The sequence below is a fragment of the Avibacterium paragallinarum genome (assembly GCF_900450705.1).
Classification (GTDB): domain Bacteria; phylum Pseudomonadota; class Gammaproteobacteria; order Enterobacterales; family Pasteurellaceae; genus Avibacterium; species Avibacterium paragallinarum.
Genome location: NZ_UGHK01000002.1, coordinates 736,124 through 793,794, shown reverse-complemented (window position 1 = coordinate 793,794; position 57,671 = coordinate 736,124). Strand labels below are relative to the sequence as shown.

General features: G+C 39.8%; 48 protein-coding genes and 6 pseudogenes (2 of these 54 running past the window's edge). 28 read left to right on the top strand and 26 right to left on the bottom strand.

What is annotated here, in order from left to right; translation table 11 throughout:
• Positions 1-298, bottom strand: a pseudogene (locus DXZ23_RS08610) (IS1595-like element ISHpa1 family transposase); it reaches 353 nt to the left of the window's first position.
• Between the two features lie 65 nt (positions 299-363).
• On the opposite strand from DXZ23_RS08610, the gene DXZ23_RS08605 reads away from it, so the two are divergent.
• Positions 364-3,624 carry a two-partner secretion domain-containing protein gene (locus DXZ23_RS08605; RefSeq protein WP_017806802.1) on the top strand — a complete coding sequence of 1,087 codons (3,261 nt, stop codon included), beginning with the start codon at positions 364-366 and terminating at the stop codon, positions 3,622-3,624.
• Positions 3,625-3,648: 24 nt separating this feature from the next.
• Here DXZ23_RS08605 and DXZ23_RS08600 read toward each other — a convergent pair whose 3' ends face one another.
• Together DXZ23_RS08600 and DXZ23_RS08595 are read right to left on the bottom strand one after the other, a co-directional pair.
• Entirely contained in the window at positions 3,649-4,596 is a 948-nt protein-coding gene (locus tag DXZ23_RS08600) for an IS110 family transposase (protein WP_017805811.1), read from the bottom strand.
• Positions 4,597-4,766: 170 nt separating this feature from the next.
• A pseudogene (locus tag DXZ23_RS08595) lies at positions 4,767-5,426 on the bottom strand (IS1595 family transposase).
• 120 nt (positions 5,427-5,546) lie between these two features.
• On the opposite strand from DXZ23_RS08595, the pseudogene DXZ23_RS08590 reads away from it, so the two are divergent.
• Positions 5,547-6,158: pseudogene (locus DXZ23_RS08590) on the top strand (SLC13 family permease); the annotation flags it as partial.
• 100 nt (positions 6,159-6,258) lie between these two features.
• Here the strand turns inward: DXZ23_RS08590 and metE are convergent.
• Positions 6,259-8,532, bottom strand: coding sequence for a 5-methyltetrahydropteroyltriglutamate--homocysteine S-methyltransferase (metE, locus tag DXZ23_RS08585; RefSeq protein ID WP_017806799.1), 2,274 nt, complete (start codon positions 8,530-8,532; stop codon positions 6,259-6,261).
• 246 nt (positions 8,533-8,778) lie between these two features.
• On the opposite strand from metE, the gene DXZ23_RS08580 reads away from it, so the two are divergent.
• From DXZ23_RS08580 to DXZ23_RS08570, 3 genes are read left to right on the top strand one after another with little or no spacing between them, the layout of a single operon-like run.
• Positions 8,779-9,708, top strand: a complete 930-nt coding sequence (locus DXZ23_RS08580; protein ID WP_021724224.1) for a LysR family transcriptional regulator — start codon at positions 8,779-8,781, stop codon at positions 9,706-9,708.
• Between the two features lies 1 nt (position 9,709).
• Entirely contained in the window at positions 9,710-10,438 is a 729-nt protein-coding gene (locus DXZ23_RS08575; RefSeq protein WP_017806797.1) for an AzlC family ABC transporter permease, read from the top strand.
• Positions 10,439-10,768 (top strand): branched-chain amino acid transporter permease, encoded by a 330-nt coding sequence (locus tag DXZ23_RS08570; protein ID WP_017806796.1) that lies wholly within the window; start codon positions 10,439-10,441, stop codon positions 10,766-10,768. It abuts the gene before it with no gap.
• Between the two features lie 306 nt (positions 10,769-11,074).
• Here DXZ23_RS08570 and DXZ23_RS08565 read toward each other — a convergent pair whose 3' ends face one another.
• Together DXZ23_RS08565 and DXZ23_RS08560 are read right to left on the bottom strand one after the other, a co-directional pair.
• Positions 11,075-12,733 (bottom strand): TonB-dependent receptor, encoded by a 1,659-nt coding sequence (locus tag DXZ23_RS08565; protein ID WP_051185305.1) that lies wholly within the window; start codon positions 12,731-12,733, stop codon positions 11,075-11,077.
• 90 nt (positions 12,734-12,823) lie between these two features.
• The gene (locus DXZ23_RS08560; RefSeq protein WP_017806793.1) at positions 12,824-13,420 is read right to left on the bottom strand and encodes a TonB-dependent receptor; all 597 of its coding nucleotides are present in this window, start codon (positions 13,418-13,420) and stop codon (positions 12,824-12,826) included.
• Positions 13,421-13,565: 145 nt separating this feature from the next.
• On the opposite strand from DXZ23_RS08560, the gene DXZ23_RS08555 reads away from it, so the two are divergent.
• Together DXZ23_RS08555 and DXZ23_RS08550 are read left to right on the top strand one after the other, a co-directional pair.
• The gene (locus tag DXZ23_RS08555; protein ID WP_017805439.1) at positions 13,566-14,216 is read left to right on the top strand and encodes an IS1595-like element ISHpa1 family transposase; all 651 of its coding nucleotides are present in this window, start codon (positions 13,566-13,568) and stop codon (positions 14,214-14,216) included.
• A gap of 268 nt (positions 14,217-14,484) precedes the next feature.
• On the top strand, positions 14,485-14,865 hold the full coding sequence (locus tag DXZ23_RS08550; RefSeq protein ID WP_123797046.1) for a hypothetical protein: 381 nt from the start codon (positions 14,485-14,487) through the stop codon (positions 14,863-14,865).
• 390 nt (positions 14,866-15,255) lie between these two features.
• Here the strand turns inward: DXZ23_RS08550 and fdhE are convergent, their stop codons facing one another.
• From fdhE to fdnG, 4 genes are all read right to left on the bottom strand, one after another.
• Positions 15,256-16,161 (bottom strand): formate dehydrogenase accessory protein FdhE, encoded by a 906-nt coding sequence (fdhE, locus tag DXZ23_RS08545; protein ID WP_017806790.1) that lies wholly within the window; start codon positions 16,159-16,161, stop codon positions 15,256-15,258.
• Between the two features lie 80 nt (positions 16,162-16,241).
• Positions 16,242-16,928, bottom strand: a complete 687-nt coding sequence (locus DXZ23_RS08540) for a formate dehydrogenase subunit gamma (protein ID WP_017806789.1) — start codon at positions 16,926-16,928, stop codon at positions 16,242-16,244.
• Positions 16,921-17,844 carry a formate dehydrogenase subunit beta gene (gene fdxH / locus DXZ23_RS08535; RefSeq protein WP_017806788.1) on the bottom strand — a complete coding sequence of 308 codons (924 nt, stop codon included), beginning with the start codon at positions 17,842-17,844 and terminating at the stop codon, positions 16,921-16,923. Before fdxH ends, DXZ23_RS08540 begins: the two co-directional genes overlap by 8 nt.
• Position 17,845: 1 nt before the next feature.
• Positions 17,846-20,902 carry a formate dehydrogenase-N subunit alpha gene (gene fdnG, locus DXZ23_RS08530; RefSeq protein ID WP_147277874.1) on the bottom strand — a complete coding sequence of 1,019 codons (3,057 nt, stop codon included), beginning with the start codon at positions 20,900-20,902 and terminating at the stop codon, positions 17,846-17,848.
• Positions 20,903-21,174: 272 nt separating this feature from the next.
• Between fdnG and fdhD the strand changes: the two genes are divergently transcribed.
• The 4 genes from fdhD to DXZ23_RS08510 all read left to right on the top strand — a co-directional run bounded on the left by fdhD (position 21,175) and on the right by DXZ23_RS08510 (position 25,167).
• Complete coding sequence (fdhD, locus tag DXZ23_RS08520) at positions 21,175-22,035, top strand: formate dehydrogenase accessory sulfurtransferase FdhD (RefSeq protein WP_021724219.1); 861 nt, start codon at positions 21,175-21,177, stop codon at positions 22,033-22,035.
• 60 nt (positions 22,036-22,095) lie between these two features.
• On the top strand, positions 22,096-22,305 hold the full coding sequence (locus DXZ23_RS15695) for a cation transporter (RefSeq protein ID WP_017806785.1): 210 nt from the start codon (positions 22,096-22,098) through the stop codon (positions 22,303-22,305).
• A 71-nt stretch (positions 22,306-22,376) separates the two neighbouring features.
• Positions 22,377-24,581, top strand: coding sequence for a copper-translocating P-type ATPase (locus DXZ23_RS08515; RefSeq protein ID WP_017806784.1), 2,205 nt, complete (start codon positions 22,377-22,379; stop codon positions 24,579-24,581).
• A 130-nt stretch (positions 24,582-24,711) separates the two neighbouring features.
• Positions 24,712-25,167 (top strand): DUF441 domain-containing protein, encoded by a 456-nt coding sequence (locus DXZ23_RS08510; protein ID WP_017806783.1) that lies wholly within the window; start codon positions 24,712-24,714, stop codon positions 25,165-25,167.
• 89 nt (positions 25,168-25,256) lie between these two features.
• Here DXZ23_RS08510 and potE read toward each other — a convergent pair.
• The 4 genes and pseudogenes from potE to DXZ23_RS08490 all read right to left on the bottom strand — a co-directional run bounded on the left by potE (position 25,257) and on the right by DXZ23_RS08490 (position 30,037).
• Positions 25,257-26,578: pseudogene (gene potE / locus DXZ23_RS08505) on the bottom strand (putrescine-ornithine antiporter).
• A gap of 76 nt (positions 26,579-26,654) precedes the next feature.
• On the bottom strand, positions 26,655-28,817 hold the full coding sequence (gene speF, locus DXZ23_RS08500) for an ornithine decarboxylase SpeF (protein WP_021724216.1): 2,163 nt from the start codon (positions 28,815-28,817) through the stop codon (positions 26,655-26,657).
• A gap of 148 nt (positions 28,818-28,965) precedes the next feature.
• Complete coding sequence (speFL, locus tag DXZ23_RS08495) at positions 28,966-29,082, bottom strand: leader peptide SpeFL (protein ID WP_256593732.1); 117 nt, start codon at positions 29,080-29,082, stop codon at positions 28,966-28,968.
• A 304-nt stretch (positions 29,083-29,386) separates the two neighbouring features.
• A complete protein-coding gene (locus DXZ23_RS08490; protein WP_017805439.1) occupies positions 29,387-30,037 on the bottom strand; it encodes an IS1595-like element ISHpa1 family transposase in 651 nt (216 codons plus the stop codon).
• Positions 30,038-30,218: 181 nt separating this feature from the next.
• Between DXZ23_RS08490 and DXZ23_RS08485 the strand changes: the two genes are divergently transcribed.
• The 7 genes from DXZ23_RS08485 to DXZ23_RS15435 all read left to right on the top strand — a co-directional run bounded on the left by DXZ23_RS08485 (position 30,219) and on the right by DXZ23_RS15435 (position 33,626).
• Positions 30,219-30,470: a hypothetical protein gene (locus DXZ23_RS08485; protein ID WP_035688536.1), complete on the top strand. Its 252-nt coding sequence runs from the start codon at positions 30,219-30,221 to the stop codon at positions 30,468-30,470.
• Positions 30,471-30,598: 128 nt separating this feature from the next.
• On the top strand, positions 30,599-31,168 hold the full coding sequence (locus DXZ23_RS08480) for a hypothetical protein (RefSeq protein WP_017806780.1): 570 nt from the start codon (positions 30,599-30,601) through the stop codon (positions 31,166-31,168).
• A gap of 55 nt (positions 31,169-31,223) precedes the next feature.
• Positions 31,224-31,754 (top strand): hypothetical protein, encoded by a 531-nt coding sequence (locus DXZ23_RS08475; protein WP_017806779.1) that lies wholly within the window; start codon positions 31,224-31,226, stop codon positions 31,752-31,754.
• A 170-nt stretch (positions 31,755-31,924) separates the two neighbouring features.
• Positions 31,925-32,494 (top strand): hypothetical protein, encoded by a 570-nt coding sequence (locus DXZ23_RS08470; RefSeq protein WP_017806778.1) that lies wholly within the window; start codon positions 31,925-31,927, stop codon positions 32,492-32,494.
• A gap of 23 nt (positions 32,495-32,517) precedes the next feature.
• Positions 32,518-32,769, top strand: a complete 252-nt coding sequence (locus DXZ23_RS08465) for a hypothetical protein (RefSeq protein WP_017806777.1) — start codon at positions 32,518-32,520, stop codon at positions 32,767-32,769.
• The gene (locus DXZ23_RS08460; RefSeq protein WP_017806776.1) at positions 32,762-33,457 is read left to right on the top strand and encodes a hypothetical protein; all 696 of its coding nucleotides are present in this window, start codon (positions 32,762-32,764) and stop codon (positions 33,455-33,457) included. Before DXZ23_RS08465 ends, DXZ23_RS08460 begins: the two co-directional genes overlap by 8 nt.
• Before the next feature lies 1 nt (position 33,458).
• The gene (locus DXZ23_RS15435) at positions 33,459-33,626 is read left to right on the top strand and encodes a hypothetical protein (protein ID WP_017806775.1); all 168 of its coding nucleotides are present in this window, start codon (positions 33,459-33,461) and stop codon (positions 33,624-33,626) included.
• A 104-nt stretch (positions 33,627-33,730) separates the two neighbouring features.
• Here the strand turns inward: DXZ23_RS15435 and DXZ23_RS08455 are convergent, their stop codons facing one another.
• Positions 33,731-34,381, bottom strand: coding sequence for an IS1595-like element ISHpa1 family transposase (locus DXZ23_RS08455; protein WP_017805306.1), 651 nt, complete (start codon positions 34,379-34,381; stop codon positions 33,731-33,733).
• 141 nt (positions 34,382-34,522) lie between these two features.
• Here DXZ23_RS08455 and DXZ23_RS08450 point away from each other — a divergent pair, with 141 nt between their 5' ends.
• The 6 genes from DXZ23_RS08450 (at position 34,523) to DXZ23_RS08425 (ending at position 46,377) form a co-directional block, all read left to right on the top strand.
• Positions 34,523-35,092 (top strand): hypothetical protein, encoded by a 570-nt coding sequence (locus tag DXZ23_RS08450; protein ID WP_021724215.1) that lies wholly within the window; start codon positions 34,523-34,525, stop codon positions 35,090-35,092.
• A gap of 23 nt (positions 35,093-35,115) precedes the next feature.
• Entirely contained in the window at positions 35,116-35,550 is a 435-nt protein-coding gene (locus DXZ23_RS08445) for a hypothetical protein (RefSeq protein ID WP_017806773.1), read from the top strand.
• Positions 35,551-35,633: 83 nt separating this feature from the next.
• The gene (locus tag DXZ23_RS08440; RefSeq protein ID WP_017805828.1) at positions 35,634-36,170 is read left to right on the top strand and encodes a hypothetical protein; all 537 of its coding nucleotides are present in this window, start codon (positions 35,634-35,636) and stop codon (positions 36,168-36,170) included.
• Complete coding sequence (locus tag DXZ23_RS08435) at positions 36,164-42,748, top strand: SPM autocatalytic domain-containing protein (protein WP_017806772.1); 6,585 nt, start codon at positions 36,164-36,166, stop codon at positions 42,746-42,748. Before DXZ23_RS08440 ends, DXZ23_RS08435 begins: the two co-directional genes overlap by 7 nt.
• A 67-nt stretch (positions 42,749-42,815) precedes the next feature.
• Positions 42,816-44,948, top strand: coding sequence for a type I secretion system permease/ATPase (locus tag DXZ23_RS08430; protein WP_017806771.1), 2,133 nt, complete (start codon positions 42,816-42,818; stop codon positions 44,946-44,948).
• Position 44,949: 1 nt separating this feature from the next.
• A complete protein-coding gene (locus DXZ23_RS08425; protein WP_021724213.1) occupies positions 44,950-46,377 on the top strand; it encodes an HlyD family type I secretion periplasmic adaptor subunit in 1,428 nt (475 codons plus the stop codon).
• Positions 46,378-46,565: 188 nt separating this feature from the next.
• Here DXZ23_RS08425 and DXZ23_RS08420 read toward each other — a convergent pair whose 3' ends face one another.
• Positions 46,566-47,882 (bottom strand): cation:proton antiporter, encoded by a 1,317-nt coding sequence (locus DXZ23_RS08420; RefSeq protein ID WP_017806769.1) that lies wholly within the window; start codon positions 47,880-47,882, stop codon positions 46,566-46,568.
• A gap of 154 nt (positions 47,883-48,036) precedes the next feature.
• Here DXZ23_RS08420 and DXZ23_RS15905 point away from each other — a divergent pair, with 154 nt between their 5' ends.
• Both DXZ23_RS15905 and DXZ23_RS08415 read left to right on the top strand, forming a co-directional pair.
• Positions 48,037-48,285: a hypothetical protein gene (locus tag DXZ23_RS15905; RefSeq protein WP_017806768.1), complete on the top strand. Its 249-nt coding sequence runs from the start codon at positions 48,037-48,039 to the stop codon at positions 48,283-48,285.
• Between the two features lie 12 nt (positions 48,286-48,297).
• Positions 48,298-48,900 (top strand): annotated as a pseudogene (locus DXZ23_RS08415) (endonuclease/exonuclease/phosphatase family protein); the annotation flags it as partial.
• Between the two features lie 36 nt (positions 48,901-48,936).
• Here the strand turns inward: DXZ23_RS08415 and DXZ23_RS08410 are convergent.
• Positions 48,937-49,287, bottom strand: coding sequence for a RidA family protein (locus DXZ23_RS08410; RefSeq protein WP_017806766.1), 351 nt, complete (start codon positions 49,285-49,287; stop codon positions 48,937-48,939).
• A gap of 193 nt (positions 49,288-49,480) precedes the next feature.
• On the opposite strand from DXZ23_RS08410, the gene DXZ23_RS08405 reads away from it, so the two are divergent.
• A complete protein-coding gene (locus tag DXZ23_RS08405; protein ID WP_021724212.1) occupies positions 49,481-50,188 on the top strand; it encodes a YwiC-like family protein in 708 nt (235 codons plus the stop codon).
• 194 nt (positions 50,189-50,382) lie between these two features.
• Here DXZ23_RS08405 and DXZ23_RS08400 read toward each other — a convergent pair whose 3' ends face one another.
• The 6 genes and pseudogenes from DXZ23_RS08400 to DXZ23_RS08370 all read right to left on the bottom strand — a co-directional run bounded on the left by DXZ23_RS08400 (position 50,383) and on the right by DXZ23_RS08370 (position 55,873).
• Positions 50,383-50,562 carry a helix-turn-helix transcriptional regulator gene (locus DXZ23_RS08400; protein WP_017806764.1) on the bottom strand — a complete coding sequence of 60 codons (180 nt, stop codon included), beginning with the start codon at positions 50,560-50,562 and terminating at the stop codon, positions 50,383-50,385.
• A 297-nt stretch (positions 50,563-50,859) separates the two neighbouring features.
• Positions 50,860-51,723 (bottom strand): SPFH domain-containing protein, encoded by an 864-nt coding sequence (locus DXZ23_RS08395; protein ID WP_017806761.1) that lies wholly within the window; start codon positions 51,721-51,723, stop codon positions 50,860-50,862.
• A 33-nt stretch (positions 51,724-51,756) separates the two neighbouring features.
• Positions 51,757-53,107, bottom strand: a pseudogene (locus DXZ23_RS08385) (DNA cytosine methyltransferase).
• A 19-nt stretch (positions 53,108-53,126) separates the two neighbouring features.
• Positions 53,127-53,723, bottom strand: a complete 597-nt coding sequence (locus DXZ23_RS08380; protein WP_021724207.1) for an N-6 DNA methylase — start codon at positions 53,721-53,723, stop codon at positions 53,127-53,129.
• 243 nt (positions 53,724-53,966) lie between these two features.
• Entirely contained in the window at positions 53,967-54,602 is a 636-nt protein-coding gene (locus tag DXZ23_RS08375) for a KilA-N domain-containing protein (protein ID WP_021724206.1), read from the bottom strand.
• Positions 54,603-54,847: 245 nt separating this feature from the next.
• Positions 54,848-55,873, bottom strand: a complete 1,026-nt coding sequence (locus DXZ23_RS08370) for a hypothetical protein (protein ID WP_017806755.1) — start codon at positions 55,871-55,873, stop codon at positions 54,848-54,850.
• A 364-nt stretch (positions 55,874-56,237) separates the two neighbouring features.
• On the opposite strand from DXZ23_RS08370, the gene DXZ23_RS08365 reads away from it, so the two are divergent.
• Entirely contained in the window at positions 56,238-56,420 is a 183-nt protein-coding gene (locus tag DXZ23_RS08365) for a hypothetical protein (RefSeq protein WP_017806754.1), read from the top strand.
• 63 nt (positions 56,421-56,483) lie between these two features.
• Here the strand turns inward: DXZ23_RS08365 and ssb are convergent, their stop codons facing one another.
• The 3 genes in view from ssb to bet are tightly spaced (each overlapping or abutting the next) and all read right to left on the bottom strand, a layout consistent with a single transcriptional unit that may run on beyond the window.
• Entirely contained in the window at positions 56,484-56,963 is a 480-nt protein-coding gene (gene ssb, locus DXZ23_RS08360; protein WP_035695638.1) for a single-stranded DNA-binding protein, read from the bottom strand.
• Positions 56,951-57,580, bottom strand: coding sequence for a YqaJ viral recombinase family protein (locus DXZ23_RS08355; RefSeq protein WP_035695640.1), 630 nt, complete (start codon positions 57,578-57,580; stop codon positions 56,951-56,953). The genes ssb and DXZ23_RS08355 overlap by 13 nt, the downstream gene beginning before the upstream one ends.
• Positions 57,577-57,671, bottom strand: the 3' end of a protein-coding gene (bet, locus tag DXZ23_RS08350) for a phage recombination protein Bet (RefSeq protein WP_021723958.1). Its footprint extends 694 nt past the window's final position; 95 of the gene's 789 nt are visible here — the last part of the coding sequence; the start codon falls outside the window, past its right edge; it ends in the stop codon at positions 57,577-57,579. Before bet ends, DXZ23_RS08355 begins: the two co-directional genes overlap by 4 nt.

Genomic DNA, 57,671 nt, shown 5'->3' with positions numbered 1-57,671 from the left:
TATAAACCTTGCCATTGCGCTTGAGAAGCCCGAATACCGCAATTTTCCCTGCCGCACCACGACCACGTTTGCCTTTGCGAGCACCGCCAAAATAACTTTCATCGGCTTCAATTTCACCTTCAAACATCTCTAAGTGAAGGCTGTTTTGATAGATGAGTTGGCGTAAACGATGAAAGTAATATGCGGCAGTCGTTTTGTTTACATTGACTAACTCTGCTGCTGTCCTTGCAGTAACACCTGCAACAAATAGCTCAATGAGTTTATTTTGTTTGTGCTGACTTAGACGACTTTTTCTCATTGGTTCATTCTAACCTAAATAGATTTTTTAGTTGTTATCTAGGACAGCCCCTAAATAATTTTCGTGTGATTTTCAGCAAAACACTGCAACGCCTTATCGTGGTGTCTGAACTGGCAAAAGCCGAAGGCAAAGCAAAAAGTGAAATGCCTCAAACACAAAGTGCGGTCGGTTTTTTACCGATTTTTGCCAAATTAAAACCGCTCACTTTCCGTTTATTCTGTGCTTTGGGTTTTGTCTTTTCCCCTTCGGCGTTTGCCGAAACCTTAATCATCAAAGCCGATCCTAATGCACCTAAAAATCAGCAACCTATTGTCCTTCAAACTGCTAATGGATTGCCACAAGTCAATATTCAAACACCCAATGATAAAGGGCTTTCCCATAATAAATACCAAGATTTTAATGTGGATAAGAAAGGGGCGATTCTCAATAACAGTCATAAAGCCGTAGCGACACAGCAAGCGGGCTGGGAGCAAGGCAATCCTTACCTTGCTCGTGGTGAAGCCAAAGTCATTCTCAATGAAGTTACTTCCACAAATCCAAGCCAACTGAAAGGTTATCTTGAAGTGGCAGGAAAAAAAGCCGAAGTGATTATCGCCAACCCAAATGGGCTGCACTGTGATGGCTGTGGCACGATTAACGCCACCCGCTCCACAATGACCACAGGCAAACCGCTGATTGAAGCGGGACGTGTAACAGGCTTTCAGGTCGAAAAAGGCAAAATGGTGGTGAGCGGTAAAGGCTTAGATAATAGCCGTGTTGATTATACGGATATCCTTGCTCGAGAAGCAGAAATCAATGCAGGCATTTGGGCAGGTAAAAAGCTCAATGTGGTTACAGGGAAAAATACCGTCAAACAAGCAGAGCTTGTCAATGCCGACAATGAACTACAAATTACCCGCATTGACAGCAAAAATCGCAGTGAAAATACACCACACTTTGCTTTAGATGTGAGTGAACTTGGTGGTATGTATGCGGGGAAAATTCATCTTGCTGGTACTGAACAAGGGCTAGGCGTACGTAATGTGGGGCATATTGGGGCGAGTGCTGGAGAAGTTGTGATTGACTCACAAGGGCGGATAGTCAATCAAGGCATCATTGCTGCGAAAGGTGATATACAAGCAAATAGCCAAAACCAAATACGTAATCAAGGACAATTGCTCGCAGAAGCTCATCTTGCAACCAGAAGTTCTCACTTAGATAATAGAGGGGGAACAATTAAGGGAAAATCTGCCCAAATTAATGTAAAGGAATCCGTAGATAATAGTAAAGTCAGCCCTAAAGGTTCATTGATTCAATCCACAGAAAAACTCACCATTAATGCCAAACAATTCACTAATCAAAACACAAAAGATTCTGAAATTAGCCAACCTGAACAGGGAATCTTAGCCAAAGTTGTAGCATTAAATGCAGATAGCCTTGTAAATCAAAATGGGGCAGTTTATGCGGGAGAAACAATTCAACTTAACCTTGCACAAAATTTGGAAAATCAACAAGGCGAAATCCTCTCTTTGAGGGCGTTGCAAATTCAAGGCGATAAACTGAATATTAATAACGAACAAGGTAAAATTGTAAGTAAAGGAGACTTAACCTTACAGGCTCAGCACCTCAATAATTATCAAGGTGGTGAGTTATCAGGTCAGAATGCTCGTATTCAAGCCAATGATATTTTTAATCGGGGTTTAATCGATGGTGGAAAAACCTTATTAAAAAGCACCGCACTTTCCAATTTAGGCACTGGGCGAATTTACGGCGATCATCTTGCGATTGAAACGCAAATAATGGCATTAAATGATAAAGAGGGCGATAAATCAGGAACGATTGCTGCTCGCGAACGGTTAGATATTGCGGTAGGCACACTGACTAATCGAGACCACGCCTTGATTTTTAGTGCGGGCGATATGGGGATTGGCGGAGAATTAGGTTCGGATTATCACGCCATAGGGGAGGCAATGTTTATTGATAATGGTAGTGCCACCATTGAAGCACTAGGGAATGCTTATATGAATACGGCACGCCTTTGGAACCATGATTTACATTTAATTCTTGGCGAATTTCATACCGATGAACATCGAGAAGAATATGCTCCGCAAAATATCGCACGACGTTATGTTCTTGTAGATAAAGAAGGGCGACATGGTTATTTTGATCTTAAAAATAATGACGAAGATGATAGTAAATCTTATCTTCATTTGAATGATGGACAAACTATTGGAGCGAATGCCTGGATGCATTGGGTCTATAATCGTCATACCATTACCACAACCATTGAAGAGCGAGATCCCGCTAAATTATTAATTGGAGGTGATTTCCATGTAACTGGCAAAATGTTAGAAAATAATGCTTCTACTCTTTCTGTAGGGAAGCATTTATTACTCGGCAACGAGGTATTTACAAACAATGACACCAATGAGATTTTACATTCCACAACAGGGACATCACTCAATAATATCGATATTACAGGGACAATAAACGTTACAGACAAAGGACGCTGGGATAGCTTTCACAAAGAGCATCGTAGACACGGTATAACAAAGAAAGTATGGGCGAATTACAGTACAGGAGAAGGCAATATAAATGATATTCATCCCACAATTCATTTTGAATTTAACAAAGTAGAAAATGTCATAGGAAAGCCTATCTCTGGAACAAATACAGAGATTGAGAAGAAATCAGAGGCAATTACACCAAGCCAAATTAACGGAATAGCCCTAACCTTGCCACAACAAAGTCTTTATCAGATTAATCCTACTGCACCTAATGGCTATTTAATTGAAACTGATCCACGTTTTAGCAATCGCGAACAATGGCTAAGTTCTGATTATATGTTCAATGCCTTGCGGTTTGATCACAATATTATGTTAAAACGTCTAGGTGATGGGTTTTATGAGCAACGTCTAGTAAATGAACAGATTAACCAGCTAACAGGGCAGCGTTTTTTAGCTAATTACCTGACGGATTACCAGCAATATAAGGCCTTGATGGATAATGCTATTTATTATGCGAAAGCCTTTCATCTTATACCCGGAGTAGAATTAACCGCTCTCCAAATGCAAGAGCTTACTTCTGATATGGTTTGGTTAGTTAATCGAGAGATTACGTTGCCAAATGGAGAAAAAACAACCGCACTTGTCCCGAAAGTCTATCTTGCTCCTCGTAACTTAAAGATATCCCAGCATAATGGTAAGGGAGCGGTGATTTCTGCCCGTCAAATCATAGGCAACATTGATGATTTACAAAATAATGGTGTAATAGCTGGACGTGATTTAACCCAAATATCAGCTGATTATATTAAAAATAGCGGCATTGTAGCAACTGTATTCCGCTAAAAAGCAAAAATACAAATTCGTTAATTAAAGTGCGTGAGCGTCCCATTGCGAGTCATCGCGGACAATCGCATTTAAAATGGTGAGAAGTTTACGCATACAGGCGTTAATCGCCACTTTGAACGCCTTACCATTAGCACGTAAGCGTTCGTAAAATTGTTTGAGTTTAGGCTCAAAACGCACACAAACAAATGTTGCCATATACAGTGCATTTCGTACGGCTTTGCGACCACCTGAACAGCGGCTTTTCCATTTGGTGTTGCCACTTTCTTTAGGATGGGGTGCAACACCAACAAGTGAAGCGATTTGTTTATGTGTGTATTGACCTAACTCAGGCAACATTGACATCAAAACGGCTATTGTTTGTGTACCCAACCCTTTGATGTCTTTAAACTTTTTTATTGTATCGTCAAAATGTTTGAGATGCTGTTCGATTTCCCTATCCAGCTCATCAATACGCAGGCTGAGATAGTCGATATGCTGTTCAACACTGAATACTTGTGTGGAATGAACTTGTTCAAGGCGGTTTTTCTCCGCAAAACGCATTTCAACAAGCTGATTACGGCGTGAAACAAGGGCTTCAAGCTGTTCCTGCTCGGGAGTGGGTGGTATGTAAAGCTGCTGTGCTACATTATCACGCATTGCGAGCATTTGGGCGTAAAAAGCCAACATTTTAGCATCTTTATTGTCGGTTTTTGCTAGTGACTGCGACATCGCAAACTGATTGGTTTGTCGCGGGTTGGCAATCACCACACGAAAGCCTGTGCGGTGGAGTGCTTTAGCTAATGGGAGTTCAAGCCCACCGGTGCTTTCAAGGACAATTAAGTCCACACTGAAACGACGTAAATACTCAATGGTATGTGCAATCCCTTTCGGATTGTTGGTTTCGGTTTTTGTTCGTTTTTGGGTAGAAAGCCCAATGACGAAATGACGTTTAGCAACATCAATACCACAATAAGTTTGTTCATTCATCATTAACCTGCCTTGCATTCGGGTTTAAGTCTGGCAACTGTTCGGTTTTTTGGTGAAATGTTATCTGCTCTCATTGCTACAACTCGGTTTGTTGCTTGGGGCGGACGCGAGATGCAGATAACGGGGTTTTGTTGCTATTTTATATTAATTTTAGGGGCTGTAGTAGATTAGCCCTAAATTTCACACCATTTTCGCAATATTTTTAACTGCTCTTTTGGTGTCCCAAAGTTAAACCGAAATTCACATTCCTTCAAGAATAAAGGAAAGTTTTTTCGGTTAATTCCATTATATTTTCGCAGTATCCGCTTCGCCTGATTCCAAAAATTTTCAATGCCATTAATATGATTTTGTTTCACCGCAAATAGCTCGGAATGATTGATTCATTCGTGGTGAAATTCACTCACATCAAGCGCATCATAACTGCGATAAGTGTCCGTATAAACCCAGCTATCAGGCTTGATTTTTCTTTTAATAACAGGGAGTAATGTTTCACTCTTGGTGTTTTCAACCACAACAGTAAATACCTTTCCTTGTCGTTTTAGTAACCCAAAAACAGCAACTTTTCCAGCCGCTCCTCGTCCTCGTCCTCGTTTTCCCTTTCGATGACCACCAAAATAGCTTTCGTCTAGTTCAATTTCCCCCTCAAAAATCTCGTTAACTTCAAGGGATAAATGATAGCCAATCACAAGCCTGATTTTATGGTAGAACAAAGCGGCTGTATTCGGTTGAATATCTAGCAAATTTGCTGCTGTTCTTGCAGTAACTTCTGCGACAAAAAACTCAAGCAGTTTTTTCTGTATGGATTGCTTTAATTTACAATATGTTATCTTCATTTTTGTAGTATAGCATTGTTACTAATCTACTACAGCCCCATTTATAAATACAAATTAAAATATCAAGCCCCTTTGCATTTTGATTTTTTAACCCAAGATGAAATAGAGGTTAGCAGCCAAGAAAAATTACACAAAACCATTGTACTCATTATTTTAGCGATCACCTTATTTTGCTGGCTGACCTCCAAATGAATTGGTATTCCCGTTGCCGCAGCTTCGGGGATTCCTATTGTGGCTTTAACAATGACAGGCGTGCTAGAAGCAAAAGATGTCCGCCGCTTGCCTTGGGATACTTTAATGCTGGTTGCTGGTGGTTTAGCGTTAGGGCTTGCAATTGAAGAGCAGCAAATTGCAACGCATTTTGTGGAGAAAATTAGCCATATTCAAGTAAGCTTTGTGTTATTGCTTATCTTATTTGGCTTTATCACGGTGTTATTATCGAATTTTATGAGTAACACTGCTGCCACAACCATTCTCATACCAATGGGAGTATCTTTGCTCGCAATGGTAGGCGGAGGAAATGTCAATCCAACAATTTTACCCTTAGTGATCGGGCTAAGTGCTTCTTGTGCGTTATTTTTACCCGTTTCCACACCACCGAATACCATTGCTTTTAGTACAGGTTTGATCAAACAATCTGAATTTCGTTTAGGTGGGGTAATTATTGGGTTGCTTGGGCCAGCATTAACGATGGTGTGGATAATGTTGTTATCTGCCGTTCATTTAGTTTAGCGACGAATTACAGCAAGGTAGGGCTTTTTTTTCTAGAGAAAAATCGTAAAAAAACACCGCACTTAAGTGCGGTGATATTTTCTCAATTTTTTAGTTTTTATTAAGCCAGTTCAGCACGCAATTTCTTCGTCACATCCACCATTACTTCTAATTGCTGTAAGGTTTCTGTCCAGCCACGGGTTTTTAATCCACAGTCTGGGTTTACCCATAAACGCTCTTTTGGTACCACTTTCAAGGCTTTGCGTAGCAGATATTCAATTTCCTCTAGTTTTGGTACGCGTGGACTGTGAATGTCGTACACGCCTGGACCGATGTCGTTTGGATATTTGAAATCAGCGAATGCGTTTAATAATTCCATATCCGAACGTGAAGTTTCAATGGTGATCACGTCCGCATCAAGTGCCGCGATGGCTGGCAAGATGTCGTTAAATTCGGAATAACACATATGGGTGTGAATTTGTGTATCATCTTGCACGCCCATTGAGCTTAAGCGGAACGCTTCGCCTGCCCATTGGAGATATGCGTCCCAATCCGCACGTTTGAGCGGTAAGCCTTCGCGGATCGCAGGCTCGTCAATTTGAATGACTTTGATACCCGCTTTTTCCAAGTCTAACACTTCATCAGACAATGCCACGCCAATTTGCTTACATACGGTCGCACGCGGAATATCGTTACGCACGAAAGACCATTGTAAAATCGTAACAGGGCCAGTGAGCATTCCTTTCATCACTTTTTTGGTGAGGCTTTGGGCATATTGTGACCAGCGTACTGTCATTGGCTCTGGGCGTACTACATCGCCGTAAATAATTGGTGGCTTCACGCAACGTGAACCGTAGCTTTGCACCCAGCCGAATTTGGTGAAGGCAAAACCATCTAATAATTCCCCGAAGTATTCCACCATATCGTTACGTTCCGCTTCGCCGTGAACGAGGACATCAAGGTCGAGTTTTTCTTGCTCACGTACTACCAACTCGATTTCTTTTTTCATCGCCGCTTCGTAATCTTCAAGGCTTAGCGTGCCTTTTTTGAATTGGGCACGAGCTTGGCGAATTTCGCTAGTTTGCGGGAATGAGCCGATATTTGTGGTTGGTAATAACGGTAAATTTAACCACGCATTTTGTTTGGCGATACGCTCAGCAAATGGCGATTTGCGTTGATCCGCTCCCGCTGGTAAGTTTGCTAAACGTGCTGCCACTTCAGGGCGATGAATTTCTTTGCTGTTGGCACGTGAATCAGCCGCCGCTTGGCTTGCATCAAGCTCTGCTTGCACGGCAGCACGCCCTTGTTCAAGTTCGGTCTTAATGACGGACAATTCTTGCACTTTTTGAAGCGTGAACGCCAACCAGTTGTAAAGCTCAGGTTTGTTCTCTTTGAGTTGCACTTCCACAGAAAGATCATAAGGGGTATGCAATAAAGAGCAACTTGGTGCAATCCATAAACGCTCGCCTAATTTGGCTTTTAATGGCTCAAGCACATCTAGCACTTGATTGAGGTTGGCACGCCATACGTTACGCCCGTCAATTATACCTGCGGAAAGCACCTTGTCATAATCAGTAAAGGTAGCCAGTTGCTCAGGCGCACGCACTAAATCAATGTGCAAACCGTCCACAGGTAAGGCTTTGAGCAATTCCGCGTGTTGTGCCACCGAGCCAAAATAAGTCGCAAGTAATAATTTTGCGTTTACTTTTTCGCTTAATGTGGCATACACCGCTTTGTAAGCCTCAACCCACTCAGGGGCTAAATCCACCGCTAAGGCTGGTTCATCAATTTGAATCCACTCCACGCCCTCAGCCGCTAACGCGTTTAAGATTTCCACATAAACAGGCACAAGTTTGTTTAATAACTCAAAGCGGTTAAAGGATTCGCCTTTTTCTTTCCCTAAATGTAAGAATGTCAATGGACCAACAATGGTCGGCTTCACATTTAAACCAAGGGCTTTTGCTTCGCGAATTTGTTGCACATAATGGGCAGGATTGGCTTTAAATTCGGTATTTTTGTGAAATTCTGGCACAAGGTAGTGATAGTTGGTGTCGAACCATTTTGTCATCTCAATGGCGAATTGATCTTTATTACCACGCGCCAGTTGGAAATATTGCTCAAGGGTTAAGCTCTGGCTGTCGAAACCAAAACGTGCAGGAATTGCCCCAGTTGCCACTTGCAGATCTAAAATATGATCGTAGAAGGTGAAGTCAGCCACTGCGACATAATCCGCCTTCGCCGCCGCTTGGTGCTTCCAGTTGATCTCACGCAATGCTTTTGCGATGTCTAATAAATCTTGTTCTGCAATGTCCCCACGCCAATAACGCTCTTGAGCAAATTTAAGCTCACGTTTTGCACCAACGCGAGGAAAACCTAAAACGTGAAATGTTGTCATAATCAAACTCCTGTCTTTGTGATTTAATCAAATAGACGTCTAAACGTCTTTCTTGTCATTTATAATGCCCAAAGCGGTTGTATTATGCAATATCATAATTTTCACGTTTTCTATGAATTTAATTAATATTAAAAGAGTGAAAAAACACTCTCAAAAATGACCGCACTTTTTATTCGCTAAAACTGAAAGTGCGGTCGTTTTGTTGTATAATTTTCATCATTTTGATTATCTGTATTAATTTTTCTAATGAAACCTATATTTTTAGAGCTTAGACATCTTAAAACCCTGTTGGCATTAAAGGAAACGGGTAGTGTTTCGTTGGCAGCGAAGCGGATTTATTTAACCCAGTCAGCCCTTTCTCATCAAATTAAATTGTTGGAAGATCAATATGGCTTGCCTTTATTTGAACGTAAAAGCCAGCCTTTGCGGTTTACCACCGCGGGGGAGCGTTTGATTAAGCTGGCGAATGAGATTTTCCCCAAAGTGGTGGAGGCGGAGCGAGATTTGTCGCGGGTGAAGCAGGGGGAAGCGGGGGAGCTGCGAATTGCGGTGGAGTGCCACACTTGTTTCGATTGGTTGATGCCCGCAATGGATAGTTTTCGACAGAATTGGCCCTTAGTGGAGCTGGATATTGTATCGGGCTTTCATACGGACACGGTGGGGCTGTTGCTGAGCCATCGGGCGGATTGGGCTGTGGTGTCGGAAATTGAGGAAACAGCGGGAATTGTGCATAAGCCTTTGTTTTCTTACGAAATGGTGGGGCTGTGTGCGAAAGATCACCCTTTAGCCAGCAAAGAGATTTGGCAAGCGGAAGATTTTCTGGATCAAACGCTGATCACCTATCCCGTCCCCGATGATATGTTGGATTTGCTCAAAAAGGTGCTAAATCCTAAGGGGATCAACCCTACGCGTCGCACCAGCGAACTCACCATCGCGATTATTCAGTTAGTAGCGAGCAAGCGAGGGGTGGCAGCATTGCCATTTTGGGCGGCGAAGCCCTATTTAGATCGCGGCTATATTGTAGCAAAGAAAATCACCAATGCGGGCTTGTATAGTAATCTTTACGCCGCATTTCGCGAGATTGACGCAGAGGTGGCGTTCGTTGATGATTTTTATGAAACGGTGAAAGCCCAAAGTTTTTCAACCTTACCCGGATTGTCTGTTTTAGAGGAATAAAATGACGTTAGTATCACAGCCGACAAGCCCTATCCGAGCGGCAGCAAAGGCGGCGTTTCCCTATTCGTTGCCGATGATTATTGGTTTTGTTTTTCTTGGCATTGCCTACGGGCTATATATGAAAGCCTTAGGCTTTGGCGTGCTTTACCCGCTTTTTATGGCAGCGTTAATTTATGCGGGATCGGTGGAGTTTATCGTCGCGGGGGCATTAATTCAGGGCTTTGCCCCGTTGCATATTTTCCTGCTCACCTTAATGGTCAGCGGGCGGCAGATTTTTTATAGCATTTCGATGTTAGAAAAATATGGTGTGCAGTTAGGCAAAAAGCGTTGGTATTTAATTTCGGCATTGGTCGATGAAAGTTTTTCGCTCAATTATATGGCGAAAATCCCACCGCACTTAGATAAAGGCTGGTATATGTTTTTCGTTACCTTATATTTGCAATGCTACTGGGTGCTTGGGGCAGTGCTAGGAAATCTCTTTGGCGAAATTATTCCCTTTGATTTGAGAGGTATCGAGTTCGCAATGACGGCGTTATTTTTAGTCATTTTTGCGGAAAATTGGCTCAAAGAAAAATCCCACGAAAGCTCGCTACTCGGGCTTGGGGTTGCGTTGCTTTGTTTGGTTGTGGTGGGAAAAGATCATTTTTTAATTCCAACCCTGATTGGTATTTTAGTGGCGCTTAGCCTGTGGCGGCCAAAATTAACCAGCAAATTAGAAAAGGTGGATTAAATGACATTAACTGAACAGATTATCACTATTGGTATTGCCATCTTAGCGGTGCAACTTTGTCGTGTTTTGCCCTTTGTGATCTTTCCCGCTCATCGCCCTGTTCCGCCTTATATTCGCTATTTAGGCAAAGTGTTGCCGGGGGCAATGTTTGGAATGTTAGTGGTGTATTGCTACAAAAATGTTGATTTCGCTACGGGTAATCACGGATTACCTGATTTTATTGCAGGTGCGGTGGTGCTAGGGCTACATTTTTGGAAACGGAATATGTTTTTGTCAATGATCGCGGGAACAGGGTTGTATATGGTGTTGGTGGAGATTATTTTTGTGTGATAGGGAGCTGTTTTCGTTTATATTTCTAGTTGTTTTGCTTGATTGGTGAATGGTTTTTTCTTTGGGAAATTTAACGGGGTTCGCTGTTGGCGACTTACTTTTGCATTCTCAACCTCGTAGGAGCGAACCTATGTGTTCGCCCGTTTAGCGTCTGTTTTGCTCAGGTAATTTATATAAGTCTGAAAATTGAAGCATTAAAGTGCGGTCGTTTTTTGATTGTGAGGGATTGGGCGTTGGTATGGCGGGCTGAAGTATGCTGTGTAAATGGAATGCCCCGCCACAGATAATGGCGGGGGAGAGGTGGGGTTAGAAATTTACTTTTAAGCCTAGCACCGCATTTCTTCCTGCTTGTGGGGCGAGGAATTTGAGTGGGGAGGTGTTTGATCTTGCCTCGCGGTTAGTGAGGTTGTTGATGTTAAAGTAAATTTCCACTTCGTTTTGCTTCCACGGGTAAACATAGCTAACCCCGACATCAACGAGGGTGAATGATGGGTTGATTAGCTTTTCATCGACTTCATTGCTGACGTGTTTTTGGGCTTTGTAATGAATGGCTGAGAAGAACGCTCGCCAGTTTTGATATTCCACGCTGAGATCGCCGCCAAAGCGGGAAGAGGGGAGATTTGGCAAGTAGTTGCCTAAGCCCGTTAAGCGGTGCGGAAGTTTTTGTTGGATATGATCGTAAAAGACGTGCCAATTCCACGTTCCCCACTGTTGGGTATCCAATTTATAACTTAGATCTACTTCCCAGCCAGTTAAGGTGAGCGGTGTTTGTCGCCATTGTTTCGCCATTAAGCCATTACGCACAATACTGGTGTAGCCTAAGTAGGTGAAGTGATTGAATTGGTTTCGATACCAGCTTACGGAGGCGTTCACGCCACCTTGCTCGATGCCTGCGGAGAGTTCCCACGCTTTATTTTTTTCTTTTTGCAAGCGTGCATCGCCCTGTTCTTCAATGAGGAGAGCATAATGATTATTGTTGGCATACAGCTCATTCATTTCTAAGGCTCGTTCAGCCCAAGTGCGTTGCAGTTTGAGGTAGCTGTTTTTCGTTGGGTTAAATTGCAAGGCGAAATGGGTATTTTGCAGGGCGAATGTGCGATCTTTGGCATAATATGCCCCGACACTCTGAGAGCGACTATTATGTAAATCACCCAGTTTGTAGCTGACTTTGCCGATACGATGCCCAAATTCCAACATAAAAGGAGCGAGGTCAAGGGTTTCAATGGCAAATAAGCTGTAGGCTTTGCGTTTCAAATCAGGGAGATAGCTATCTTGTCCTTTGGCTTTCACGGTTTGATAAGAGAAATCTGTGCCAATCGTACCGACAAAACGTTCAAACAGCGGTGTGTGGCTGAGGGAAAGGCGATAGGCATAGTTGTGGGATAAAAAACCGTTAGAAACGGTACTGTTGAGTAATTCTTGATCTTTAGAATGTTGATAATTCACTTGAAAATCAAGGCTATCAATGCCTTTGAGCGGGGAAACCCAATGGGTGTCCCAGCTTAAACGATGGGTTTGATTTTTCACTGTTACGGGGGCGTAGCCTTCATCGGTTTGGCTAGCTAAATAGGCAAATCCTGGAACACCGTAATTCGTATTAAAGTAATGCCAAGATAGTCCTGTGTAACCAAAATCCCCTACATAGCTTGTGCCTAAGGTGAATGTTTTTGTTTCAGAATGGCTGTTAGGAATTTTACCTTTTGGATAAGAGCGGTATTCTTTTAGCTCACCGAATTCTTCCATATAGTAAGGGCTGTTTGGCACATATAGTGGATTGGGGGGATTTACCCCCATAAAACCACGGTTATTGGTGTATTTATCGCCCTCTGATAAACCTAAGCTCTTGTCTTGATAATTATCTAAATAGTACTGGCTAATATATTTAAAGTAGGCAGGGTTAATAACGTCATTTAGAACAGGAATAACCACTTGGCACTGACGCTGTAAATCTGTGCGGGATTGCAAATAGCTTTTATCATAACAGACCGCTGCTTTACTATTGTGCGGTACTTTTATTGAGGAAATTTTGCTAATTGATGCATCAATATGCCCTGCCTAATGGCTTCCATTGTTTACATTTAATTTAAATGATCCTTGATCCGCCGCATTGAACCCTTTATTGAGGTTTACTTGTCCACTTATTTTATTTTGCAAAATTTGTTTCGGAATGGCTTCATCTAGCACATTGATTGCCCCGCCAATGCTTCTCCCGCCATAAAGAATGGTTGCCCCGCCTTTGCTGATCTCAATATCTTCCGCATTTAACGGGTTGATTGAGGTGGCTAAATTACCACTAATGACAGCCAAATCATTGATAGGCATATTATTTTCTAAAATCGCTACCCGCTGGCTAGACAAGCCTCGCACGATAGGGCGAGAGGAATTTGGTCCAAAGGCACTACTTTGCACACCAGAAGTTTTATCTACCACTGAACCTAGTGTTGTGGAGTGGTTATTTTTAAGCTGAGTTGGGTTTATCCGCTGTTGAGTATTGAGATAATGATCGGGGGCGGCATTGACGGGGGCTTTTGCTTCCACTTGAATGATGTCTAACTGCTGATAATCGAGAGTGTTTTGCTCTGCATTTGTATAAAATGAAATTAAGACTGCTATGCTACTAATGGAAAATTTTCTTAAATCAAAATGTTGCATTATTGGAAACCTTATTTTTTATTGAAAAATAAGTATCGTATGCTAACATAAAAACTCAGAAAGTAAACGAGTAAGTTCATAGATCTAAATATTTGGGGCTGTCCTAGATAACAACTAAAAAATCTATTTAGGTTAGAATGAACCAATGAGAAAAAGTCGTCTAAGTCAGCACAAACAAAATAAACTCATTGAGCTATTTGTTGCAGGTGTTACTGCAAGGACAGCAGCAGAGTTAGTCAATGTAAACAAAACGACTGCCGCATATTACTTTCATCGTTTATGCCAACTCATCTATCAAAACAGCCTTCACTTAGAGATGTTTGAAGGTGAAATTGAAGCCGATGAAAGTTATTTTGGCGGTGCTCGCAAAGGCAAACGTGGTCGTGGTGCGGCAGGGAAAATTGCGGTATTCGGGCTTCTCAAGCGCAATGGCAAGGTTTATACCGTTGCGGTTCCAAATACGCAATCTGCCACCTTGTTACCCATTATTCGGGAGCAGGTAAAGCCTGATAGTATTGTTTACACCGATAATTATCGTAGTTATGACGTGCTTGATGTGAGTGAATTTAGTCATTTTCGTATCAATCACAGCACACATTTTGCTGAAAATCATAACCACATTAACGGAATTGAGAATTTTTGGAGCCAAGCAAAACGCCATTTACGCAAATTTAATGGTATCCCAAAAGCGCATTTTGAGCTTTATTTAAAGGAATGTGAATGGCGTTTTAATTACAGCAACATAAAAAGTCAAATTTCTATTTTAAAACAATTGGTTAAAGGGAGTTTAGTCTAGTTATCTAGGACAGCCCCAAATATTTTTATGAAATAAAACTCTAGCTTAGTAAGTGGCTCGTATCTATGTTTAGAAAATGAGGTGCGAAGCTCTATGATAAGGGCGATATAGTTAAACTTCTTCACTTTCTTATGGCATTACTTCACCTTGCTGTATTCTTTGTGCAGTCATCGGATCAAAGTCTTGTATGAAAGTAAAATCAATTTATCTATAATAGGGCAGGAAGAAAATGATCAAAATTGAGTTAGAAAATTCGAAAGGAGAAAAAATGAAGCGATTAATGTTGCCTCTACTTGGTTTCGGGGCATTATTTACCTTAGCGGGCTGTGCGGAAAGCTCGTCTAAAACAGAAAATGTTCCTCAAGTTGTGATTGAAAATCAAGGGTTTACCCAACATTATAAAGGAAAAATTGTGGGTTACGATTTCAAATCGTATCATTTTAAAGCTAATGCTGGGCAAGTGGTTATGCTTACCTTAAAAACTACAGGCGATGCGGAGGCTTTTCTTTTTGACCGCGAAGGTTATATTTATGGTGAGCCTTATGTACTCCCCCTCAGTGGCGATCACGAAGTGCGAGTTGCACAACCGCGTAATTCCGCAAGAAAGGGAAAAAGTGCGAGCTATGAGTTAGAGATTAAGGTGGAATAATCGGGCGTTTTTATTGCCATTGTTAGGTGTCAAAAGCGAGTTGCGTGACTTATAGCTAAACGCTTTCACTTTTCCTGTAACGTGACTCTGCCTCGCCGTACTGCTTGTACTGCATTCGGATCAAAACTTTGTATGAAACGGAAATCAATTTAGCTATAAGTATAGTCGTTTGATTTCAAAATAATACGGCGTTACATCGCCTTGCCGTACTATCTGTACTATCTACGACCCGTTGCCTTGTCTTATTTTGAACTTAAACGACTATATTAGCCTGCTGTCCAGCCGGTGGTTGATCACTTATATGTGCAAACATAAAGAGGGGAGGTGTTTGACCTCCCTATTTTCTGTATCTAAAAAAACAGCCAAAATCTGACCGCACTTTACGCGTTGTTATTCTTCATTTGGAAAAAGAAATGGATTAAGTCCGCTACGGGAGAAGCCTTTTTCTTCCATTTCAATGTCTAGGTAGATTGAAGCGAGGTCATCTGCGGCAGATTCTACATACGGATCTTTGTCTTGGTAAAGTATTTTTAGGTAGCTATGGCAATCGCCGCAGCTTTCTGCTTTGACGGCAGCAAATTCGCTGTCGATTGACCAATAATCCAATTTGCCTGTTTGATGGCAATGAGAACATTTGCTACGGACTAAATTCCATTCACTTTCGCATAAGGAGCAGTGCAAATAACGTAATCCTTGTTCTGAACCGAAATGTACTAAGCTAGCTGTGGGCGGAGCGTTGCAAACTGGACAAAGGTGTAAATCTTCACTGCTTTCCATTTTACTATTTTTGGGGAGTTGCTGAGCAAGTTGAACCCAGTAGAGAGAGAGTGCAGCCCATAAAAAGAGAGCTTTGTCGCTACCAACTTCGGAAAATTGTTGAGTAAGCAATTTATCCGCGAGTTGTTCTAATTCTGCGTCTGCAGCTTTAGTGAGATTTTCAATGGTGGCCTCAACATTTTCGTTCCCTTTCTGCTTCATTTTGTGCAGTAGGCTACGCAGCAGATCCCGCCATTGCGGATCGCGTTGCCATTTTTCGAGGGCTAACGGCACGCTGGTTTCGGTGTTGATTTCAATTTTTTGCGTAACGGGTTGCTCATTGAGGAGTTCAAGCTGGCAATCGGCAATGTTTGCAACAAAGTTGAGATAATCTGCCATTGGATGTTCTTGAGCAAGCGTGCGTAGTCGTTCAGCACGGCGTTGATAAAGATTTTTGGGATTTGAAAAAAGAAGAACGGGGTGATGAAACGAGCTTGCCAGTTGGACAATGTCATCTTTGGGAAGAATTTTTATACTCATAATCGTTTTACCAATAAGAAAAGTGCGGTGTAAATTTTGTTAGAAAGTGATAACAAAAAAACACCGCACTTTTATCATAATTATTTAGCCGGCTTTTCTTTCGCTTTTTCTGCGGCTTCTTTTTCGAGTTCAGGTAGAATGTCTTCACGGAACCAGCGAGGGTGATGTTTTTTCGCCCAGCGTACCGTTATCCAACCTTCAACCATTCCACGAATAGAACCTTTCACCCAGAATGCCATATACATATGTACCATAATACCGGTAAAGAGCATAAAGGCACTGGCAGAGTGAAGTAAAATTGCAATGCGAATGACAGGAATCGGGAAATTATGGGAGAAGTATTGTCGCCACATAATAATTCCTGTCGCTAATAGGGTAACCATTGCAAGGATTAAGGTCCAGAATAGCATTTTTTGCCCTAAATTATATTTTCCGTTGTCTGATACGGCGTGTTCATTGCCTTTCAAGACTTCTTTAATATTTTTGAGCCACACCCAGTCATTTTTTTCAGGAATGTTGTAAGGCCAGTAAATCAAGCAAAGGTTGATAAAGGCAATAAACATTATTATCCCAGTGAATGGGTGGATAAAACGGGCAATTCTTGGGTTACCTAAGATTTCCGTTAGCCAAGCAAAATCAGGGAAGAAGAATGCAAGCCCTGATAAGCCTGTGGTGAAGAAACAGATTACCAGTAACCAGTGACTTAAACGCGCAGGCAATTTGTGGCGAACAACTCGTTGATCGTTGTTGATCTTAACTTTACTCATTTTCGCCTCCTTTATGTGCTTGTTCGTCTTCTGGCACGACATCTTCGTGTTCTTCAAGATCTTCCGTATTTGGTCCTACTGCAAGGTAGTGTGCAATTTCAGAAAGTACTAAGCCTCCCATTGCTACCGCAGCAACTGGTTTTAATACGTCTTTCCACAAGGTGATGGTGGTATCAATATGCGGATCTTTCGGCAAACCAGAATAAAGTTCAGGTTTATCGGCGTGATGCAACACATACATAACGTGTGTACCACCCACACCTTCTGGATCATAAAGCCCAGCATTTTCATAACCGCGGGATTTCAAATCAGCAATACGGGTTTCTGCATAATGTTTCATTTCTTCTTTCGTACCGAAATGAATTGCCCCAGTTGGACAGGTTTTCACGCAAGCTGGCTCTTGTCCAACATTGACGCGATCAACGCAGAGCGTACATTTGTACACGCGATTATCTTCAGGGTTCATTCGTGGAATGTTGAATGGACAACCTGCGATACAATAACCACAGCCGATACATTTATCTGATTGGAAATCCACAATCCCATTCGCATACTGAATAATCGCACCCGGTGAAGGGCAAGACTTTAAGCAGCCTGGTTCACTACAGTGCATACAGCCATCTTTACGGATTAGCCATTCCAAACGGTCATTTTCTTCAACTTCGTTGAATTTCATCACCGTCCAAGCTTTAGCATTAAGATCAATTGGATTGTCGTAAGAACCCACGCATTTTTCAGGCTCTGCACGAATATCATTCCACTCTGAACACGCCACTTGACAAGCTTTACAACCGATACAAGTGGTTACATCAATCAGTTTTGCCACTTCAAGCTGGTGATCCCGTGCGTGTGGTGGTGGCGTGAGCGAAGAGGTCGCAGAGGCTTTAATAATATTTTGTGATTGAACTGTACCCATATTATCCCTCCACTTTCTCAATATTTACGAGCATACATTTCGATTCAGGGGTTTGCGTATTTGCATCACCTGCACGGATAGTGAGGTTATTGGCAAAGAAACCTTGCTTGCCAATGCCACCAAATCCCCAGTGGATTGGAATCCCTACAGTGTGAATCGCTTTTCCGTCAGAAACCAGTGGGCGGATACGTTTGGTTACCACGGCTACTGCTTTGATGTATCCGCGTTTAGAGGTTACTTTGATATAATCCCCATTGCTAATGCCTTTTTCTTGTGCCAAGGCTTCGCTGATTTCCACGAATTGTTCTGGCTGTGTAATTACATTGAGTAGAACATTTTTTGTCCAGTAGTGGAAATGCTCAGTTAAGCGGTAAGTTGTACCTACATAAGGGAATTCTTCTGAACTACCAATATCCGGTTTATCACTTTCCAAGATACGAGCCACAGGGCTAGAAACCACATTTGGATGTAGTGGGTTAGTTCCAATCGGAGTTTCAATTGGTTCATAATGTTCAGGGAACGGACCATCAGCCATACGTTCACGCACGAATAAGCCACTTACCCCTTCAGGTTGCATAATAAATGGTAAGGTTGGACTATTTGGCGGAGCTGTTCCAAAGTCAGCTACATCTACATAGTTCCAGTTTTTGCCATTCCATTTAATCAACTGGCGTTTTGGATTCCACGGCTTACCGGATAAGTCTGCACTTGCACGGTTATAGATAATACGGCGGTTCATCGGCCACGCGAAACCCCAACCGAGGGTATTACCTAAGTTAGATGGATCGGCGTTATCGCGATTCGCCATTTGGTTACCTTTTGGCGTCCATTGCCCTGTGTAAATCCAGCAAGCTCCAGAGGTGCTACCATCAGCACGCATTTGTGCGAAACTTGAAAGTAGCTCACCTTTTTTCAAGAGCACATTGCCGTTGGCATCAAGGAGATCTTGTAAGGCATAGCCATTCATTTCTTTTGCCACTTCTTCTGCTTTTGGCTCGAGCGGATTGTCATAATTCCAGCTCATTGCTTCAAGGCTCTCTTGAGCTTTACCGCCTTCTTTGTGATAAAGATCAATAAGTGCGGCACGTAATTCAGACAAAATTTCACCATCCGTTTTGGCTTCGAAAGGAGGCTCTGAGGCTTTCCAGTGCCATTGTAGCCAGCGTCCAGAATTTGCAATTGAACCATCTTCTTCAGCAAAACAAGTGGTAGGCAAGCGGAATACTTCAGTTTGGATTTCTTCTGTTTTCACATCATTATATTCGCCGTAATTTTTCCAGAACTCTGAGGTATCTGTCATTAACGGATCCATAATGACCAAATATTTTAATTTGCTCAGTGCTTTGATGATTTTCCCTGAGTTTGCGAAAGAGGCAACAGGGTTCATTCCTTGACAGAAATAGCCATTTACGCGACCGTGATACATTTCATCAATGTAACGGAATTGATCCATACCGCCTTTTGGCAATTTTGGTAAATAATGATAGCCAAACTCGTTGTCTTTGGTGGCTTTGTCGCCAAAGAAAGTTTTGAGCATACTCACCATAAATTTCGGCGTATTTTGCCAATAGTTCACTTGATCTTTCAGCATTGTTTTTGGCGTGATACGGTTTAGGAAACTTTCTAAGCTGGTATCCGCCTCTGTTGGCAATGGGATATAAGCAGGGAGCATATGCGGGAATAAACCTAAATCGGTGATTCCTTGCACATTTGAGTGTCCACGCAACGCATTTACACCGCCGCCAGAAACGCCAATATTACCGAGTAATAATTGGATCATCGCCATTGTACGAATGTTTTGCGCACCTACGGTGTGTTGTGTCCAACCTAAAGCATATAAGAAGGTTGCGGCTTTATCTGGTGCAGACGTTTTGGCAATTTCTTCGCAGAATTGTAAGAAACTTTTTTGTGGTGTACCTGTGATACGTTCTACCATTTCAGGGGTATAACGTGAAACGTGATCTTTTAATAGATTAATCACGCAACGCGGGTGTTGTAAAGTCAGATCGCGAATTGGCTGACCTTCCGCATCAAATTGATAACGCCAAGTTGAACGATCATATTTGCGTGTTTCAGGATCATAACCTGAGAACAAACCGTCTTCAAACTTGAAGTTCTCATCAACGAGGAATGCCGCATTGGTATAATGTCTAACGTATTCGTGTTGGATTTTATCGTTTTCTAATAAATAACGAATAACGCCAGATAAAAAGGCAATATCTGTCCCAGAACGTAATGGCATATAAATATCTGCAACTGAAGCTGTACGGTTAAAGCGTGGATCAACCACCATTAACTTCGCACCATTTTGTTTTTTCGCTTCAATCGCCCAACGGAACCCAACAGGGTGAGCTTCCGCAGCGTTACCGCCCATAACGATCACTAAATCGGCATTTTTAATATCAACCCAGTGGTTGGTCATCGCACCGCGACCAAATGATGGAGCAAGACTTGCTACCGTTGGTCCGTGTCAGATACTCGCTTGGTTGTCGGTATAAATAATTCCGAGTGAACGAACAAATTTTTGCGTTAAAATCCCCGTTTCATTACTACAAGCTGAACCCGCTAAGAATCCTGTTGTCATCCAACGATTAACAGGCGTTCCGTTTTCATTTTCTAAAATGAAGTTCGCATCGCGGTCGGCTTTCATATGCTTGGCAATTCGCTCAATGGCTTCTTCCCAAGAAATACGTTTCCATTCATTTGAGCCAGCTTCACGCACTTCAGGATATTTCACACGGCGAGGGCTGTTTACATAATCCAATGCTCCTGCTCCTTTTGGACAAAGTGCACCACGGCTTACTGGATGATCGGGATCGCCTTCAATATGATAAAGTTTACCTTTGCTATTCATTGCGCCATCACCTAAGCTGTAGAGCAACATACCACAGCCTACGGCACAATAGGTGCAGGTATTACGGGTTTCTTTACCGCGTAATAATTTGTATTCGCGAGGAGCAGCGAAAGCCGTTGCAGGGGCAAACCCCAACATTGCTGCCGATGTTCCCGCCATACCACCTGCACAGATCTTAAAGAATTTTCTTCTTGTGACCTGCATAAGAGATACTCCTTAACAACCAACAAAACTTCTTTTGTCGTAGTAGATTTTTCGTAGATATTCGTTTAGGGTAACCGAATGGCTCAAATCGTTTTTATTGAACATTGATTCAATTCGCAAATTTATTTTTTGTGCGAAGAAATGATTTGATTCAGTTAAAGTATAGTTTGTTACGAGATTGTATTACAATGCACACAACGTAATACTGCGGCTAGGATACGCTTTTTCTAGCTTAAAATCTATAAATAATCTTCATTAAAAAGGAAAAATGATTGAGTTGGCTCATAAAAGTACAGGTTAATTTTTTCAAGAAATTAACAAATAATAAACATTCTCAATACACATCACTTTGGCAAGAAAAAGAAGAAACCTTAGCGGTAGAAACCCCTGTTGCCTTAGTGTATAACGGTATTAGCCACACCGTAATGATGTGTTCCCCACAAGATTTGGAAGATTTTGCCCTTGGCTTTTCTTTAACCGAAGGCATTATCGAAAAGCCAGCGGATATTTATGGTATTGATGTGGAAGAAACCTGCAATGGCATTGCAGTACAGATAGAAATGGCTACTCGCTGTTTTGTTGCACTAAAAGAACGCCGCCGCACTTTAGCGGGAAGAACGGGTTGTGGCATTTGTGGTACAGAACAGCTTGATCAAATCCACAAAAACTTGCCTATTTTGCCCCGCACTTCTGTTTTGGATATTTCTCTTCTTGACGATTGCCTGAAAAAATTACATTCAGCCCAACAGCTTGGACAACAAACTGGCTCAACCCACGCTGCCGCATTTTTCGATTTGCACGGCAATTTGCTCGCCATTCGCGAAGATGTGGGTCGCCACGTCGCATTGGATAAATTGCTTGGTTGGTACGCCAAACAGTCTGCACCGCAAGGCTTCGTGCTAATTTCCAGCCGTGCGAGTTATGAAATGGTGCAAAAGGTGGTGAGCCAAGGGATTGAATGCCTTGTGGCAATTTCCGCAGCCACTGCCCTTGCGGTAAACCAAGCAAGGCAAAGTCAGCTCACCCTCATTGGCTTTGCCAGAGAGGGGCGAGCCACCGTATATAGCGGTAAAGAGCGGTTAGATTTTAACGCAAATTTTTCATCTCACACTTTTCTTTCCTCTAGGGCTTGACTTTAACCTAGCGTAAAGGTTTATGCTAGGCACAATTTTTAATTACAAAAGGAAAAAAGAATGAAAACCACTGTTTTAGCGTTAAGCGAATTATCTTGTCAGCATTGTGTGAAATCTGTGCAAAAAGTGTTAGAAGGCATTGCGGACGTGAAACGAGCCGAAGTGAGCTTAGATAAAGCCATTATCGAGGGCGAGGTTGATCCGCAAGTGCTGATTAATGCCATTGTCGAGGCTGGTTATCAAGCACGCTTGGCTGATGAGGCAAAGTAACCCCACTACCCAAACTCACCACAGAATTTGAAACGCCTGATCCTGTGGTAGTGGGAAATCAGGATCAGGTAATGCTTTCACTTGAGGGGTTAAGCTGTGCCGCGTGCGTTGCCAAAGTGCAAAAGGCGTTGCAAGCCGTACCACAGGTTTCGCAAGTGCAAGTGAATTTAGCCGAACAAACCGCTTTGGTGAGTGGCAATGCCACGCCACAATCTCTCGTTAATGCGGTACAACAAGCAGGCTACGGGGCGGAAGTGGTGGAAGATCAAGCATTGCGTGCGGAAAAGCAACAACGCAAAACCACCCAAGAAATCCATCAGCGTAAATGGCAAGGCTTTGTGGCACTGGGATTTGGGGCGGCGTTAATGCTTTGGGGCTTGCTCGGAGGCTCAATGCAAGTGAATGCGAGCAATCGCCCTTACTGGCTCATTGTGGGCGTGGCGACGCTGTTGGTGATGATATTGACGGGCAAGCATTTCTATCAAAAAGCGGGGCAGAATTTGCTTCATCGCACAGCCACGATGGATACTCTTGTGGCATTAGGAACTGGCACAGCGTGGCTTTATTCAATGTTTGTTTGTCTTAAGCCTGAGTTTTTTCCTGAAAATGCACGCCACCTTTATTTTGAAGCGGCGGCAATGATCATCGGTTTCATCAATTTAGGCAAAATGTTTGAAGCGAAAGCCAAGCAACATTCCTCGCAAGCGTTGGGGAAATTGCTCGATCTCACCCCTAAAATTGTACATCTCGTTACCTCGCAAAGCACGCGGGATATTCCTCTTTCAGAGGTTAAAGCGGGAATGATTTTGCGTTTGCAAACGGGGGAACGCGTGGCGGTGGACGGCACAATCCGCGAGGGGCAAGGTTGGTTTGATGAAAGTATGCTCACGGGCGAGCCAATCCCCGTGCAAAAACAGCGGGGTGATAAGCTCAGTGCGGGAACATTGGTAGCTGACGGCTCGGTGCTTTATCAAGCGGAACAAATCGGCGAGCAAACCACCTTGGCGAATATCATCAAATTAGTGCGTCAGGCACAGAGTAGCAAGCCGAAAATCGGGCTACTAGCGGATAAAATCGCAGGGGTTTTTGTGCCTGTGGTGATTACCATTGCGTTAGTCGCCGCGTTAATTTGGTTTCTTTACGGTCCAACCCCGCAATTTTCTTATGCGTTGGTGATTTTTACCACCGTACTGATTATTGCTTGCCCTTGTGCCTTAGGGCTGGCGACACCGATGTCGATTATTTCAGGTATTGGACGGGCAGCGGAGCTAGGCATATTAGTGCGTGATGCAGACGCATTACAAAAAGCCGCCACCGCCGATACCATCGTGTTCGACAAAACAGGCACGCTCACAAAAGGCTCGCCAAAAGTAACCGCACTTTATTGTTTTAATGATTACAATGAACAACAAGTGAGTGAGTTCGCCGCAAGTTTAGAACAAGGTGCAAGCCACCCTTTAGCCAAAGGTATTGTACAGTTTAACCAAGAAAAAGGCTTTTCAATCAAAGCATTAGACGAATTTAACACCTTGCAAGGGGTAGGCGTGAGTGGTGTGGTGGACGGAAAAAATGCCATTCTAGGCAACCGCACTTTAATGGCACAGCAGGGCGTGGACATTCAGCCCGCAATGGGAATTTTCCAACAAGAAACCGCAGTGGGGGCGACCGTTGTCTTTCTCGCCATTGATCAACAATTAGCAGGAATGTTCATCATTACTGATCCGCTCAGAGAAGACAGCGAGCAAGCCTTGCAACGCCTACATCAACAAGGTTATGAGCTAATAATGCTCACGGGGGATCAAGAAAAAACCGCACAATTCTTAGCCAAAGATACCGCCATTGATCGCGTTATCGCTGGCGTTTTACCCGAACAAAAAGCCAATGTAATCAAAGCATTACAACAGCAAGGGCGTAAAGTGGTAATGGTGGGCGACGGCATTAACGACGCGCCTGCACTGGCACAAGCTGACGTGAGTATCGCAATGGGAAGCGGTTCAGATATTGCCATCGAAACTGCTGAGCTCACCCTAATGCGACACAGCATTTCTGCCGTTGCAGACGCACTTTGCCTGTCCAAAGGCATTTTACGCAATATGAAACAAAACCTGTTCGGTGCATTTATTTACAACATTTTAGGCATCCCCATTGCAGCAGGGTTGTTGTATCCCTTGTTTGGTATTTTGCTTAACCCAATGATTGGTGGGCTGGCAATGGCGTTGTCTTCCATCACTGTGGTGAGTAATGCCAATCGCTTGTTAAAGTTTAAAGTGCAATAAAAGTGCAATGATTGATAAGGCTCATAATGAGCCTTATTTTTTATGTTCCTAATTCATAAAAAGAGTATAATCCCAGCATTTGACGCACAGTAAAAGTGCGGTGCTTTTTTTGAGAGTTTTCGAGGCAATGATGTCATTACAATTTAACGCGATCGCCTTGCTACTGGTGATTTTAATTTTGCTTGGTGTGCTAGGTAACAACAGTTCAATCACCATTTCGGCTACGATTTTGCTACTAATGCAACAAACCTTTTTGGCGAAATATATTCCTTTTATGGAAAAATATGGGCTAAATATTGGCATTATCATTTTAACTATCGGTGTGTTAAGCCCGATTATTTCTGGCAAAATCCCATTGCCCCAATTCAGTGCGTTGCTTAACTGGAAAATGTTTGCTGCAATTGGGGTCGGTATTCTTGTTGCTTGGCTTGGTGGAAGGGGAGTGAGCTTAATGGGAACCCAACCTACATTGCTTACGGGATTATTAGTGGGAACAATATTGGGCGTGGCATTTCTAGGGGGAATTCCTGTCGGACCACTCATCGCTGCAGGAATTTTATCGTTATTGTTAGGAAAGCCTGCTTAATACTGGATAAGTTATCAGTATTTCAGTTTAGATAAAAAGCTCCTAATTTTTTTTGGGGGGCAGATCAAATTTTAGGAGCTTTTTTATAGTTATCCTTTTGCGTTTATTGCTGAATAATCAAATTTGTAAGAAACAAAGCCATATAGCGTCCAGCCAATAAAGGTAACAATTGAGCCATAAAGCATTGCTTGTTCTCCAGCCGCATAAAGGGCATAGATGCTGTATAAAGAACCAATAAAGGCAACAAATAAGGTGATTTTGTATTTATTGCGAGAGATATTGGAATATTTTAGTAATACCGCAAGTGCTGCCATTGATAACAAATAGGGAATCACATTTGTTACTACAGCAAGATCAACGAGTACGTTAAATTGTTTATTTAACGATGGGCTAATAGTCATAAAAGCAAGTAGTGTTTGAATTGCAGTAATCGTGATCATTCCAATGACTGGAGCATTCTTGCTGGTGACTTTTTTAAATAGAGAAGGAAAATAACCTTCCTCAGCTGAGGATTTAAATACCTGTGCAATCGTGAATTGCCAGCCAAGTAGAGAGCCAAAGCAAGATAAGACCATTAATCCCATAATCACTTTACCTGTTGTTTCATTAAACATATGGGCGAATGCAAGACCGAAGGGAGCAGTAGAGTTTGCTAATTCAAGATTAGGGACAATACCCGCGATGACATTTGTTGAAACAATGTAAATAACGGCGGCCCCTAATGTTCCTCCTAATACCGCGATTGGGACATTTTTTTCTGGATTTTCTACCACATCGGTATTTGCACAAGCGGATTCTAACCCTAGAAATGCCCACAAAGTCATTGAAATAGAAACACTAATCGCTTCAAAAGTAGGGACATTATGAGGATTCCACGCATTGATATACATTGAGCCATCAAACCAATACCAACCGATGAGGCAAAGACCTACAACAGGAATAATGACTCCCCAAATGGTAAATGAGCTAATATTTCCGGTAATGCGAGGCCCCCAAAGTTGAGAATAGTTGCTAACCATAATGTAAAAATTGTCCAGATAGCAATACTAATTGGAGATAGGGCTGTGCCTAATAATTCGGAACCATAACCAACAGCTGAAATTGCAATAGCGGTATTGGCGATAATGAGTGAAACGCCATAAGTATAATTAGCCATAAAATTTCCAGCCTTGCCAAAGGAGTATTCGGCATAGCCCCCCATTCCTCCTGATTTCTTGCTAAACATACCGCATTGTGCAAACGCGTAAGCAAGGGCGGTTGAACCTACCGCTGTCACCAGCCAAGAAACAATAGAAATCGTACCGATTTCTGCTAATTTAGTCGGGAGCATAATAATGCCAGATCCCATCATATTCACCATTGTTAAAATGGTAAGTTGAAGTACGCCAATTTTATTATTTTTTGAACTCATAATAGACTCCTTAAAAGTGCGGTCGTTTTTTGATAAATTTCTGGTCTTTTTGGACCGCACTTTCTAATTCAAATGATTAGTAGTTTGTTAATACATATCCGTAGGCACGGGTGCGACCATCGCTCTCTTTCTGGAGATAAACGCCTTGAATTTCTGGGGCAAAGCCTGGCAAGGTATTAATCCCTTCTTCTAATGCAAGGAAATATTGTTGTGCGGTAACACTCCATTTCTCACCCGGAACAACACAGAGTACGCTTGGTGGATAAGGCAATGCCCCTTCTGCAGCAACGCGTCCAACAATGTCAGAAAGTGGGATCAGTTCTACCTGATTGCGGATAAGCTCAATATTGGCTGTTTGAGGATTAATCACATACTCAGGGAATGTTGCTTTGCGGAAAAGATCTTTTTGTAGCTGTTTTACATTACGGCTGACATAAAGAGCGTGCATCTCTTGACAAAGTTGGCGAATGGTATACCCCTGATAACGCTCTTCATTATTTCTATACAGGGTAGGCAAGACTTCTTGGAGCGGAGAATCTTGTTTAATGTGTTTTTCAAAGAGTGCAATCTGAGCAACTAATGTTTGCATTTTAGTGAGTGTCTCAGCTGGAGTAAGAAGGAAGAGAATAGAGTTTAAATCACATTTTTCAGGGATAATCCCGTTCTCGCGTAAATAATTAGCAAGAATTGTGGCAGGAATACCAAATGATTCATATTCGCCATTTTCAAGACTAATACCTAGTGTTGTGAGCAATAATTTACAAGGATCAACAAAATATTGATCTTCTGCATAGCCTTCGAATTTATGCCAAGTATCATGAGAATGGAATTTAAAAAATTCAAGATTCGTTGATATTTCCTCAGTATCATAATCCTGCCATTTTTTCCCATTTATCGTGGTAGGAATGAATGGACGGATCAACTCACAGGTATTTAGGAGCATTTTTCGTGTTTCTATTCCGATTTTTACACAGTCATCCCAAAGACGGCGACCTGCAGCACTGCCTTGAATTTTTGCATTGACATCTAGTGTTGCAAAGAGAGGATAAAATGGGCTGGTTGAAGCGTGCAGCATAAAAGCATTGTTAAGACGTTTATGATTAAGATAATGTGCTTGACCTTTTATATGCTTATCTTTTTTGTGGATTTGTGAAGCTTGAGAAAAGCCCGCTTGTTGTTTATGAACTGATTGAGTAACGAAGATACCAGGATCCTGCTCATTTAATTCTAAAAGAAGTGGAGAGCTATCTTTCATCATCGGAATGAATTGCTCATAACCCACCCAAGCAGAATCAAAGAGAATGTAATCGCAAAGATGACCTATTTTATCAACAACTTGTCGAGCATTATAAATCGTACCATCGTAAGTACCAAGCTGTATTACCGCTAAACGGAATGGACGTTGTAATGCTAATTTTTCAGGTGCGGTCTCTTTTATCAATGATTTTAAATAGGTTTCTTCAAAGCAATGGCTATCAATTCCACCGATGAAACCGAAAGGGTTTCTTGCAGTTTCTAAATAAATAGGCGTTGCTCCCGCTTGGATTAATGCACCGTGATGATTGGATTTATGATTATTGCGATCAAATAACACAAGATCACCTAGTGAAAGCAACGCATTGAGTACTACCTTATTTGCCGCTGAAGTACCATTTAAGACAAAATAGGTTTTATCAGCATTGAATACGTTGGCAGCGTGTTTCTGAGCCTCACAAGCTGCTCCTTCGTGAATAAGCAAATCGCCAAGTTTCACATCGGCATTGCAAATATCGGAACGGAAAATATTCTCCCCATAGAAATCATATAAGAATCGCCCCGCTGGATGCTTACGGTAATATTGACCGCCTTGATGTCCGGGACAGTCGAAAGCAATATTTCCCATCTCAACATATTCACTGAGCATTTTGAAGAAAGGCGGAAGCATTTTTTCTTCATAGAGTTTTACAGCAGTTTCAATTTGTCTGCTATAAAGGTGTAGATCATAACTATTTAGATCTTGGATATGAAATACCTTATCGAAATATTGTTGATTTAACGTTTGTTTTTCTTGTAAGACAACGAAAATAGGAATATTAAATTCAGTGTTTAATATACGATCAAGATATTTTTCAATATCATTAGCATCAAGAATAATAGCCCCAATATCAGTGAAGTCTGTCTGTTCAATTAATACCAATTCTCGTTGTGTTGAAAAATACTGTTTAACGTCTTGGCTATGTGCGATTTTTAAAATTGACATAATTAAATCCTCTATTTATTATTTAATAAATAAATTACTTGGAATAAAAAATATTTTTTATTCTGGCTATAAATAATATGATTTAGAAATATCATTTAATTATTTATATAATAAATAATTAAAATTAATCAAAGAAAAACACTTCTGACTAGATTAGATAATCAGAAGAACCACTCTGAGAAGAAAATAGAGAATAGGAAAAACAAGAACGGTGAGAAGGCATCATAATATGACGAGTACGGCGAATATGAGCCATTAAAGAAATCCCTTTACCAGGGTTGTATTCAATATGATACTTTTTGTTTGTTTGTTTGTTTGTTTGTTTGTTTGTTTAGCATAATTTCCTCCGAATTTATACTAGGTTAAGTCTAAGCTAAGACCCAAGTGAATTATTATGTATAAGAGATCGGTTTTCAAGAATGAAATTTATATTATGTGATCTCGATCACTTTTATTCGGTATGAGGTTTTTATTCTTATTGAATATAACTTTTATTTAAATATTATTTGACAATTAATTAACACAAAATAATTGAAAAAGTATTTAATATTAGGGGCTGTCCTAGATAACTAGACTAAACTCCCTTTAACCAATTGTTTTAAAATAGAAATTTGACTTTTTATGTTGCTGTAATTAAAACGCCATTCACATTCCTTTAAATAAAGCTCAAAATGCGCTTTTGGGATACCATTAAATTTTCGTAAATGGCGTTTTGCTTGGCTCCAAAAATTCTCAATTCCGTTAATGTGGTTATGATTTTCAGCAAAATGTGTGCTGTGATTGATACGAAAATGACTAAATTCACTCACATCAAGCACGTCATAACTACGATAATTATCGGTGTAAACAATACTATCAGGCTTTACCTGCTCCCGAATAATGGGTAACAAGGTGGCAGATTGCGTATTTGGAACCGCAACGGTATAAACCTTGCCATTGCGCTTGAGAAGCCCGAATACCGCAATTTTCCCTGCCGCACCACGACCACGTTTGCCTTTGCGAGCACCGCCAAAATAACTTTCATCGGCTTCAATTTCACCTTCAAACATCTCTAAGTGAAGGCTGTTTTGATAGATGAGTTGGCATAAACGATGAAAGTAATATGCGGCAGTCGTTTTGTTTACATTGACTAACTCTGCTGCTGTCCTTGCAGTAACACCTGCAACAAATAGCTCAATGAGTTTATTTTGTTTGTGCTGACTTAGACGACTTTTTCTCATTGGTTCATTCTAACCTAAATAGATTTTTTAGTTGTTATCTAGGACAGCCCCTAATATTATTAACAGCCTAAATATAAAAAATCAAAATTCTTATTTTATTTTTTAGGAATTAGGATGATAAAGTCTTCAAAATTGGAAGAATTTTGGCAAAAAAATTATAATTTTTAGTTAGGAGGTTATTATGACTGGTGGAAACAAGGCTTTACTGGCAACTGCTTCTTATATTGATTTTTTTAGTGCTAATGGAGTTCTGATAGAGCAAGGAAAAATTAGGAAAAAAATAACAGAAGATAGACAGCTAACAGAATCACAAATAGATCAATTTTTGGATACTTATGAAGTTTTAGATCAACAACTCGAAACAGCAAGTGGCTTTTCGGCAATGGTTGTGAGGGAAAGTGGTAAAGTCAATTTAAGGAATATCCATGTGTAAAGTAAGGCATATTGTTTGTGGGTTGAAAGCGATTTTTTGGGTATTTGTATCTTTTTATCTAATAGCACTCATATGGATTGGTATAAGTTGGATAATATACGAACCTAAAGAAATAAGAAAATTTGAAAGTGTTGCCAAAAAAGTTTGTCCATTATGATGAAAAAGAATTTAGGCATATAGTGAAAAATCAAATTGTAGGTGATTATTTTGCTCAAGTAGAGTTTATTCAGATACACAACGGTTTTTGTCGTGGTAGTGGTGATTATTGTCAAGTTTGGGTTTTGGATAAAAAATTTACTCCTGAAGAGTTTAATCGTTTATTTCTAACGTATGAGCATGAGCATTTTATCTCAGGGGAAGATCATAGGCGTAGTAGTAGCTTTGGTGATTTGTATATATCATTTGTGAGAGATAAATTGAATGGAAGGTTGTATAATGGAGAGCCTATTGATTTTGATTCGGAAGCCGTGCTTTTTGATGATTTTGGGGACATATATTATTTAAATGATGACTCTTTTTTGTTTAATGAGCAGAATAGAGTTGATGTGGCAGGTTTTGGTATAATTGATACTATTTATACTGCCGGGATAGGGGAAAGACCGTATAGTGATTTATTTAAACCCCATTCTATCGTATTTGATTATGAGTTAAATAGCTGTGGAATACTTAAACCAATTTGGAGGAAGCTAAATGAGTAAAGAAGCGAAAATTATTTTTTTTAAGTGTTATTGGTTTTAATTAATCGGAGAGAAAATGGAACATCCTTTTTATAAAAAAATTGGCTATTTATTTATTTTTCTTATTCTGTTAGGTTGGAGTTTAGTCTTATTCTATAACGCGATTCCTTTAGAATTTAAGAGTTATATCATTGAAAAAAACAAATTTCTTTTAATTAATGCTGAAGAGACTATTAATTTTTTAAGTAAAGATCCGGATAAGTCAATGTTTATCTTTATTTGTTCTTTTTATTTTGGGGTTGTTTTTACTTTTTCTTATTTGTTTGTCATAATTTTTCGAGGAGATTGGTATGCTTTTGATGTGAAAATTCCTATTTATAAGGCAATACCATTTTTTATTTTTTCATATATTTTCTTTTCCTTATTTTACATTTGTTGTACTATTTTTCCTGGCTATATCCCAAGAGTGGATAGATTATTTTGGACAGGCGGTTTAATATCTAATATGGTTGTAGTTTTTTTTATGGTATGTCAAGGTATTAATAATATGATGATTTTTAATTGTGTTTATTTGATTAGAAAATTAATTAAAGGTGGAACGTTATAGTAGATGAAAATAAAAGAGAAAATTAAAAGATTATTATAATTTAACATTTATTCCCTCCTTTTTTAGTTTTCTTTCCTACATTTTATAAGAATATTGATGAAAAAAGAAATCTCATTAATAATAAGTAGCGACACAACAATTATTCTTTTTGTCCATAAAAGGATTTTTCAATGAGTAAACTGATAGACTTTTTAAACAGAATAAAATGCAGGCATGTAGCTTGTCTATTCGTAATGTATTTGATTTTCTTGCCTTTTCAACCTTGGGTTATTGCAGAAATTACCACGCCTATTCGGAAGAAAATGATAGAAGAGGATGCGATTCAGATTTATGTGCAACCTGATGAGTGGCGTAGGCTAAGAGGTATAACCAGTGTAGCAACAGCTTCAACGCCGCCGTTAAAATGGAAGTTTCTATGGGATGTTGAGTACAGTGATATTCAATTTCCGAAAACAATTGAATTTGAAAGGAGAACTTATAAAGCTAGTTTTATTGATGAGAAAACACGTATTATTTTATATGATAATGATAATAAAATGAATAGAAAGAGTTTTGGCGGTTGTGTGTTTGATGCAAGTTATTATTTGTATTATGATCCGATAATACATAGACTGATTGCATCAGTCAAAGATGTTTATGGGCTTTATCCAGCATATTTAGCGGGAGGATATTTAATGGTAGGAGAGTTAGATAACTATTCAAAATTAAAAAGTTTTTGGCAAAAAAATTATAATTTTTAACTAAGAATTTTAGGAGATAGTAAATGAGTAATGGAAATAAAGCATTATTGTCTTCAGCCTCTTATATTGATTTTTTTGATTCTAACGGTAATTTAAAAAATCTGAAGGATATCAAGGCTAAATTAGATAAAAAGAGAGGTCTTACAGAATCACAAATAAATCAGTTTTTTAATACTTATGAAGTCCTAGATCAACAACTCGAAACAGCAAGTGGCTTTTCGGCAATGGTTGTGAGGGAAAGTGGTAAAGTCAATTTAAGAAATATCCATGTGTAAAGTAAGGCATATTGTTTGTGGGTTAAAAGCGATTTTTGGAGTATTTGTATCTTTTTATCTAATAGCACTCATATGGATTGGTATAAGTTGGATAATATACGAACCTAAAGAAATAAGAAAATTTGAAAGTGTTGCCAAAAAAGTTTGTCATTATGATGAAAAAGAATTTAGGCATATAGTGAAAAATCAAATTGTAGATGATTATTTTGCTCAAGTAGAGTTTATTCAGATACACAACGGTTTTTGTCGTGGTAGTGGTGATTATTGCCAAGTTTGGATTTTGGATAGCAAATTTACTCCTGAAGAGTTTAATCGTTTATTTCTAGCGTATGAGCATGAGCATTTTATCTCAGGAAAAGATCATCGGCGTAGTGGTAGATTTGGTGATTTGTATATATCATTTGTGAGAGATAAATTGAATGGAAAATTGTATAATGGAGAGCCTATTAATTTTAATTCGGAAGCTGTACTTTTTGATGATTTTGGGAAGATATATTATTTAAATGATGGCTCTTTTTCATTTAAAGGATATAATAAAGTTGGTGTATCTATATTCTGGATGGATGATCTTCTTTATTCGGCTGGAATTGGAGAGAGACCGTATAGTACTTTATTTAAGCGTTATTCTATAATATTAAACTATGAATTAAATAGTTGTGGGATAATTAAACAAAATTGGAGAAAGTAAGATGAGTGAAGAAAAATTTATTTCTTTGGAGGATGATTATGCATTAAAAGTATTACAAATTTATAATTCTGGTGGAGGGATTGTTATTTTTAATGAAGAAGAGTTTATGCAACAGGTAGGAAGCAATATTTCTCCTGCAAATTTTAAAATGATGGAATATTTTTTTTAGTTATATATTTCTATTTTTAGATATAAATCCCCTCCCTTTTTTCTATATATTTTTTTAATTCCTTTCTCTTTTGTATAAAAATAATTTGGGGCTGTCCTAGATAACTAGACTAAACTCCCTTTAACCAATTGTTTTAAAATAGAAATTTGACTTTTTATGTTGCTGTAATTAAAACGCCATTCACATTCCTTTAAATAAAGCTCAAAATGCGCTTTTGGGATACCATTAAATTTGCGTAAATGGCGTTTTGCTTGGCTCCAAAAATTCTCAATTCCGTTAATGTGGTTATGATTTTCAGCAAAATGTGTGCTGTGATTGATACGAAAATGACTAAATTCACTCACATCAAGCACGTCATAACTACGATAATTATCGGTGTAAACAATACTATCAGGCTTTACCTGCTCCCGAATAATGGGTAACAAGGTGGCAGATTGCGTATTTGGAACCGCAACGGTATAAACCTTGCCATTGCGCTTGAGAAGCCCGAATACCGCAATTTTCCCTGCCGCACCACGACCACGTTTGCCTTTGCGAGCACCGCCAAAATAACTTTCATCGGCTTCAATTTCACCTTCAAACATCTCTAAGTGAAGGCTGTTTTGATAGATGAGTTGGCGTAAACGATGAAAGTAATATGCGGCAGTCGTTTTGTTTACATTGACTAACTCTGCTGCTGTCCTTGCAGTAACACCTGCAACAAATAGCTCAATGAGTTTATTTTGTTTGTGCTGACTTAGACGACTTTTTCTCATTGGTTCATTCTAACCTAAATAGATTTTTTAGTTGTTATCTAGGACAGCCCCAATAATTTTGACAAAAACATAAATTTCTATTAATAATGGAAAAAATACCACAACAGAAATACTCTTCCTTATCTATAAAGGAGATTTTCAATGAGTAAACTGATAGACTTCTTAAACAAAATAAAGTGCAGGCATGTAGCTTGTCTATTCGTGATGTATTTGATTTACTTACCTTTTCAACCTTGGATCATTGCTGAAATCACCACGCCTATTCGGAAGAAAATGATAGAAGAGGATGCGATTCAGATTTATGTGCAACCCGATGAGTGGCGTAGGCTAAGAGGTATAACCAGTGTAGCCACAGCTTCAACACCGCCGTTAAAATGGAAGTTTCTATGGGAAGTTGAGCAGAGTGATATTCACTTTCCGAAAACAATTGAATTTGAAGGGAGAACTTATAAAGCTAGTTTTATTGATGAGAAAACACATATTATTTTATATATTAATGATGATAAAGTGAATAGAAAGAGTTTTGGCGGTTGTGTATTTTCTTCTACTTATCATATATACTATGATCCTGTTATACTTAGAATTATTGCTACTTCTAAAGATGTTCGAGGTTTGTACCCTGCTTATTTAGCAGGGGGGTATCTGATAGTGGGAGAATTAGATAACTATTCAAAATTAAAAAGTTTTTGGCAAAAAAATTATAATTTTTAACTAAGAATTTTAGGAGATCGTAAATGAGTAATGGAAATAAAGCGTTATTGTCTTCAGCCTCTTATATTGATTTTTTTGATTCTAATGGTAACTTAAAAGATATAGATAGCATTAGAGATAAATTAAATGAAAAGAGAGGTCTTACAGAATCACAAATAAATCAATTTTTGAATACTTATGAAGTTTTAGATCAACAACTCGAAACAGCAAGTGGCTTTTCGGCAATGGTTGTGAGGGAAAAGAGCAGTGGCAAAAACTTATTTGTGATTCGAGGAACGCAAGAACCAGTAGATTTTTTGCAAGATGGAATGCTTGTTGCAACGGGGCTGGCGAAAGCTCAAGTAATTGACGCGTTAAATTATTTCAATAAGGTTACCACACCCAAAGGGCAAACTTATAATAAAATCGTCTCAAAAATTACATCTCCTCTCTCTAGCTCTTTTTCGATTAGTATTTGAGAAAATAATGGAATTTGACTATACTACCGTTTGATAGCATTGATCCTAAAAAGAATTCTTGGTTTTAATTAGTAGGAGAGAAAATGGAACATCCTTTTTATAAAAAAATTGGCTATTTATTTATTTTTCTTGTTCTGTTAGGTTGGTGTTTAGTCTTATTTTATAATGCTATTCCTTTAGAATTTAAGAGTTATATCATTGAAAAAAACAAATTTCTTCTAATCAATGCTGAAGAGCGTATTCATTTTTTAAGTGAAGACCCAACTAAATCGATATTTATCTTTATTTGTTCTTTTTATTTAGGCTTGTTTTTCACTTTTTCTTATATATCAGGAATAATTTTCTTAGGAGATTGGCATATACTCAATATTGATAAATTGCCTATTTATAAAGCAATACCATTTTTGATTTTCGTATATCTTTGCCTATCTGGATTTTGGGTATTTGGTCTTTTCTTCCCTGGTGTTGTTCCTCGTATGGATAGGTTATTATGGACTGGTGGGGTAGTATCTAATATGGCTATAGTATTCCTTATGGTATCACAAGGTATTTATAATACAATAATTTTTAATTTCTTTTATTTAATAGGAAGAGTAGTTAAAGGTGAATCGTTATGGTAGATGAAAATAAACGAAAAGATTCAAATACTGTGATTATATTTGAGCTATCTAAGCAGGCAGGTTTGCAAAGTATTGAGGATGCATCAAAATTTGTTAGAAATCAGTTAGATGAAGCATTAAAACGATCTACTGAATTAGATAAGCTTCTTACAAAGCCATATTCAGTAAAACTCTTTCTAGTTGAAAAGGGAGCTAAGTATGTTGATCCTATATATAAAATAGCTGTCTCATTTGAGTCTAGAGATCCTAATAGAATTGCTAAAACGATTACCGCACAGCTATCAGCCTTACAATTCGGTGCTTATGGAGCGACTATAGGTGCTGGATTAGGATATGGAGTAAGTGCCCTTATTCCACAATTAAAAGCACCAGTAGTAAATAAAATAGTCCCTTGGGGGTTAGGAGTTGTTTTTTCATATGCTGGCTCTAATTTTGGTGAGAATTTAGTTAATTATCTATGGGATATAGATACTAATAATGGTATTAGTTCATATACTAGTGATAAGATGAACATAACGGTTTTTCGTGATGGAAATAATATTGATGTGCAAAATTTTTCATCAAAAACATATATTCCTCCTAAACCGAGTCTAAATGTTAAGTTTATGCCTGCCCCATTTACTTATGGTTATCATATGACGGCAGAAGAGATGAAAAAACATTATGAAATCCCAACTAAAAATGATTTTAAAGTCTCCTCATCTAACCCCCTCGAAAAAACTGCAGATGGAAAATATAAATATGATCCCGTGTATAAAAATCACGGTTGGGGATTATGGTCTGATTCCCATGCATTAAATTTTGACCATGGAGAAAAAGGCAGTGTGGATAATACTTTTAATGCATTTACTGCCAATATTTTGTCGAATGATTATCGTGTAACTAATAACAACTTTTCTCGTAGCCCTATCATAGAATCCGCTCTTTCTTCAAAGCCAACTGCTCAAAAAGATTATTTAAAACTTAATCATATGGCGAATTTTGGTCGTTCTCGTTTGCCGGTGGATCCGTTGGTGCTAGATTTAAATGGTGATGGGGTGAAACTCACGGGCTATACGGAAAATGCGGTCTTATTTGATATTGATAATGATGGAGCCTTGGAAGAAACGGGCTGGGTGAGTGCTGAAGATGGTTTGTTGGTTAGGGATTTAAATAACAACGGTAAAATTGATAATATCAGTGAGGTCTTTTCTGAATATTATGGTGGCAGACCAGGGCGAGATGGTGAGAGCGGTGAAAAACATTTTCGTAATGGTTTTGAAGCGTTACGAAGCTTAGATAGCAACCATGATGGACTGTTTAATGAAAGAGACAGTGGTTTTGCTCAAGTGAGAGTATGGAAGGATAAAAATCAAAACGGCATAACAGATTCAGAAGAATTGTTTGATTTGAAATCATTGGGAATTACGGAAATAAATTTAGCGTATAAAGAAAAAGGCGGTGAGTATTATCAGCAAAATGAATTGTTAGCGGAGGGGAGCTTTAGTCGTGGAACGGTTAGAACAGAGCGACGTCGTTCAGGATTTAGGCGTAAAACAGTCGTGACAAGCATAGTGGATGTTAAGCATTATGGTGTAGCCTCCGTGAATTTTTTAGCCAACCCAAGAGGGAATTTGTTTACGCAGTTGCAAAATGGGATGAAGGTTGAAACCCAACGTGATGGGCGTATTGCGGCAACATCAGCCTTTACTTCCACCGTGACAACAGGAGAAACATTAAGTGCGGTGGATTTAGGGGTGCAAAATATTGCAGCAGGCACGGGCGATGATGTGTTATATGGCGATGGGCAGAATAACTGGTTGGCGGGTAATCTTGGTAGTGATACCTTTTATGCGGGTGATGGGGATGATGTTTTAATTATTGATGGGGATGATAACCCAGATAATATTCATGGTGGAGCAGGGAATGATATTATTCAAGTTGTTGGCGATAAAGGCATTACGATTGATTTACATGCCGCTGAAGTGGAAGCTATGCAAGGCGGGCGTGGAAATGATGTGATTTATTCTTCGGGTAATAGCACGATTTATGTGAGGGGCGGTGATGGGGATGATATTATTCTCGGCAGTGCTGCCAATGATGCCCTTTCTGGTGAAAATGGTAGTGACTCGCTTTCTGGTCAGGCTGGCGATGATGTGTTGCGTGGGCATCGTGGTAATGATTATTTGTCAGGTGATGATGGCAATGATCTTATGTGGGGCGGCTCCGATGATGATGTGCTATTAGGCGGTGCCGGCAACGATATGCTCAGTGGTGATGGCGGTGATGATTTTCTTGACGGCGGAGAAGGTGAGGATATTGTTGAATATTCAGGAAATTTAGAAGATTATCAATTTACTGAAGTTGAAGGTGGGTTGTTAATTAGTGACAAGGTGCAAGGTCGCGATGGAACAGATTTTGTTCGCCATGTTGAAAAAGCGAATTTTAAAAATGTGGTGGGGTATATTTTACCTCAAAATGGCACTGCTATTCACAATCCATTGCCGGTGATGGATATTATTGATAAGGATAAAGAAGGGCGGTTGATTGATGGTAAGCGTCCTTTTGTTATCACTCAGCAACAATTGTTACAGAATGATTTTGATATTCAAGGGGAGCGTTTAATTGTTGCTCAAGCTTTTGATGTGCAAGGCGGGCAGATTTCTGTTAATGAAGCCCGTGAAATTATTTTTACACCAGATCCAAATTATCGGGGTGTTGCTGGGTTTAAATATAATATCATTGATGAGTCTAATCATCATGGTTTGGTGGTAGGTGGAAAGGAAAAAGTGGGGCAGGTGTATTTTAAAACCCCTGATTTGCCAGCTGATCCACTTTTTTATCAGCAATATTATTTGCAGGAAGATAATGTTGTGCCTGTTTGGCAGCATTATACGGGTAAGAATATTAAAATAGGGCAATTTGAACCAAGTGGGCCATTTTCAGTTGCTGAGGAAGTGGCTGATTATCGTAATCCTGAATTGCGGGAAAATATTGATAAAGATTGGTTGTATGATTATGAATTTCATACCCGAGAAGAGGATAAGGTTTTTAGTAAGCATGCAACAGAAGTAGCAGGTGTGATGGTGGGGGCTCGTAATGGTGATGGCGGGGTTGGCGTTGCTTATCATGCAACGACAGCAAGCCATTGGGTTGGTGCGGATACCTCTAGTTTATTAAAAATGAAAAATTATGATATTGCTAACCATAGTTGGGGAAATAATGTCAATTTTGCGAAGCAGATTCTCGCGAAAGATAAGGCTAAGCAATCAGAAATGGATGCGTGGATGAATGAACGTTATCTGACCGCGTTGAAAGAAGGGCGTGATGGTTTGGGGACGGTGATTGTTAATTCAGCAGGTAATGAAAGATTAAAAGGTGGAAATGCAAATTATTCTTATCTTACCAGTAATCCCTATACTATTGTGGTGGGATCTGTTCAGCTCAATGCTCAAGGTTTATCTGAAGTTGCGGGTTATTCGAATGCGGGGGCGAGTGTATTGGTGAGTGCTCATGGTTCGGAGGTGGTTTCTTCTTCACGCCGTTTGGTGAATAAAAATGGGGGCGTGTTGGGAGAATCTTATTCAACCGTTGATGGAACAAGTTTTTCCGCACCGATTGTTTCAGGCGTTGTGGCATTGATGTTGGAAGCTAACCCAAAATTAGGCTATCGTGATATACAAGAGATACTTTCATTGACGGCAAGAGGGGATAAGTCTGTTGGGAACAGTTGGCAATGGAATGGTGATAAAAACTGGAATGGGGGAGGTCGGCATGTAAGTCATGACTATGGTTATGGCGTGGTGGATGCTCAAGCGGCTGTGCGTTTAGCCGAGAACTGGCATAACCAAGAAACCTATAAGAATGAAGTGCGGTTAGATAAAATCTATTCCTCTGGTCAAATTGATTTTCAACTAGAGGATAATAGCGGACATCAATTTTCTGTGACGGTGAGCAATGCGAATATTGTCTTGGAGAATGTGTTAGTGTCTGTCAATTTAACCCATGAACAAGCCAGTGATGTGATTATTAAGCTGATTTCACCTTCTGGTACGGAATCTATATTAATGAATCGCCCAGGTTGGGTTGAGGGAAGTGATGAATATACAGGGGATAAAGACTTTTATGATAGCAAAACATTACAATACACATTTAACACCGCACTTTTAAAAGGTGAAGATCCGAATGGGCAGTGGCGTTTGCAAGTTTTTGATGCAAATACAGGAAAAACAGGGATTTTGCATGATTGGAGCTTAAGCCTTTATGGTTCAAGCGATGATGGCGGTGATACTTATATCTATACTGATGAATATCAATCTGTAGAGGGAAAAAATCGCTTATCGGATACTGACGGTGGCTTTGATGTGATTAATGCTGCTGCCGTAAATGGTGCGGTTTATGTGAACCTGGCTGATGGAGAAGCATACTTAAATAGCAAAAAGTTATCTATTGATGATCCGTCTGCAATTGAAGGCGTTATCAGTGGTGATTTCGATGATGTGCTAGTGGGGAATGCTAAGCGTAATTTGCTCATTGGTGGAAGAGGTGATGATATGCTGTTTGGTTTTGAGGGCGATGATATTTTGTATGGTGCTCAGGGCAATAATAAGCTTTCTGGAGGAAGTGGAAAAGATATCTTTGTTATAAATAAATATGCTGGCAATCAAGATATTATCACTGATTTTAAAGTTGGCATTGATAAATTAGTATTAAGTGAATTTTCAACCTTGAAACGATTAAATCTACAGCAGGACGAAAAGGATACGATTATTCATTTAGGTGATGGACAAACTGTGCGTTTGGTTAATGTGCAAAGTGAAAGCTTGGGGTTAGATAATGTTGTGATTACGGCGGAGAAATTTAATCCTTTATTCCTTCGCGATTATTATGCTTATGGGTTTTCATCTTCAGCCCAAGAGACGGGGTTACCAGATGTGGAAGTGGTTTATTGGGGTTCAGCTGGAAACGATCGTATTTTTGGTGGTAATAAGAATGATACCTTATATGGCGGGTTAGGGGATGATGTGCTAGTTGGAGAACATAGCACGGATCAACCTAATGGTGGAAATGATACGCTATATGGCGGTGATGGAAATGACATTGTTCGTGGAGGTGCTGGTGATGATATCCTTTATGGTGGGAATGGATTAGATTCACTGGGCGGCGATGCGGGTAATGATACGATTTACTTAGAAGGCGATGAGTCGGCGATTGGGTACGATAATCAATTATATACAAAACCCGTTACCTTAAATAATGTTAAGTTTAGCAATGCTTCTGCGACTGGGGGAAGCGGTAATGATAAATTTATTGTGGTAAAAGATACCTCAAAAGGTGTGGGAAGAGGGGTGTTGAAAAACTTGATTACTGATTTTGATGTAAATAATCCTAATGAGAAAATTGATATATCCCAGTATCGCGGTCAATTGTCTTTAACAATGCAGGAAATGTTGATTAACGGGGAGATTTATTCTCGTTTATGGTTTGGTACGCCAGGCGAAGATACGCAATATATTACTTTGAAAGGGGTAAGAAATAATCGTTTGGAAGCAATTGTTAAAAATAATTTAACTGATACCAGCCCTTCTGTTTTAGAAAGATTACAGCAAACCTTTTTAGGTACGTCTCAAAATGATTCACTCAGAGGAAATGCCGTAGGAAATTATTTAGATGGAAAATCTGGAGCCGATACAATGGAAGGGCTTGAGGGTGATGATGTTTATATCGTAGATAATGCTAGAGATCTTGTTATTGAAACACTAAATGGTGGCTATGATGTGATTAAATCAAATGTTTCCTATCAGTTATCTGATAACGTTGAGGAATTGATGCTAGTAGGCGATGCCAATATTAATGCAACTGGAAATCATGACAACAATCGTTTACTTGGTAATGCGGGAGCAAATCGTTTAGATGGCGGATTAGGTGATGATGTTATGATTGGTGGGAAAGGCGATGATATCTATCTTGTTGATTCTAGTTTAGATGAGGTGGTGGAAATGGCAGGCGAAGGTATTGATAAAGTGATTTCTTCAGTTTCCTATACTTTATCTACCCATTTGGAAAATTTAACATTATCTGGCGAAAAACCTATTTCAGGTGCAGGTAATGGGTTAGAGAATGTGTTGGAAGGCAATGAGTCTAATAACCGTTTAATTGGCTATGCAGGTAATGATACATTGATAGGGGGAAATGGTAGTGATTTCTTAATGGGCGGTGTTGGTAATGATACTTATATTTTCTCTCGTGGAAATGGCAATGACTTAATTAAAGAAGAATCTGGTAATGATATATTGCAATTTAATAGCGGAATCAATGCCGATCAATTATGGTTTAAAAAATCGGATAATGATCTTGTGATCAATGTTATTGGTACAAATGATAGTATTATCATTGATGATTGGTATAGCTCAACCCATAGTGAGGATCATAAAATAGAAACGATTATTGCTGGTGATGGAAAACGATTGGTAGAATCTCAGATTGATTCACTGGTTACGGCAATGGCGAATTTTGATGTTCCCGCGGCTGGGCAAATTCATTTATCAGCTGATTATCATGCAAAATTAGATACGATTTTGGCAGCGAATTGGAAATAGATTCTGAAGCTAAGTGGTAAATAGAGGTAACTTAGGAGGCTAAGTTACCTTTTTTATGGATATAAATATGAATACAAAAGAACACAAAAATGATTATGCATTGGATGCACTGGTTTTATTAGCTCGTTTTCATGGCATTGCGGTTAATACGGAGGATATAAGACATCAGTTTGATCTTTATGGAGCTGGTCTTGATTTAGTCAATTGGCAGTTGGCAGCAAAATCTTTGGGTTTTAAAGTTAGGGTGTCTAATAAATCGATCTCTCGTTTGTCTTTTATTAATTTACCCGTGTTGGTCTGGGATGGAGAAAATAAGCAACATTTTATTTTGGCAAAAATTGATAATAGGCAGAATAAATATTTAATTCATGATTTGGCATTAAAGCAGCCTATCGTTTTAGGTGCAGATGATTTTGCACAACGTTACACAGGGCAAATTATTTTATTAACTTCTAGGGCTTCTGTATTAGGACAATTAGCAAAATTTGATTTTACTTGGTTTATTCCAGCCATTATTAAATACAGAAGAATTTTGTATGAGGTGATTGCCATTTCATTAGTGCTACAAATTTTGGCTTTGATTACGCCACTGTTCTTCCAAGTTGTTATGGATAAGGTTCTTGTTCATCAAGGATTTAATACTTTAAACGTCATTGCCGTTGGTTTGAGTATTATTATTTTATTTGAAGTCTTATTAAGTGCGATACGTAGCTATGTTTTTTCTCACACCACAAGTCGTATGGATGTGGAATTAGGAGCAAAACTCTTCCGCCATCTATTAGCATTACCTTTAGCTTATTTTGAGGCTCGTCGAGTTGGAGATACGGTTGCAAGAGTGAGAGAATTAGAACACATCCGTAATTTTTTAACAGGTCAGGCTCTTACTTCATTATTGGATTTATGTTTTTCGTTTATTTTCTTAAGTGTAATGTGGTTCTATAGTGGATGGCTTACGTTGGTTGTTTTATTGTCATTACCTTGCTATGTCATATGGTCAATGATAATTACGCCGATATTGAGGAAGAAATTAGATGAAAAATTTGCTCGAAATGCAGATAACCAAGCCTTTTTAGTGGAATCTATTACTGCCATTAATGTTGTTAAATCTATGGCTATTTCGCCTAAAATGGTTGAATATTGGGATAAGCAATTAGCTGGTTATGTTAAAGCCGGATTTGAAGTGTCTAAATTAGCAATAATAGGACAAAACGGCGTACAGTTAATTCAAAAATTAGTGATGGTGATTAACCTTTGGTTAGGTGCTCATCTAGTAATTAGTGGCGATATGAGTATTGGGCAATTAATTGCCTTTAATATGTTAGCAAGCCAGGTTGCTACGCCAGTTATACGTTTGGCTCAGCTATGGCAAGATTTTCAGCAGGTAGGGATATCAGTAGAGCGTTTAGGTGATATTCTGAACACACCAATGGAGACAGCAAAAAGTAAGTTAGCTCTACCGGAAATTAAGGGGGATATTGTTTTTGAAAATGTTAAGTTTAGATATAAACCTGAGGATAGAGATATTATTTCAGATTTTTCGTTGAAATTATCAGCGGGAGAGGTTGTCGGGATTGTAGGTCGTTCTGGTTCAGGTAAAAGTACTATCGCTAAATTAATTCAACGATTATATATTCCGCAATCTGGGCGTATTTATATTGATGGACAAGATCTTTCTGTGGTTGATCCAAATTGGTTACGGCGACAAATTGGGGTTGTGTTACAGGATAGTGTTCTATTAAATCGAAGTATTAGAGATAATATTGCAATTAGTGAACCTGGAATTTCAATGGAGAAGGTGATCATTGCAGCTAAATTGGCAGGTGCTCATGATTTTATTACGCAATTATCTGAAGGTTATGATACATTGGTTGGCGAACAAGGTGCGGGATTATCTGGTGGACAACGTCAGCGAATTGCTATTGCGAGAGCGTTGATTTCTAATCCTAAAATTTTAATTTTTGATGAAGCAACTAGTGCATTAGATTATGAGTCTGAGAGAATAATTATGCAAAATATGAATTCGATTTGTCGCGGGCGTACTGTTATTATCATTGCTCATCGCTTATCTACGATTAGAATGGCTAATAAAATCGTTGTTATGGAACAAGGAAACATCGTAGAGAGTGGCTCTCATGATATGTTATTAGAGAATGAAAATGGGCTATATTCATATTTAAATCAATTACAGTCAGGGCTTTAATATGGGGTTATATTGTCGTGGTATTCATAATTTTATAGGTAAATATTATCGCCATATCAAAGAAGTATGGAGAGAACGGAAAACATTTGACTTACCCAAGCGTGAGTCTGATGAATATGCGTTTTTACCTGCACATTTAGAATTAATTGAAAAACCAGTATCTGCATTACCGAAATGGGTTGCCCGAGCTATTGTTTGTTTCATTATCATTGCATTGATTTGGTCTATTTGGGGGAAAGTTGATGTTGTTGCGGTTGCAAGTGGTAAGTTATCTTATAGTGGGCGTAGTAAGGTAATTCAACCAATTGAACGAGCTATAGTAGATGGCATTTATGTTGTTGATGGACAGCGTGTTTTAAAAGGAGAAAATTTAGTTAAGCTGACAACATTAGGGGTTGAGGCTGATTATGAGAAAACGAAAAAATCCTTATCTCTCGCATTATTGACAAAATTAAGGGCGGAATCACTTTTAGCAGTAATTGAAGAGCAAAAGATGCCCGTATTGAAAATTCCCGATAATAGGGATTTTGATAAAGTTGATATTATGCAATCACAACAACTTGTTTCTGAACAATACCAAGCTTTTACATCAGAACGTAAACAGGCGAAATTATTATTAGAACAGCGGCTTGCTGAAAAAGAAACGATCCTTTTTCAGATTGAGAAATATCGAGGTCTTGAAAAGATTGAGAGAGAGCGGTTTAATGATTTTAATGCTCTATATAAGAAAAAAATTATTGCAAAACACGAGTTTTTGGAACAAGAGAGTAAGTTTATTAACCTTAAGAATGAGCTTGCCTCTCAGCAAAGTAAACTTGTTGAAATAGAATCTAGTATTAAACAAGCTCAAGAGTCTTATGATTTATTGTTGTACACTTTTCTTCGAAATATTAGAGAGGGGTTGCGTCAGGCAAATGAGCAAGTTGAGCAACTTGTTTTTGAAGAACAGAAGGCTTTACAACGGCAGAGTACGACAACGATAAAATCACCAGTTACAGGTACGGTACAACAGCTTAGCATTCATACTGTTGGCGGTGTTGTTACAGAGGCTCAGCAACTTATGGTTATCGTTCCTCAAGAAGATAAACTTGAGGTAACGGCATTTATTAGTAATCAAGATATTGGTTTTGTAAAGGTTGGTCAGCCCGTTACTATTAAAATAGAGGCTTTTCCCTATACGCGTTATGGCTATATTACAGGCTCTGTTAAAAGTGTTAGCTTTGATGCGATAGAAAATGATAAGTTGGGCTTGGTATTTTCAACAGTGATTAGCTTAGATGAAGACTTTTTGTTTATAGATAATCGGAAAGTGAAATTAACGGCTGGGATGAAAGTAAGTGCGGAAATTAAGACAGGGAATCGTAGAGTAATAAATTATTTACTTAGCCCATTACAGGCAACATTAAGTGAGAGTTTACGAGAACGCTAGCTATATTAAATTAAGATTTTTTATATCAGGGAGCTTTAATATTAAATGATTGCTGTCATTAGATAAAAAACTAAGCCTTATAAACAACGGCTTAGTTTTTCTAACCAAAATATTTTAACTCTTGGGGCGAAAGGTCATCCCTCTAAAAGATAGAATAAGTTACGATATAACAATTTTCTATATAAGAGTTATTTTTTGTGTTCAGGTTTTAAGTTTATATATCCTCTTGCTTGCAGAGTAGCTTCTTTAGATTTTCTCACCATCGTTTCAATAGTTGTTCCTTGAACAAGAATTGAAAACATTACGACAGTGTAAGTCATTACGAGAAGTAAATCTCGTACATTCATTCCAATTTTAGAAATGTAAAGACTGCCTACGGGAATAGACATTGCCATTGCAAGAGAAAGTCCACCCCGTAATCCTCCCCAAGTAAGAATTCTTAAAGTATATGGATTATAGGTGGTTTTCATACTGAGAAATTTAAAAGGTGTCCATACGCTAATGTAGCGACAAATTAAGCAAAGTGGGATAGCGAGCAGGCTGAGAATGATACCTTGATAAGTAAAATTCACCAACAGCATTGCTGCTCCAATTAATAGAAATAAGAGTGAGTTTAAAAAGTGATCGATCATTTCCCAAAAGTGATCTAAATAATGTTGGCTTTGTTTTGAAAATCCCGTATGTCTTGTCCAATTCCCGATAATAATACCTGATACCACCATTGCTAATGCTCCAGAAACTTCGAGTAAATTAGCAATCATAAAGCCTGCACTTGGAATAGTAAGTGTAAGGAGTATTTCTAGGCTTCCGTCATCAGTGGAGGAAATAAGTAAATGGGCAATTAAGCCGAGTACTAAGCCAAACAGCAAGCCGCCACCCGCCTCCATAAAAAAGAGTTCGCTTACATCGCTTAATGTTGGCTGTTTTCCTCCAAAAGCAACGGCGAAAATAGTGGTAAAAATGACTAACCCTACGCCATCATTAAACAAGGACTCACCCTCTACTTTCATTGAGAGCTTTTTCGGTGCTTTGAGATTTTTAATAATGGCAAGAACAGCGATAGGATCGGTAGGGGAAATTAACGCTCCAAATAACATACAATAGATGAAATCCACTTCCCAACCTAATAGATAAGTAAGGAGATAAAAAGTTATGCCGATCAGAAAGGTAGAGGCGAAGGTGGAGAAAAGTGCAAGGATTGTAATTTCACATTTTTGGCTTTGCATTACAGGGAGCTTTATCCCCAATGCTCCAGCGAAAAGTAAGAAACCTAGAATACCGTTGAGTAGGAAACTTTTGAAATCAATTTGTTCCATTATTCCGCGAGCAAGTTGATCAATATTGAGCCAATTAAGATGACCCATTATCAGAAAAAGTAATGAGGCGACCATTGAGGTTGCTGTAATTGCTATAGTATATTGAATTTTGTCATTAATTTTCTGAGTAATGAAACCAACAAAAATAGAAATAGCAGAGAGAAAACAAATGTAGGTATAAACGTTCATTAAAATGCCTTAATCAATGAATTTCACTAAGAAAAGGGGCTGATTTTTTTCCATTTGATAAGTGAGATTGGAATGGAGTAACAAGCCAAATTTATTGGCGTAGTATAAGTAAACTGTTATTATTTATAAAGATAAATTTTTAAAATACATCAAAATGAGTAAATTAAAATTCTTTTTTATTGCCTTATTTAGTTTAACTTTTATGGGGGGAGGCTATCTTTGGTACAGCTTAGCGATTTTCCCTGTGCCAAAAACTCAGTTTCAAACAGCTCGCACTTTATCCTATCAACGGCAAGCCTTAGATCAATCTGTGGCTTGTTTTCACACCAATGGGAACATTGACCCCATTGCACAGCGGGATTTTCGCTTGCTGGTGTGGAATATGCACAAAGGGCAAGATTGAGGCTGGCAGGAACAGTTGAAAACGCTCGCCGAGGGCAAGGATTTTTTATTTTTGCAAGAAGTGTCCAGCGGGCAACATCTAGATTCGCAATTTTCATCGCAATTTCCTACCGCACTTTATACCAGCAGTTTTGCTTATTTAGGGCAGCAATCTGGCGTGGATTTGCTCAGCCGTTTTACACCGCGTTTTTATTGTGCGGGGGCTTCTGTAGAGCCTTGGATTCGCATTCCCAAAGTAGGAAACGCGATGGCATTTCCGCTGGCAGACGGGCAAAGGCTGTTAATCATCAATGTGCATTTAGTTAATTTTGAATGGAATCCTGCCCACTATCAACAGCAACTCACAGCGATGTTTCAATTATTGCAAGCCCATCAAGGCCCGATTATTCTGGCGGGCGATTTTAATGCGTGGAATCGTGGGCGAATAGATTTAATCCAAAAACTGACCGCACTTTATGGTTTAACCCCTGTGCAGTTTCAGCCTGATGATCGTTTGCGATTTTTTTCAAACCCACTGGATTGGGTTTTCGTGCGAGGCTTCAAGGTGAAAAACGCCCGCACGATAAAAACTACCAGCTCCGATCATAATCCTTTACTGGTGGAATTGTCGTTATAACTAAACTGTATTCGCTTTGTTAGAAGGTTTTGTATTTTACACCGCCGCGCTAATCACAATCTCAACTTTCCATTCAGGTGAAGCGAGCTTGGCTTCTACGCTGGCTCGACTTGGCGGATTTTGGCGATCCACCCATTCGTCCCACGCCTGATTCATCTCCGCATAATCCTGCATATTGGCTAAATAAATTTGGGCATTCAGGATTTTGCTTTTGTCTGAACCCGCTTCCGCGAGCAATTTATCAATCAAGCCTAGCACCTCTTTCGTTTGAGCATAGGCATTAGCTTGGGTATTTTCTGGCACTTGCCCCGCTAAATAGGCGACGCCATTATAAACGCACATTTCGGCTAAGCGGGCATTGGTATGAAAACGTTGAATTGCTGTCATTTTTTCTCCTTGTGTTGGTTTTTCATCATTATATCGTTGTGCAGTTCAAAATAAGCAAGGCGTTATCCCAAAGATCACCCGCATTATTTTGAAATCAAACGACTAGAGTAAATAAAAATAATTCGCAAATATTATAGCGATAGTGCGAAAAAATAGCTAAAATTCCTTTTATTTTTTTGACCGCACTTTGCAAATGAAACTGCTTATTTCTAATCAACACGGTGCTATCGTAATGGCACTGATGCCCTTTTTATACGGAATGTTGCTTGCTAAGCCTATTGCGTTGCATTTTTTTCTTTTAGTCGCGTGGTTTTCCCTTTATTTAATGACATACCCATTTTTAAATTTATTTAAGGGCAGAAACCTTGAGCTTTACCGCAAATGGACGCTGATCTACGCCATCACTAGTTTATTATTTGCCCTGCCCGCATTATGGTATAACTGGCATATTTTGCTTTTTTTGTTGGCGATGTTCCCTTTTGTGGCAGTGAATATTTACTATGTTAAAAAGAAAGATGAACGAGCGTTACTTAATGATCTCGCTGGCATTATCATCTTCGCCCTTGCAGGAATGGCAGCTTACTATTTTCCACATTCGCAATTGGACGCCAAAATCTACGAAGTCGCGTTATATCCTAGCCTGTTTTTTGTTGGTGTTACGCTATATGTAAAATCCGTAATGCGAGAACGCAAAAATCCCTGCTATTTACAAGCCTCAATCGCCTTTCACCTACTTTGCATTCTCGGTTTGGCATTCACTCAGCAGTATCTCTTAGCCCTAGCATTTATCCCCCCTTTCCTCCGTGCTGTATTCCTACCAAAATACAAACTTTCCGTAAAACAAGTAGGCTTAATCGAAATAGTGGTATCAATCTTATTTTTGGTTACGTTGTTATTATAAATAGTACGAAATAGAAAAGCCCTGTAATTACAGGGCTTTTATCCATTTTTGAAATGAATTGAATAACGATGAAAAGCAGAGGTTTTATTCCCACTCAATTATCTTTTTGTGGTTTAACTTGTTGATTTTTAATCAAATGTTTAAATGATGAGATTTTATTTACCGACATTTTTACCGTCATTAAAGCAAGGTGCTTATATTCGGTTTGCAAGCCAGTTATCTATGTCTACTTTTCGCCACGCAACGCGCCCCATAGAAGCTCGAACGCTCTTAGGGAAAGTACCTTTTTTCATCATACGCCAGATTGTTGTGGCACTCAAGCTAGTAATTTCGATAACTCGTGATTTGCTTAGTAATATATCCTGTTGTTCCATATTCCCTCCAATAAAAAGCCCCGACTAGCGGGGCGTTATTGTTATTTATCTTTATTTCTATCAACCAATTTATATTGGTGGAAAAACGCTTGCACGGCAAACGCAACTGCTGCTCCTGCAATCATACCTAATATAAACATTGTTACTCCTTATTGTCTGATTGAAGTTTCTTGATTTGCCTCTCAACTTGATCTTGCTGGCGTTTAAGTAGCTTTTTTGACTCGTACATCACATTGCCAACTAAGCACATTACGCCGATACAGATTAAATAAAAAATCACTTGAAGCAGATCAACCATTATTGTCCAACCTTAATGAATGGCACTGAACCATTCGGTGTCATTGTTGTTGGCAATACACCGTTCCATTTTTCCGCTGCCGTAAGTTCTACGAGCTGGCGGTTTTCTTTCAGTGCTTCACCTTTCGCACGAATTGCGGCGGCTTCCGCCTCACCCGCTAAACGTACTTTCTCCGCGTCAGCTTTTGCCTGAATAACCTCAGCGTCTGCCTTAGCTTGTGCATTGACTTTTACAATCTCCGCCTGTTTTTGCTGGATAATCAGCTCACGCTCTGCGGTCTGAATTGCAACGTTCTTTTGCACGCTTTCTTCAACTCGCTTTTCATACTCTTTGTTAAACTGAATAACCGTTTGAACCGCCGTGATTTCCAGTGGATAGCCTTTTACCGCCTCGCGAATTTGAGCGGTAATATCCGTTGTGAGTTTTGCTCGGTTTTCCAAAGCACGCTGGGCCGTGTAGCCGCTGAACACAATTTCAAGGGCTTGGCGACTGCGTGGCTCAATTAGCTGGTTAATCATATTCTCTGTAGTGCGGTAGTTTTTATAAACTAAAATTGGGTCAGTGAGTTTATAAGTAATCACTAAAGCGGTAGTAACGGTCTGTGTATCGCGAGTGTAGGCAGAAATGCCACTTGTTAAATCTCCAGAACTATCGAATGAACCTAACGTGATTTTTTGCTCACGGGTGGAAAACTTAATGTCATCTTCCAACCACGACCGCCAGTGCAAACCTGCCGATTTTGTTTTGACAATTTCGCCATACTTGGTAACTAACCCAATTTCCCCCTCGTCCACTGAGAATGGCGTACAAGCAGAAAGGCTTAATGCTGCCGTGAGTGCTAAAACTAAATACGATTTTTTCATTGTTTTCTCCTGTGTTTAAGTTAAAAAAGCACGTTAAAGTGCGGTATATTTTAAATATTGTTTTAAGCGTAGCCCTATCCATTCCATTACGGGGACAGCCATACTATTTCCAATCGCTTTATAGCGTGGACTATCGGGGCATTGCTCTGCCGGTTTGTTGCGATAGGGGATTTTCGTCCAATCATCAGGAAACCCTTGTAATCGTTCACATTCTTTTGGGGTGAGTTTTCTTATGGTGTGGGCGTAAGCAACGCCATATCCTTCGCCACCTTGATTTGCCCGCATTGTGAGGGCAATGTTATTGCTACTCTTAGGCGTTGTATCGCCGTTCCAGCTCACACATTGGTTGTCGTAAGCAACGGCGTGAACACCCGTGTCATCAAAGCCGTTGCCATTACCGCCGTTATGAGGCTGCCGTCCGATGGTGTTACCTGTAAGAGTAATACAGGGGACGTTGTTACCGCCTGTTCCCATTCGGGCTTTTAAAGTGGGGGATAAGGATTTTTCCGCTATCCTTCCCGCTTCCACGCCTTTGATTTCAAAAAGGACATTTTCTTGTCCATTATTTCGTCCCAAATAATGGGCTTGATTTTTAGCAATCATCGGGTTTTGCGTTCCGTGTATAATGACCGCCACTTAACGCACCACCGCAACGTTTTAGCGTCCCAGCGATGTTTGTTGAACGGTATGCTCCAAAGCTGCTTTCAGCAAAGGCGGTAGGGTTTTCTTGCGGATTTCCGCACGGCGTAATATTCCCAGACAGGCTTTGGCGCTCAACGAGTATTTCGGCGACACTTCGCCCTCTAGCACTTGCCACAAGGAACACTCTTTTACGGCGTTGGGCGACTCCGAAATATTGAGCGTCGAGGGTTCGCCAGACGAGGGTGCGTTTTGAATGCAGATAACCAGCGTTTGTCCATTTTCGCCCTGCTGGTTGTAAAGGCTTTGATTCTTGAGCCAATCCAGCCAAAAGGTGTCCGAAAGCGTTGTCCTTGGTGGATAACACACCCGGAACGTTTTCCCACACAAGAACGCACAGGGGCTTTCCGTCTTGGTATCTAACATAATCAATTGCCTCTAAAATATGAATTAAGACTAAAGTTAAATTCCCTCGCTCGTCATCAAGAGATTGTCGAAGCCCCGCCACAGAAAAGGCTTGGCAAGGTGTGCCACCAACAAGCACATCAGGAGCGGGGACTTCACGGTGTAAAATTTTGTTAGGTAAGGCGGTTATATCACCTAGATTTGGCACGGTTGGGAAATGGTGAGCCAGTACCGCACTTGGGAAGGGTTCAATTTCGCTGAACCATAATGGCGTAGCGAATTTATGCCACGCACAAGAAACCGCCTCAATGCCTGAACAGATTGAGCCATAAGTAAACATTTTGACTTCCTGTAGAAAATTATTGAGTATTGCGACTAATCCCTATCTCATCTTCAAACGCTAGCAATCGCACGGCTTGAAGTTGAGAGGTGTTCTGTTGCAAATGGCATTCATATTCGCTAAGCAAAAAGCTATCTTTCTCTACCTTAATACCAATATCACGATCTTTGAAAACGATCTCGACATCAATAAAGATGAATGCGTCCTCAAGGGCGTTGCCTCGCCTGATGTTGTTAATTAAGACGTGATCGACAAAATAGTCAAAAGGCTTAACGTGCAGCATTGCGAGGCGTTCGTAAAATAGGGATTTGAGGCGAGATTGGCATTCAATCACGTTATCAAGTTGAATATCTACGCCGTACACGCTCGCTAGTGCTTGATACATATTCAGCACTTTGTAATAAGGACGCTTTGGACCTACGAGGATTTTGCACAGCTTGCGGTTTAGAATGTCGTATAAAAAATTCCCCGTGCCACAGCTGGGTTCGAGGATTTTCTTTTCAGGCTCAAAGCTCTCTTCGGGTAAAAGTGCGGTCATTTTTTGCACCAGTTTTTGAGGTGTGTACACCTCACCAAACGCTCTTACCCTCGCTTTGGATTTGGTGAGTTTTTCCATAGGGTTTCCTAATAAAAAAGCCTACAACGTAGGCTTGGGTTGAGTTAATTTTTTGTGATTAAATCTGTGGCTGTTCCGCAATAATGCCCATCGCAGTCAGCCCTCAAATCAAGTTCGAACGCACACCACAACAAGCCGATAATCATTAAAATTCTGAACATATTTTCACCTTTTTGCTGAATTTGAGGTAAGCAAAACCGCCACACGGTTCACAGGGAAGTGCGGTCGGTTTTGAGTTAGATTTTAAAATTCGCTTCGCGTCTTATGCTGGGCGTGGACGTGTCGATTGATGATTTCTCTTGCTTGTTGCAGGTCTTTCTCTATATTCGGTGTGAAGACAAATAAGTAGCCCTGTTGAGCTGGCTCTCCCTCTGTGCAGAAATCACCGATCAACTTGCCTTTCCCTACCTCATCATTGAGAGAGGTCCCAAGTACTGCACACTGATAATCAGAATATTGCAAGCCGTAGCAGTAAATACGCATTAATAGTTGCAAGAGTTCGTTATCTTGTGGTTCGGGTAGGGCGAGTTGCTGCTGTTTCACTTCCCCCTTGTGCATTGCCAAGAAAGCACGCAATACGATGAGATGAAATTTTGGGCTTATCCACATTGCATAGGATAGGACGAGTTCTTCGCAAGCCCAAGTGCCTTGAACAGAAATATCTTTGCCACCTCTGATGGTTTTTAGAGCGAAGATCGTTTTTGTGCTTCGGGTATTTTCACTTTCAATTTCTTTGACTAATTCTTTTGTCTGCTCATTACGAACGAACAAACTAGGGCGATGTTTTGGATCATTACCGCTAGCAAGATGAAGATCATTTAATGAATAAAGATTATCCAAAGTGCGGATAGAGTTATTTAAGATTTGTAAGTTTGACATAATTTTGTACCTTTTGGATTTAAGTAATTAATCCGATCATTAAGTGGTGATCGGGGTTCAACTTACCCTCCAAAAGATGGGCGGAACTTATTCAGATGTATTGTATATCGTTCTCTCGCCCCGATCTCATCGGATTAAACCTAAATTTAGGTACAAAAAAACCGCTTTATATCGGAGGCGGAAACCGCTTTTGGAAAGTAAGTGCGGTTATCTTAATCCCAGTTAGCGGTTTTTGTCAATTAGATTTATTCTTCAGTTGCTATCGCAGAGAATGTGGCTTGTTCAATTTTTCCAGAACGGCGTTTAATCATTCCGCTTAACTTAATTGTATTAATGTCTTTAACACGGTCGATAATTTCATTTACACCGTCATCGCCTAACATATCGGCATCAATGTTAGCACTAAAAGTTTCGCCTTGTAAGGTGCGGGCAAAAATGGTGATTTTACCTTCTTGACGTTTAACGCCGTCAATGTATAAATCAAGTGTATCAGGTTTTGTTGTTGCTTTTTCCTGTGCATTTAAATCATTCACGATTTTTTGTAGTTGTGGCTGTTCCAGTTTGATTTTTGTATTATTGCCTTGTGAGATAGTGACTTTTTCTGCATCGCTTACAGCACGAGCCATTTCACTATAGGCTTTTTCTGAATGTTCTTCGATGCTTTGTATTGATTGTTTAAAACGAGCGTTGTTACTTTCATTTGCTACAGCTTGAATTGTAAGAAAGGCTTGTTTTAACACTTCACTTTCGCTTTTTTGCTCAGCTTGATTTTCCGTTGCTTGAATTTGTGCAAGCTGAATTTCTTTTTGGTTATCCAACCATTTGTAACCCACCACTGCACCGCTGACAGTTAATGCAAATGCGGTGCAAGTTAATACTTTTTGTCCACCTGTCATACCATTTGTTACCTCTTTAAAGAATTTCCGCATTGCGTTAAACATATCTGTTAAATCTGCAATGATTTCGGTGCAGCCTTCGTTTACAGTGAATGTGATTTCTAGTGCATCTTTTTCTTCTTGTGTTAGCAAGGTGATGTGTGATTTGCCAGTTTTAAATTCAGCATAAGCACGCCATACTTCATTTTGGAACTCGCAAATACCTTTGCAGATAGCATAATTGATACTGCCATTATAACGCAGAGGATTACCTTGAATTTTAATTTTCACTTGTCTTAAAAAATCAAATTCAACCTTTTCAAATTCAATTTTTTCATTGGATTTTAGGGTTTGAACGAAGTCTAATAATTCTTCTGCATTTTCAATTTTCCACATAAATATTCCTTAAATTCAGATACAAAAAAAGCCGTTAGAAACGGCTTGAAAGTGCGGTTATCTTAATCCGAAGTAGGGCGGTTTGTCAAATAAAAAAGCCCACAATAAAAATTGTAGGCTTTCTTGAATATTTGTTGATTTTGTCGGTACACCGATATATAATATACTCACTTTCAAGAGACAGCTTGAAAGTGAGTGTGAGGCTTAATCCTCACGCTTCGAAGAAGGATAGCTAAATGATTAAGGTCATTATCCTAGTTATCATTCTGTTAGTGATTAGCTCCCCAGCATACTAACGGTTTGGTAACTATCCGAGGGGGAGACCCCTCGGTTCTTCAAATTAGTTTTATCATAGAGAAATTTTATGGCAATGTCAATTAATGAGATTAAAGCCCGAAGCGATGTAAAGCGTGGCGTGAAAGCGAAAAGCTATAAACTCCCCCTTGCTACCATTGCGAAAATTGAGCAATTAAGCAAACAACTTGATATTCCTCAAAATCAGTTGATTATTCAGGCGGTTGAGTTGTTTGAGCAGGCTCACACTTAAATGTAAGCCCTCAAGTGAGGGCATTTGTCTAAAAATCATCTGAAATTGTCTAGGCTAGACAAATCAGAACGGAATATCATCATCTAACTCATCACCATTATTCTGCGGTGGTGGCGTGTAGTTGCCACTTTTAGCGTTAGCATAAGCATTGGATTTTGTTGATTGCGTTTGACGCGGTGGTGCGTTTGTTTGTGCACTTTGTCCATCTTGGCGGCTATCTAACATCTGCAAGCTGTCGCCTTGAATTTCGGTGGTGTAACGCTCAACGCCGTGCTGGTCTTGCCATTTTCGGGTTCTGATACGCCCCTCAATATAGACTTTTGAGCCTTTTTTGAGGTATTGCCCTGCAATTTCCGCTAACCGCCGATAAAGTACAATTCTGTGCCATTCGGTGAGTTCTCGCCGTTCGCCTGTTTGCTTATCCGTCCAGCTTTCTGAGGTTGCCACGCTGATTGTTGCAACCTGATCGCCATTTTGCATTGTGCGGATTTCTGGATCGTTGCCTAAATTGCCGACGATGATGGCTTTGTTTATGCCTGCCATTGGTTTTCTCCTTTAAGTGCCTTAAGTGCGGTCAAAAATTCGGGAATATATTTATCAAATGCCTTCATTAATATTTCATCACGTTGCACGGTGTAAAGATAAAAAGGCTGCTTTTGATATTCTGGGCAATAACTGACAAAATCCCACGTCTCATAGCCTGTTACCCATAAAGCGGATTGCACTTGAATAACGTACTCACTCGGCACACCACCTTCGAGCAAATATTTGATATGAGTTTTCATTTTTGGGCATTTGATTTCCAGCCCTTTTCTAAGGGTAGGAATGAGTCCATCAGGGCTAATCATTAGCTCTTTGTCGGCATTAAGATAGACACCGCCAACCTGTACAACATCATTGCCTGTTTCAAACTCATACGCCATTCTTGCCAGTGGCTCAAGCTGATTGCCGCGTTCCATTGCAGCGGTTTTTACATTTTCTTTTCCGCCCTCAATACTTTCGGCAACCAGTTCAGCGAGATAACTCACCCAGCTAGCAGACTTTTGCCCACTGTTAGACACGATATTTTTAATGCCCGTGCCAGTGGGAATGCCTAGCCGTGCGGCTAGCCATTCTTCCGAGCCTTGTTCACAATCAAGTGTGATTAAGCCATCTATCATAGTGGGATTCCTTCATCTGCGTTATTGGCTTGATTTTGTGCATTTTGTTTATCAAGCGTAAGATGCAGTTTTTTCAATACGCCTTCTGCAC

What these genes read in the sequence shown, in the direction of transcription:
- fdhE (WP_017806790.1), bottom strand. Translation starts at nt 16,161, where the DNA reads ATGAGTATAAAAATTCTTCCCAAAGATGACATTGTCCAACTGGCAAGC.
- DXZ23_RS08515 (WP_017806784.1), top strand. Translation starts at nt 22,377, where the DNA reads ATGCTTTCACTTGAGGGGTTAAGCTGTGCCGCGTGCGTTGCCAAAGTG.
- DXZ23_RS08475 (WP_017806779.1), top strand. Translation starts at nt 31,224, where the DNA reads ATGGAACATCCTTTTTATAAAAAAATTGGCTATTTATTTATTTTTCTT.
- DXZ23_RS08485 (WP_035688536.1), top strand. Translation starts at nt 30,219, where the DNA reads ATGACTGGTGGAAACAAGGCTTTACTGGCAACTGCTTCTTATATTGAT.
- DXZ23_RS15905 (WP_017806768.1), top strand. Translation starts at nt 48,037, where the DNA reads ATGAGTAAATTAAAATTCTTTTTTATTGCCTTATTTAGTTTAACTTTT.
- DXZ23_RS08560 (WP_017806793.1), bottom strand. Translation starts at nt 13,420, where the DNA reads ATGCAACATTTTGATTTAAGAAAATTTTCCATTAGTAGCATAGCAGTC.
- DXZ23_RS08405 (WP_021724212.1), top strand. Translation starts at nt 49,481, where the DNA reads ATGAAACTGCTTATTTCTAATCAACACGGTGCTATCGTAATGGCACTG.
- DXZ23_RS08550 (WP_123797046.1), top strand. Translation starts at nt 14,485, where the DNA reads ATGAAGCGATTAATGTTGCCTCTACTTGGTTTCGGGGCATTATTTACC.
- DXZ23_RS08540 (WP_017806789.1), bottom strand. Translation starts at nt 16,928, where the DNA reads ATGAGTAAAGTTAAGATCAACAACGATCAACGAGTTGTTCGCCACAAA.
- DXZ23_RS15435 (WP_017806775.1), top strand. Translation starts at nt 33,459, where the DNA reads ATGAGTGAAGAAAAATTTATTTCTTTGGAGGATGATTATGCATTAAAA.
- metE (WP_017806799.1), bottom strand. Translation starts at nt 8,532, where the DNA reads ATGACAACATTTCACGTTTTAGGTTTTCCTCGCGTTGGTGCAAAACGT.
- DXZ23_RS08510 (WP_017806783.1), top strand. Translation starts at nt 24,712, where the DNA reads ATGTCATTACAATTTAACGCGATCGCCTTGCTACTGGTGATTTTAATT.
- DXZ23_RS08375 (WP_021724206.1), bottom strand. Translation starts at nt 54,602, where the DNA reads ATGTCAAACTTACAAATCTTAAATAACTCTATCCGCACTTTGGATAAT.
- DXZ23_RS08380 (WP_021724207.1), bottom strand. Translation starts at nt 53,723, where the DNA reads ATGGAAAAACTCACCAAATCCAAAGCGAGGGTAAGAGCGTTTGGTGAG.
- DXZ23_RS08410 (WP_017806766.1), bottom strand. Translation starts at nt 49,287, where the DNA reads ATGACAGCAATTCAACGTTTTCATACCAATGCCCGCTTAGCCGAAATG.
- DXZ23_RS08570 (WP_017806796.1), top strand. Translation starts at nt 10,439, where the DNA reads ATGACATTAACTGAACAGATTATCACTATTGGTATTGCCATCTTAGCG.
- DXZ23_RS08430 (WP_017806771.1), top strand. Translation starts at nt 42,816, where the DNA reads ATGAATACAAAAGAACACAAAAATGATTATGCATTGGATGCACTGGTT.
- ssb (WP_035695638.1), bottom strand. Translation starts at nt 56,963, where the DNA reads ATGGCAGGCATAAACAAAGCCATCATCGTCGGCAATTTAGGCAACGAT.
- speF (WP_021724216.1), bottom strand. Translation starts at nt 28,817, where the DNA reads ATGTCAATTTTAAAAATCGCACATAGCCAAGACGTTAAACAGTATTTT.
- DXZ23_RS08575 (WP_017806797.1), top strand. Translation starts at nt 9,710, where the DNA reads ATGACGTTAGTATCACAGCCGACAAGCCCTATCCGAGCGGCAGCAAAG.
- DXZ23_RS08445 (WP_017806773.1), top strand. Translation starts at nt 35,116, where the DNA reads ATGAGTAATGGAAATAAAGCGTTATTGTCTTCAGCCTCTTATATTGAT.
- DXZ23_RS15695 (WP_017806785.1), top strand. Translation starts at nt 22,096, where the DNA reads ATGAAAACCACTGTTTTAGCGTTAAGCGAATTATCTTGTCAGCATTGT.
- DXZ23_RS08435 (WP_017806772.1), top strand. Translation starts at nt 36,164, where the DNA reads ATGGTAGATGAAAATAAACGAAAAGATTCAAATACTGTGATTATATTT.
- DXZ23_RS08455 (WP_017805306.1), bottom strand. Translation starts at nt 34,381, where the DNA reads ATGAGAAAAAGTCGTCTAAGTCAGCACAAACAAAATAAACTCATTGAG.
- DXZ23_RS08460 (WP_017806776.1), top strand. Translation starts at nt 32,762, where the DNA reads ATGTGTAAAGTAAGGCATATTGTTTGTGGGTTAAAAGCGATTTTTGGA.
- DXZ23_RS08490 (WP_017805439.1), bottom strand. Translation starts at nt 30,037, where the DNA reads ATGAGAAAAAGTCGTCTAAGTCAGCACAAACAAAATAAACTCATTGAG.
- DXZ23_RS08420 (WP_017806769.1), bottom strand. Translation starts at nt 47,882, where the DNA reads ATGAACGTTTATACCTACATTTGTTTTCTCTCTGCTATTTCTATTTTT.
- DXZ23_RS08580 (WP_021724224.1), top strand. Translation starts at nt 8,779, where the DNA reads ATGAAACCTATATTTTTAGAGCTTAGACATCTTAAAACCCTGTTGGCA.
- DXZ23_RS08450 (WP_021724215.1), top strand. Translation starts at nt 34,523, where the DNA reads ATGAGTAAACTGATAGACTTCTTAAACAAAATAAAGTGCAGGCATGTA.
- DXZ23_RS08400 (WP_017806764.1), bottom strand. Translation starts at nt 50,562, where the DNA reads ATGGAACAACAGGATATATTACTAAGCAAATCACGAGTTATCGAAATT.
- DXZ23_RS08555 (WP_017805439.1), top strand. Translation starts at nt 13,566, where the DNA reads ATGAGAAAAAGTCGTCTAAGTCAGCACAAACAAAATAAACTCATTGAG.
- DXZ23_RS08395 (WP_017806761.1), bottom strand. Translation starts at nt 51,723, where the DNA reads ATGAAAAAATCGTATTTAGTTTTAGCACTCACGGCAGCATTAAGCCTT.
- fdxH (WP_017806788.1), bottom strand. Translation starts at nt 17,844, where the DNA reads ATGGGTACAGTTCAATCACAAAATATTATTAAAGCCTCTGCGACCTCT.
- DXZ23_RS08370 (WP_017806755.1), bottom strand. Translation starts at nt 55,873, where the DNA reads ATGTGGAAAATTGAAAATGCAGAAGAATTATTAGACTTCGTTCAAACC.
- DXZ23_RS08425 (WP_021724213.1), top strand. Translation starts at nt 44,950, where the DNA reads ATGGGGTTATATTGTCGTGGTATTCATAATTTTATAGGTAAATATTAT.
- DXZ23_RS08365 (WP_017806754.1), top strand. Translation starts at nt 56,238, where the DNA reads ATGGCAATGTCAATTAATGAGATTAAAGCCCGAAGCGATGTAAAGCGT.
- DXZ23_RS08600 (WP_017805811.1), bottom strand. Translation starts at nt 4,596, where the DNA reads ATGATGAATGAACAAACTTATTGTGGTATTGATGTTGCTAAACGTCAT.
- DXZ23_RS08465 (WP_017806777.1), top strand. Translation starts at nt 32,518, where the DNA reads ATGAGTAATGGAAATAAAGCATTATTGTCTTCAGCCTCTTATATTGAT.
- DXZ23_RS08440 (WP_017805828.1), top strand. Translation starts at nt 35,634, where the DNA reads ATGGAACATCCTTTTTATAAAAAAATTGGCTATTTATTTATTTTTCTT.
- DXZ23_RS08470 (WP_017806778.1), top strand. Translation starts at nt 31,925, where the DNA reads ATGAGTAAACTGATAGACTTTTTAAACAGAATAAAATGCAGGCATGTA.
- DXZ23_RS08355 (WP_035695640.1), bottom strand. Translation starts at nt 57,580, where the DNA reads ATGATAGATGGCTTAATCACACTTGATTGTGAACAAGGCTCGGAAGAA.